Source organism: Leisingera sp. ANG1 (genome assembly GCF_000203975.2).
Taxonomy (GTDB): domain Bacteria; phylum Pseudomonadota; class Alphaproteobacteria; order Rhodobacterales; family Rhodobacteraceae; genus Leisingera.
On the sequence record NZ_AFCF02000003.1, the window covers coordinates 408,572 to 465,845 of the forward strand.

Annotated in this window: 52 protein-coding genes (2 of these 52 cut by a window edge); 36 read left to right on the forward strand and 16 right to left on the reverse strand. The window is 65.4% G+C overall.

Going from position 1 to position 57,274, the window contains the following annotated elements; all coding sequences use genetic code 11:
* From GC1_RS07985 to GC1_RS08005, 5 genes are all read right to left on the reverse strand, one after another.
* On the reverse strand, positions 1–100 hold the 5' portion of the coding sequence (locus GC1_RS07985; RefSeq protein ID WP_019296517.1) for a dynamin family protein. The gene continues 1,961 nt to the left of window position 1, outside the view; the window shows 100 of its 2,061 coding nt (coding positions 1–100); the start codon lies at positions 98–100; its stop codon lies off the left edge, out of view.
* A 77-nt stretch (positions 101–177) separates the two neighbouring features.
* Entirely contained in the window at positions 178–1,368 is a 1,191-nt protein-coding gene (locus tag GC1_RS07990; RefSeq protein ID WP_019296516.1) for a hypothetical protein, read from the reverse strand.
* Positions 1,365–2,336 (reverse strand): PP2C family protein-serine/threonine phosphatase, encoded by a 972-nt coding sequence (locus GC1_RS07995; protein ID WP_019296515.1) that lies wholly within the window; start codon positions 2,334–2,336, stop codon positions 1,365–1,367. Before GC1_RS07995 ends, GC1_RS07990 begins: the two co-directional genes overlap by 4 nt.
* On the reverse strand, positions 2,320–3,660 hold the full coding sequence (locus tag GC1_RS22830; protein ID WP_019296514.1) for an FHA domain-containing protein: 1,341 nt from the start codon (positions 3,658–3,660) through the stop codon (positions 2,320–2,322). Before GC1_RS22830 ends, GC1_RS07995 begins: the two co-directional genes overlap by 17 nt.
* 11 nt (positions 3,661–3,671) lie before the next feature.
* Complete coding sequence (locus tag GC1_RS08005; protein ID WP_019296513.1) at positions 3,672–4,991, reverse strand: serine/threonine protein kinase; 1,320 nt, start codon at positions 4,989–4,991, stop codon at positions 3,672–3,674.
* Between the two features lie 390 nt (positions 4,992–5,381).
* Here GC1_RS08005 and ehuR point away from each other — a divergent pair, with 390 nt between their 5' ends.
* From ehuR to GC1_RS08070, 13 genes are all read left to right on the forward strand, one after another.
* Positions 5,382–6,776 (forward strand): MocR-like ectoine utilization transcription factor EhuR, encoded by a 1,395-nt coding sequence (gene ehuR / locus GC1_RS08010; protein WP_029204841.1) that lies wholly within the window; start codon positions 5,382–5,384, stop codon positions 6,774–6,776.
* A 95-nt stretch (positions 6,777–6,871) separates the two neighbouring features.
* Positions 6,872–7,888 (forward strand): TRAP transporter substrate-binding protein, encoded by a 1,017-nt coding sequence (locus GC1_RS08015; protein ID WP_019296511.1) that lies wholly within the window; start codon positions 6,872–6,874, stop codon positions 7,886–7,888.
* Positions 7,889–7,958: 70 nt separating this feature from the next.
* Positions 7,959–8,525 carry a TRAP transporter small permease gene (locus GC1_RS08020; protein WP_019296510.1) on the forward strand — a complete coding sequence of 189 codons (567 nt, stop codon included), beginning with the start codon at positions 7,959–7,961 and terminating at the stop codon, positions 8,523–8,525.
* Positions 8,526–8,535: 10 nt separating this feature from the next.
* The gene (locus GC1_RS08025) at positions 8,536–9,822 is read left to right on the forward strand and encodes a TRAP transporter large permease (protein WP_019296509.1); all 1,287 of its coding nucleotides are present in this window, start codon (positions 8,536–8,538) and stop codon (positions 9,820–9,822) included.
* A gap of 12 nt (positions 9,823–9,834) precedes the next feature.
* Positions 9,835–10,272: a universal stress protein gene (locus GC1_RS08030; protein ID WP_019296508.1), complete on the forward strand. Its 438-nt coding sequence runs from the start codon at positions 9,835–9,837 to the stop codon at positions 10,270–10,272.
* Between the two features lie 10 nt (positions 10,273–10,282).
* The gene (gene eutA, locus GC1_RS08035; protein WP_019296507.1) at positions 10,283–11,047 is read left to right on the forward strand and encodes an ectoine utilization protein EutA; all 765 of its coding nucleotides are present in this window, start codon (positions 10,283–10,285) and stop codon (positions 11,045–11,047) included.
* Positions 11,048–11,065: 18 nt separating this feature from the next.
* Positions 11,066–12,073 (forward strand): hydroxyectoine utilization dehydratase EutB, encoded by a 1,008-nt coding sequence (eutB, locus tag GC1_RS08040; RefSeq protein WP_019296506.1) that lies wholly within the window; start codon positions 11,066–11,068, stop codon positions 12,071–12,073.
* Positions 12,066–13,058: an ectoine utilization protein EutC gene (gene eutC / locus GC1_RS08045; RefSeq protein ID WP_019296505.1), complete on the forward strand. Its 993-nt coding sequence runs from the start codon at positions 12,066–12,068 to the stop codon at positions 13,056–13,058. The genes eutB and eutC overlap by 8 nt, the downstream gene beginning before the upstream one ends.
* A gap of 19 nt (positions 13,059–13,077) precedes the next feature.
* A complete protein-coding gene (doeA, locus tag GC1_RS08050; protein ID WP_019296504.1) occupies positions 13,078–14,265 on the forward strand; it encodes an ectoine hydrolase DoeA in 1,188 nt (395 codons plus the stop codon).
* Between the two features lie 3 nt (positions 14,266–14,268).
* Positions 14,269–15,261 (forward strand): N(2)-acetyl-L-2,4-diaminobutanoate deacetylase DoeB, encoded by a 993-nt coding sequence (doeB, locus tag GC1_RS08055; protein WP_019296503.1) that lies wholly within the window; start codon positions 14,269–14,271, stop codon positions 15,259–15,261.
* A 12-nt stretch (positions 15,262–15,273) separates the two neighbouring features.
* On the forward strand, positions 15,274–15,753 hold the full coding sequence (locus GC1_RS08060) for an Lrp/AsnC family transcriptional regulator (RefSeq protein ID WP_019296502.1): 480 nt from the start codon (positions 15,274–15,276) through the stop codon (positions 15,751–15,753).
* 114 nt (positions 15,754–15,867) lie between these two features.
* Positions 15,868–17,343, forward strand: a complete 1,476-nt coding sequence (locus GC1_RS08065; RefSeq protein ID WP_019296501.1) for an NAD-dependent succinate-semialdehyde dehydrogenase — start codon at positions 15,868–15,870, stop codon at positions 17,341–17,343.
* A 153-nt stretch (positions 17,344–17,496) separates the two neighbouring features.
* On the forward strand, positions 17,497–18,870 hold the full coding sequence (locus tag GC1_RS08070; RefSeq protein WP_019296500.1) for an aspartate aminotransferase family protein: 1,374 nt from the start codon (positions 17,497–17,499) through the stop codon (positions 18,868–18,870).
* A 13-nt stretch (positions 18,871–18,883) separates the two neighbouring features.
* Here GC1_RS08070 and GC1_RS08075 read toward each other — a convergent pair whose 3' ends face one another.
* Positions 18,884–20,326, reverse strand: a complete 1,443-nt coding sequence (locus GC1_RS08075) for a sensor histidine kinase (protein ID WP_019296499.1) — start codon at positions 20,324–20,326, stop codon at positions 18,884–18,886.
* A gap of 5 nt (positions 20,327–20,331) precedes the next feature.
* On the reverse strand, positions 20,332–21,066 hold the full coding sequence (locus GC1_RS08080; RefSeq protein ID WP_019296498.1) for a response regulator transcription factor: 735 nt from the start codon (positions 21,064–21,066) through the stop codon (positions 20,332–20,334).
* A 229-nt stretch (positions 21,067–21,295) separates the two neighbouring features.
* On the opposite strand from GC1_RS08080, the gene GC1_RS08085 reads away from it, so the two are divergent.
* Genes GC1_RS08085 through GC1_RS08105 form a run of 5 tightly spaced genes read left to right on the forward strand, consistent with a single transcriptional unit; the run spans position 21,296 to position 26,349 of the window.
* Positions 21,296–22,540, forward strand: coding sequence for an ABC transporter substrate-binding protein (locus GC1_RS08085; protein ID WP_019296497.1), 1,245 nt, complete (start codon positions 21,296–21,298; stop codon positions 22,538–22,540).
* Between the two features lie 58 nt (positions 22,541–22,598).
* Positions 22,599–23,471 carry a carbohydrate ABC transporter permease gene (locus tag GC1_RS08090; RefSeq protein WP_019296496.1) on the forward strand — a complete coding sequence of 291 codons (873 nt, stop codon included), beginning with the start codon at positions 22,599–22,601 and terminating at the stop codon, positions 23,469–23,471.
* Complete coding sequence (locus GC1_RS08095; protein WP_019296495.1) at positions 23,464–24,363, forward strand: carbohydrate ABC transporter permease; 900 nt, start codon at positions 23,464–23,466, stop codon at positions 24,361–24,363. Before GC1_RS08090 ends, GC1_RS08095 begins: the two co-directional genes overlap by 8 nt.
* A gap of 4 nt (positions 24,364–24,367) precedes the next feature.
* Positions 24,368–25,465: an ABC transporter ATP-binding protein gene (locus GC1_RS08100; RefSeq protein WP_019296494.1), complete on the forward strand. Its 1,098-nt coding sequence runs from the start codon at positions 24,368–24,370 to the stop codon at positions 25,463–25,465.
* Entirely contained in the window at positions 25,462–26,349 is an 888-nt protein-coding gene (locus GC1_RS08105; protein ID WP_019296493.1) for a glucokinase, read from the forward strand. Before GC1_RS08100 ends, GC1_RS08105 begins: the two co-directional genes overlap by 4 nt.
* A 48-nt stretch (positions 26,350–26,397) precedes the next feature.
* On the opposite strand, the gene GC1_RS08110 is transcribed toward GC1_RS08105, so the two are convergent.
* From GC1_RS08110 to GC1_RS08125, 4 genes are read right to left on the reverse strand one after another with little or no spacing between them, the layout of a single operon-like run.
* Positions 26,398–27,156, reverse strand: a complete 759-nt coding sequence (locus GC1_RS08110) for an iron ABC transporter ATP-binding protein (protein ID WP_019296492.1) — start codon at positions 27,154–27,156, stop codon at positions 26,398–26,400.
* Positions 27,153–28,097, reverse strand: a complete 945-nt coding sequence (locus tag GC1_RS08115) for an iron chelate uptake ABC transporter family permease subunit (protein ID WP_019296491.1) — start codon at positions 28,095–28,097, stop codon at positions 27,153–27,155. Before GC1_RS08115 ends, GC1_RS08110 begins: the two co-directional genes overlap by 4 nt.
* A complete protein-coding gene (locus GC1_RS08120) occupies positions 28,090–29,076 on the reverse strand; it encodes an ABC transporter permease (protein ID WP_019296490.1) in 987 nt (328 codons plus the stop codon). Before GC1_RS08120 ends, GC1_RS08115 begins: the two co-directional genes overlap by 8 nt.
* On the reverse strand, positions 29,069–29,992 hold the full coding sequence (locus GC1_RS08125) for a siderophore ABC transporter substrate-binding protein (protein ID WP_019296489.1): 924 nt from the start codon (positions 29,990–29,992) through the stop codon (positions 29,069–29,071). The genes GC1_RS08120 and GC1_RS08125 overlap by 8 nt, the downstream gene beginning before the upstream one ends.
* A 367-nt stretch (positions 29,993–30,359) precedes the next feature.
* Here GC1_RS08125 and speA point away from each other — a divergent pair, with 367 nt between their 5' ends.
* From speA to GC1_RS08185, 12 genes are all read left to right on the forward strand, one after another.
* On the forward strand, positions 30,360–32,246 hold the full coding sequence (gene speA / locus GC1_RS08130) for a biosynthetic arginine decarboxylase (protein WP_019296487.1): 1,887 nt from the start codon (positions 30,360–30,362) through the stop codon (positions 32,244–32,246).
* A 76-nt stretch (positions 32,247–32,322) separates the two neighbouring features.
* Positions 32,323–33,534 carry a saccharopine dehydrogenase family protein gene (locus GC1_RS08135; RefSeq protein ID WP_019296486.1) on the forward strand — a complete coding sequence of 404 codons (1,212 nt, stop codon included), beginning with the start codon at positions 32,323–32,325 and terminating at the stop codon, positions 33,532–33,534.
* Positions 33,535–33,643: 109 nt separating this feature from the next.
* Positions 33,644–34,816, forward strand: coding sequence for a carboxynorspermidine decarboxylase (locus GC1_RS08140; RefSeq protein WP_029204839.1), 1,173 nt, complete (start codon positions 33,644–33,646; stop codon positions 34,814–34,816).
* A complete protein-coding gene (gene speB / locus GC1_RS08145) occupies positions 34,813–35,673 on the forward strand; it encodes an agmatinase (RefSeq protein WP_019296484.1) in 861 nt (286 codons plus the stop codon). Before GC1_RS08140 ends, speB begins: the two co-directional genes overlap by 4 nt.
* Positions 35,674–35,866: 193 nt before the next feature.
* Positions 35,867–37,852 carry a TonB-dependent receptor plug domain-containing protein gene (locus GC1_RS08150; RefSeq protein WP_019296483.1) on the forward strand — a complete coding sequence of 662 codons (1,986 nt, stop codon included), beginning with the start codon at positions 35,867–35,869 and terminating at the stop codon, positions 37,850–37,852.
* A gap of 296 nt (positions 37,853–38,148) precedes the next feature.
* Positions 38,149–39,915 (forward strand): IucA/IucC family protein, encoded by a 1,767-nt coding sequence (locus GC1_RS08155; protein WP_019296482.1) that lies wholly within the window; start codon positions 38,149–38,151, stop codon positions 39,913–39,915.
* On the forward strand, positions 39,902–41,614 hold the full coding sequence (locus tag GC1_RS08160) for an IucA/IucC family protein (protein ID WP_019296481.1): 1,713 nt from the start codon (positions 39,902–39,904) through the stop codon (positions 41,612–41,614). Before GC1_RS08155 ends, GC1_RS08160 begins: the two co-directional genes overlap by 14 nt.
* A gap of 5 nt (positions 41,615–41,619) precedes the next feature.
* Entirely contained in the window at positions 41,620–42,852 is a 1,233-nt protein-coding gene (locus GC1_RS08165; RefSeq protein ID WP_019296480.1) for an AMP-binding protein, read from the forward strand.
* The gene (locus tag GC1_RS08170) at positions 42,849–44,138 is read left to right on the forward strand and encodes a DUF6005 family protein (RefSeq protein ID WP_019296479.1); all 1,290 of its coding nucleotides are present in this window, start codon (positions 42,849–42,851) and stop codon (positions 44,136–44,138) included. The genes GC1_RS08165 and GC1_RS08170 overlap by 4 nt, the downstream gene beginning before the upstream one ends.
* Positions 44,135–44,974, forward strand: coding sequence for a sugar phosphate isomerase/epimerase family protein (locus GC1_RS08175; protein WP_019296478.1), 840 nt, complete (start codon positions 44,135–44,137; stop codon positions 44,972–44,974). Before GC1_RS08170 ends, GC1_RS08175 begins: the two co-directional genes overlap by 4 nt.
* Positions 44,975–45,085: 111 nt before the next feature.
* On the forward strand, positions 45,086–45,340 hold the full coding sequence (locus tag GC1_RS08180) for a type II toxin-antitoxin system CcdA family antitoxin (protein WP_019296477.1): 255 nt from the start codon (positions 45,086–45,088) through the stop codon (positions 45,338–45,340).
* Complete coding sequence (locus tag GC1_RS08185; protein WP_019296476.1) at positions 45,328–45,618, forward strand: CcdB family protein; 291 nt, start codon at positions 45,328–45,330, stop codon at positions 45,616–45,618. The genes GC1_RS08180 and GC1_RS08185 overlap by 13 nt, the downstream gene beginning before the upstream one ends.
* 16 nt (positions 45,619–45,634) lie before the next feature.
* On the opposite strand, the gene GC1_RS08190 is transcribed toward GC1_RS08185, so the two are convergent.
* A complete protein-coding gene (locus GC1_RS08190; RefSeq protein WP_019296475.1) occupies positions 45,635–47,473 on the reverse strand; it encodes an ABC transporter ATP-binding protein in 1,839 nt (612 codons plus the stop codon).
* 267 nt (positions 47,474–47,740) lie between these two features.
* Here GC1_RS08190 and GC1_RS08195 point away from each other — a divergent pair, with 267 nt between their 5' ends.
* The 5 genes from GC1_RS08195 (at position 47,741) to GC1_RS08215 (ending at position 50,711) form a co-directional block, all read left to right on the forward strand.
* A complete protein-coding gene (locus tag GC1_RS08195; protein ID WP_019296474.1) occupies positions 47,741–48,034 on the forward strand; it encodes a DUF2218 domain-containing protein in 294 nt (97 codons plus the stop codon).
* A 160-nt stretch (positions 48,035–48,194) separates the two neighbouring features.
* Positions 48,195–49,106: a MotA/TolQ/ExbB proton channel family protein gene (locus GC1_RS08200; protein WP_019296473.1), complete on the forward strand. Its 912-nt coding sequence runs from the start codon at positions 48,195–48,197 to the stop codon at positions 49,104–49,106.
* Between the two features lie 4 nt (positions 49,107–49,110).
* Entirely contained in the window at positions 49,111–49,488 is a 378-nt protein-coding gene (locus tag GC1_RS08205) for an ExbD/TolR family protein (RefSeq protein WP_019296472.1), read from the forward strand.
* Between the two features lie 9 nt (positions 49,489–49,497).
* Positions 49,498–49,881, forward strand: coding sequence for an ExbD/TolR family protein (locus GC1_RS08210; RefSeq protein ID WP_019296471.1), 384 nt, complete (start codon positions 49,498–49,500; stop codon positions 49,879–49,881).
* Positions 49,878–50,711: a TonB family protein gene (locus tag GC1_RS08215; RefSeq protein ID WP_019296470.1), complete on the forward strand. Its 834-nt coding sequence runs from the start codon at positions 49,878–49,880 to the stop codon at positions 50,709–50,711. Before GC1_RS08210 ends, GC1_RS08215 begins: the two co-directional genes overlap by 4 nt.
* A gap of 37 nt (positions 50,712–50,748) precedes the next feature.
* On the opposite strand, the gene GC1_RS08220 is transcribed toward GC1_RS08215, so the two are convergent.
* From GC1_RS08220 to GC1_RS08230, 3 genes are all read right to left on the reverse strand, one after another.
* A complete protein-coding gene (locus GC1_RS08220; RefSeq protein WP_019296469.1) occupies positions 50,749–51,816 on the reverse strand; it encodes a helix-turn-helix domain-containing protein in 1,068 nt (355 codons plus the stop codon).
* Positions 51,817–52,355: 539 nt separating this feature from the next.
* Positions 52,356–53,447 carry a ParB/RepB/Spo0J family partition protein gene (locus GC1_RS08225; protein ID WP_019296468.1) on the reverse strand — a complete coding sequence of 364 codons (1,092 nt, stop codon included), beginning with the start codon at positions 53,445–53,447 and terminating at the stop codon, positions 52,356–52,358.
* Positions 53,425–54,849, reverse strand: coding sequence for an AAA family ATPase (locus GC1_RS08230; RefSeq protein WP_039138054.1), 1,425 nt, complete (start codon positions 54,847–54,849; stop codon positions 53,425–53,427). The genes GC1_RS08225 and GC1_RS08230 overlap by 23 nt, the downstream gene beginning before the upstream one ends.
* Before the next feature lie 591 nt (positions 54,850–55,440).
* On the opposite strand from GC1_RS08230, the gene GC1_RS08235 reads away from it, so the two are divergent.
* Positions 55,441–56,739, forward strand: coding sequence for a replication initiation protein (locus tag GC1_RS08235; RefSeq protein WP_019296466.1), 1,299 nt, complete (start codon positions 55,441–55,443; stop codon positions 56,737–56,739).
* Positions 56,740–56,785: 46 nt separating this feature from the next.
* Here GC1_RS08235 and GC1_RS08240 read toward each other — a convergent pair whose 3' ends face one another.
* Positions 56,786–57,274, reverse strand: the 3' portion of a protein-coding gene (locus GC1_RS08240) for an ABC transporter six-transmembrane domain-containing protein (RefSeq protein WP_019296465.1). 375 nt of this gene lie beyond the right edge of the window; the window shows 489 of its 864 coding nt (coding positions 376–864); its start codon lies beyond the right edge, outside the window — the gene reads right to left on this strand; its stop codon occupies positions 56,786–56,788.

The window sequence follows — 57,274 nt, forward strand, 5'->3', positions numbered from 1 at the left end:
GGGCGAAATCCGCCAGCGGCTCCAGCCCGGCGCCGAGGTTGGTGGGGCGGGCGGAGGCGCGGATGTCGGTGGCGCTCTCGATCTGGTTTTCCATGTTCATGGCGGGGCCTGTATTTCGTGTCCTGCTTCGGAGTTTTGGTCTGCTGCCCGGCACGCGGGTCTCGGGGTTTTGCGCCCCTATCCGGGCGGCTCTACCATCAGTTCCTTCTTCAGCTGGATCAGCAGCGTCACCGCATCGACCGCCGCGTCCTCGTCCTGTTCCAGCTGGCACAGCATCAGCATTTCCTCGCCGTCCTGCGCGGCCTCGCGGGCAGCCTCCACCGCGGCGCTGGCGGGCATAGCGTCGAGCGATTGGGACAGGCTGCGGATCATCTCCATGCATTGCGCCAGGACCGGGGCGGCCTGCGGGCCGCCGGCGGCTTCGGCTTCGGCCAGCATCGCCTCGGCGCCGGTTTGCAGCTGATCCAGCGCAGCGGCCAGGCTGGCAGCCTGCGGTGCGGCGGCAGCCGCCGGCGCCGGAACAGCAGGCGCAGTCTCAGCTGGCAGGGTGCCGCCGAACTGGCGGATCAGCAGCTCTGCCTGATCAACGTCAGAGGCGCGGCCCTGGTCGACCTGGCGCTGGATATCCTCGCTCAGCTGCCTGCCTCCGCTGGAACGCCACAGCCCGTCCTGCGGGGCCCCGGCGGTGCGGGCGGTCAGCCCCTGGATCGCGGCAACCGGGTAGACGCCCAGAAACTCCTCTGCCGCCACCGGCTCCAGCGTTTCGATCAAGGCAGGCAGGGTGCCGCGCATCACCAGACGGTCGGCCATGGTGAGCACGAGGAAACTGTGATCCTTGGTGCTGTCCGGCACCGCGGCCCAGAGCGCCTGTTCACCTGCGGTGAATTCCTGGCTGCACCACAGGATGATGTCGGCGCTGGCGGCGGCCTGCTGCAGCATGTCTTGCCGCTCGGATTGCGGACCTGCCAGCGGCAGTTCGCGGTAGCTGTGCCAGCGCAGGCGCGGATCGGTCAGAGTTTGGCGCACCCGGCAGGCGTCCTGCGGCAGCTCCATCTGCGCCAGCAAGCCGGACATTTGCAGCCGCTTGCCCGCGGCAGTCTCAATTTCTGCCATTTCCTCGGTGCCATAACAGACATCAACCAGCAGGCCGCCGCCGTTGCGGCCGATCACAACCCGGCCAAGCAGCATGTCGATGAGGGCGGATTTACCGCTGCCGGCAGCCCCTGCAACCGCCACCCGCACCGGCTGGCGCAGGCGCTGCAACAGCTTGCTGCCCCAGCCGCTGACCTCCGTGGGCAGACGGCCCGCGCTGAGGGTCTGTTCCAGCTGGCCTGCCAGCGGGCTTATGTCTCTCTGGGGAAGGCTCACGCGGATGCATCCGTTTTGCTGCGGCCCGCCTCCGGCGCGTCGCGCCAGGAGGATGCGGCCATGAAGGTGACAACCCGTCGGCCTGCACGCTGGCGTGCGGCGGCGGGTTCGGGCGGCTGCTGTTCCGGCGCTGGCGCCGCAGGAGCGTCTGCAACGACAGGTCCAGGCGCCCGCGGGTCGAATGGTTTGATCACGCAAAAAGCCGCGTTGTCCTGCTCCGGCGCGTCCAGCGCCTCCAGCCGCCGCATCAGCGCCGCACCGATGCGGGCGCTTGGGCTGTGGCATTCGGCGGCCAGCACTTCGGCAATCTCCTCCTCTGCCAGGAACAAGAGCCCGTCGCTAGCGGCCAGCACGATGTCGCCGTGTTGCAGCCGCACCGGTGCGCTGCGGCAGTCGACCAGCGGTATATCGGCGCCGGTCAGCACCGAGGTGACGCAGTGGCGGTCCGGGTGGGCAGCGGCCTCAGCCGGATCCAGGCGGCCGCGGGCGACCAGCTTCTCCAGTTCCGCCGCCATCGAATGATCGGCATTGAGGCGGATCAGCGCACCGTCGCGGAACAGATACAGCGGCGAGTCGCCGACCGAAATCCAGTAGAGCCGGTCGCGGAACAGCACCGGCGCCAGCAGGGTGGCACCCATGCCCTGCGCCTGTACCTGCGGCTGGTGGCTGGCATATTCGCCCAGGCACGCGTTGGCGCCGTCGGCCGCGCTGTGCAGCACCGCGCCGATGGCGGGCTCCAGCTGTTCTGGCTCGCCCGTACGCAGCTTCAGCTCCGCAAACACCTCCGTCACTACGATCCTGGCGGCCACATCGCCGGCCGCGTGCCCGCCCATGCCGTCGGCCAGCACCGCAAAGCCGGTGCCGGCGCCAGCCAGGAAATCGGCGGCGACAGCATCTTCCTGACGCTCACGGCGGCCCTGGCTGATGGCCGTTGCAGCGTCGTACTCCAGGTCAGCGGAATGCAGCATTGGAACCTTCACCTTGCTGCGGCTGATCCCAGCCGAAAGAGGCACCGCACAGAGGCACGAACCGCAGGGTGGTTTCGCCGATGCGGATCTCGTCGCCGGCCGCCAGTTCTTCGGTGCTGAGCACCGGACGGCCGTTGCGGCGCACCAGGTTGGCCTTGCCGCCGTGGCCGATGTAAAACGCCTTCTGCTCCGGGTCATAGGCGATGGCGGCGTGGTTGTCGCGCGAGATGCTGTTGTCGCCGAAATCCAGCCGCACGGTCTGATCCTCGCCGCGGCCAATGACCGTCACACCGCTGAACAGAGTAAAGGCAGCACCGCGGCCCGGCCCCTGCACAACCGCCAGCCAGCCGACCGGGAATTGGGTGTAGCCGGGCGCAGCCTCCTCGGTGCTGCGCGCGAACGGGTCGCTGCCGGGCGCCTGGGCCGGGCTGAAACCAAGAAGTCGGGTTTTAACCCGGCCCGCGCGGCTGGCGCCGCGGCCCATCGAGGGCGCGGGCACGTCGATCGGTGCCGCGGCCGCATGCGGATCCTGCGGCTCAGCGGCCTGCGGAGCAGGCGCGGTTTTCTGCGGCGCCTCGGCTGCAGGCGGGGGGGCTGACTGCATCTGAGGTACAGGGGCTGGCTGTGCCTCTGCGGGGGCCGGCGCGGGTGCATCCATTCCGTATTGAGGTTGCGGGGCCGGTTCAGGTAGCAGTTCCGGTTCGGGCTGCACTTCCGGCTGAGGGGCAGATGCGGACTTGCGGTGGAAAACCCGGTAGCTTTCAGGTTGCTCCGCGGCGGGCTCCTGCTGCTGCAGGCGGCTGAAGTCCGGCTCCTCTGCAAAGGCGTCCGGTTCCTCGCCGTCTTCCGCCTCCGCATAAACATCTTCGTTTTCGTCTCCGCCTTCGGCGGCGAAGAGATCATCGGCCTCAGCATACTCCGGGGCGGGGGCAGCTGGGGCCGGGTCCGGGGCGGCATCCTGCGCCTGTTCACGGGCAAAGAAGGCGGCGATGGCGTCGTCCTCCGGCCCTGGCTCGCCCAGACTGTCCAGATACTCCTCCGCGCTGTCCTGCGGCCCGTCCTGACGGGCGCCTTCCGGGCTGTCTTCCTCCAGGAAATCCTCGGGCAGAACATAGTCCTCTCCCGCGGTCTCAGGCTCCGGGTCCAGCTGGAAACCGCGGTCCAGGCTGAAGGGCACGCTGGGCTGCTCCGCCTCAGGTGCGGCAGCGAGGCTGTCAAACGGGTCGCGCGCAGGCGGCTGCACCGGTTCGGCGGCGGGGTGGCCTACGGCTTCCGCCCGCACCCGTTCCCGCTTCTCACCGATGATATCCTTGATGAATTTCATTGCCGTTCCCTTCAGTTCTTAACGGTTGCCGGGGTGCCGTCCTGGAACCCGAAAATTCTGCGCAGGCGGCCTGCGAATGTGGGTTTGTCCGCTTCTGCGCCGCTGTCTGCTGCCGAAGCCGGCGGCTGTTCGGCGGCAGGCGCGTTGCGGCTGCGCCGCGTGCGGGCGTCTTCCTCCGCCAGCCAGGCTTCCAGATCGCTGACCGGCTCGCCAAACAGGTTGACCATCTGGCGGGGGGCTTCTGGCTCAGCGGCGGGCACCGGCTCCTTGCGCGCGGTGCGCGGCTGGCCGGGAGTCAGGCTGGAGTTGGTCGCGGCCACCAGGTCGGCGATGGTTGCGTCCAGAGCGCCATTATCGGCAGGGTCAGGATCTTCGCCCGGCATGCCCGCAGCCTCCGCCACCGGATCCCCGGCATCGCATTCCGCCAGCATCTCTGCCCAGGCGCGGGTGGACTGGAACCGTTCGGCGGGCGGCACCGACATCGCCTGGTCAACAGTGGCCAGCAATGCCGGATCCGCTGCCCAAGGCCCGCCCAGCAGCGGCGGGCAAGGGTCGGGGTTGCCCGCCATCACCGCATTCAGCCGCTGCTGGCTGCCCGCGGGCGGTTCCCCGGTGATCAGGTAATAGAAGGTGGCGCCGAGCGCATAGATATCGCAGGCCGGGCGCTGTGGCAGGTCGGGCTTGTACAGCTCATGCGCCGAATAGCCGTCCTTGACCGCCAGCAGCATCGGCAGTGCGGTATCGTCCTTGGGGGTGCTGCCCGCCGCGGCGCCGAAGTCGATCAGCGTCAGGGTGCCATCCTGGCCCAACAGCAGATTGTCGGGTGAGATGTCGCGGTGCAGAATGCCCAGCTTGTGCACGCAGCCTAGCGCCTCCAGCGCCTGGGTCAGGATCTGCCGCAGCACCGGCGCGGTCAGCCGGTCCGGCTGCTCCTCACGCACGGTCAGCAGGTCGAGCCCGTCGATGAACTCCATCGCGATATAGGCGGTCTGGTTTTCCTTGAAGACCTGATGCACGCCGACGATGCCGGGATGCTCGGCGCGGGCCAGCAGATGCGCCTCGCGCAGGAAGGCGCGCAGCACGTTGCGGCAGGACTTGGCGTGTTCCGGCGCCGACGGTTCCACCTCCGGCCCGTTACGGCGGCAAAGCCCCGCCGGAAAGCATTCCTTGATCACCACCCGCCGCTCCAGGCTGTCGCGCGCCAGATAGGTGATGCCGAAGCCGCCGCTGATCAGCGGGCGCTCAATCTGGTACTGGCCCTGAAGCAGCTTGAAGCCGCAGGGCAGTTCGCAGGTGTGCGCCGGATCGGCGGAAGATAGGTCGTGCGGCACGGCGTCATTTCCTCCTGGCAGCTCGGTCCCCGGCCAAAAGGGCGCGGGCGGACCTTAACGCTGCCGGCGGAATGGGGAATGTTCACGGCTCCATTCGGGCAATTGCGGCAGATCCGCCGTATTTTCGCCGCAATCCTCTCAAAAGGGCAGCAAACATTGGGTTAACAGCGCACCGGCTAGTTGCTTTGAAGTTAGTTAAACTGCAGGGCTATCTCCCCCGGCGGAGGCCCGCCGCACAGAACGGGCCGCTCTGGTATCGGCAACAGACCCTCAGGGCCGCGATACAGACCGGACCCCTGCAAACGCACTGGCTGCAGCTGATTCTCCGCAAAAACAACTTGGCAGGAAATTGTGATGGGCTTTGCAGCCAATCACCGGTACAATTGTCGCATGACAATATGGTACCCTGACCCCGCCAGCCTGACCCCGCCCCTTCACGCCAGCCTTACGCAAGCCATTGCCAGGGCCATATCGGACGGCAGGCTCCCCAAGGGCACGCAGCTGCCGACCCACCGCAAAATGGCTGAGGAACTAGGGCTTAGCGTGCACACCGTGAGCAAGGCATATGAGGGGCTGCGCAGGCAGCGCCTGATCGACGGCCAAGTCGGGCGTGGCAGCTATGTTCTGGACCCCGATACGAATAATGACCAGCCGTTTCAGCTGAGTTCGGAACAGGGCGGCGGCTTTGACCTGTCGATCTCGCGGCCACTGTTTTCGCAACAGCACGCGGAGCGGTTCCAGCAGGCCCTGGCGGAACTGCCGGAGGCGCTGGATCCGAGCTACTTCCTGTCGTGCCGTCCGAACGTGGGTCATGACTTGCACCGGGCTGCCGGGGCAGAGTGGCTGAGGATCTGCGGGCTGGAGGTGGCGGCAGAGCGGATCATAATGACCAACGGTGTGAGCCACGGCATGTCGGCGGCGCTGTCGGCGCTGACCCGGCCGGGCGACACGGTGGTGTCGGACAAGATCACCCATCACCTGTTGGTGTCGGGCTGTTCCTATCTGGGGCTGACCCTGGCCGGACTGGAGACGGACAGCGATGGCATTCTGCCGGACGCTCTGGAGCGTTACTGCCGGGAGCAATCGCCCAAAGTGCTGTTTTTGCTGCCGTCTCTGGCCAACTCTACTGCCGGGATGATGCCGGAAGAGCGTCGCAGGGTGCTGGTAGAGATTGCCCGCAAATATGATCTGCACATCATCGAAAACGATGCCTTCGGCCCGGTGGCGGAGGACCGCCCCGTGCCGGTTTCGGCGCTGGCGCCGGAGCGGTCGATTTACCTGACGACCTTCACCAAATGCACGGTGTCGGGGCTGCGCGCCGGTTACCTGGCGGCGCCGGAGCATCTTCTTCCTGCGCTGACCGGGCGGATTGTCGTGTTCGGCTGGATGGCGACACCCCTGATGTGCGAGCTGGCCACCCGCTGGGTGCAGGACGGCACCGCGCTGGAGCTGGCCCAGTGGCAGCGCCGGGCTCTGGCGGAGCGGTATGCCATTGCCGAAGAGGTGTTGCAGGGCTGGGATTGGCAGGGGCATCCGTCGGCGCTGCACCTGTGGCTGCCGCTGACCGCGGGCTGGACCACCGCCAGCTTTGTCTCTTACGCGCAGGAGCTGAAAGTGGCGGTCGCCCCGGATGCGCCGTTCCTGACGCCCAAAACCCCACCGCAGAACGCGGTGCGGGTGTCGCTGGGCAGCGTGCAGGATCAGGACCGCTTCCGCCAAGCGCTGGAGCTGATCGCCGGAATGCTGGGCCGCCCGCCGGAAGGGGTCGCGCCCTTCACATATTGATTGTCCTGCAACAATAAAAAAATTGACATGCAGTACAATTCCTCTCAAGTCTGTCGCAGCGGTGCTCAGGCACCGGTGAGACTTGGGAGGAAATCATGGCTCAGACAGTCACATTCAGCTTCGCCGCCCTGGCGGCGGCGGGCATTGCCCTGGCGGGCAGCGCGGCGCAGGCGGACACCTGGCGGTATGCCTTTGAGGAGGCGATGACCGATGTGCAGGGCGTCTATGCGCAGAAGTTCAAGGAAGAGATCGAGGCGCACTCGGATCACGAGATCCAGCTGTTCCCCTATGGCACCCTAGGCGAATCCGCCGACATCATGGAGCAGACCCAGGACGGCATCCTGCAGTTCGTCGACCAATCGCCGGGCTTTACCGGCTCCTTGATCCCTGAGGCACAGGTGTTCTTTGTGCCCTATCTGCTGCCGACCGATCAGGACCACCTGGCGCGCTTCTACAAGGAGAGCAAGGCGATCAACGGTATGTTCAAGCCGCTTTATGCCGATCAGGGGCTGGAGCTGTTGAACATGTTCCCCGAGGGCGAGGTGGCGATGACCACCAAGACGCCGGTGACCACCTGCACCGATCTGGACGAGGTGAAGTTCCGGGTGATGACCAACCCGCTGCTGGTCGAAAGCTACAAGGCCTTTGGCGCCACCCCGACGCCGCTGCCATGGGGCGAGGTGTACGGCGGTCTGCAGACCAATGTGATCCAGGGCCAGGAGAACCCGACGTTCTTCCTCTACTCGACCAAGATCTACGAGGTCACCGATTACATCACCTATGCCGGCCACAACAATTTCACCACCGCAGTGATGGCCAACAAGGACTTCTACGACGGCCTCTCCCCCGAGGATCAGCAGCTGGTGCAGGATGCGGCCACGGCAGCCTATGACCACACCGTGGTTTACCAGCAGCAGGCGGCAGAGACCGAGCTGGCGAAGATCATGGAGGCCAAGCCTGAGATGCAGGTGACGGTGCTGACCGATGAGCAGCGCAGCTGCTTCAAGGAGGCCGCGGCAGAGGTTGAAGCCAAGTTCATCGAGATGACCGGCGACAGCGGCGCTGCGATCCTGGAGCAGATGAAAGCGGATCTAGCGGCCACCGCCAACTGAGGCCTTCATTGCAATCGCTGCTGAGCAGGTATTGCCTGCTCAGCGGTGCGCAGACCTCGGGGAGGAAGGAATGCACCAGACACATGACTCCGCGCTGCCCGGTTTCCTGGGTGTGATCGACAGCGCCATCAGCCGCATCGAGTCGTTCCTGCTGGCCGCCGGCGTGCTGCTGATGGCGGCCAATACCGTGGCCAATGTGGTGGGACGCTTTGTGCTGGGAAACTCGATCTTCTTTTCCGAAGAGCTGAACCGGATCCTGATCATCCTGATCACCTTTGCCGGCATCAGCTATGCCGCCCGCAATGCCCGCCACATCCGGATGTCAGCGGTCTATGATCTGCTGCCGCCGCATCTGCGCAAGGTGATGGTGGTGGTGATTTCGCTGGTCACCGCGGGCTTCATGTTTCTGCTGTGCTTTTACGCGGTGAAATACATCGGCGCGCAGGCGTCGCGCGGGCGTGTTCTGCCCGCCCTGCAGATCCCGGTCTGGGTCATCCTGGTCTGGGTGCCTGCGGGCTTCTTCATGACCGGCGCCCAGTACCTGCTGACCGCTGTGCGCAATCTGACGTCCCCCGGCATCTATCTCTCGACCCACGTGCAGGAAGGGTACGAGGACGCAGAAGAAATCGAAATTTGAGGACGGACCCATGGCTGCAACCATTTTTCTGACCATGATTGTCCTGCTCCTGCTGGGCTTTCCGATGATGATCCCGCTGATTGCCGGCGCGTTCATCGGCTTTCTGATGCTGTTCGGCGATCTCGCCCGGACAGAGACCATGGTGCAGCAGATGCTGGCGGGAATCCGGCCTGCTTCGCTGATTGCGGTGCCGATGTTCATCTTTGCCGCCGACATCATGACCCGCGGCCAGTCGGCCGGGCGGCTGATCAATGTCGTGATGGCCTATGTGGGGCATATCCGCGGCGGGCTGGCGATTTCCACCGCCGCCGCCTGCACCATGTTCGGCGCGGTGTCGGGATCGACTCAAGCAACCGTCGTCGCCATCGGCTCGCCCCTGCGGCCGCGGATGCTGCAGGCGGGGTACAAGGACAGCTTTGTGCTGGCCCTGATCGTTAATGCCAGCGACATCGCCTTTCTGATCCCGCCGTCGATCGGCATGATCATCTACGGCGTGGTCTCCAGCACCTCGATTGCCGAGCTGTTCATTGCGGGCATCGGGCCGGGGCTGCTGATCCTGCTGCTGTTCTCCGTCTATGCCTACATCTATGCCGTGCGCAACAATGTACCGGCAGAGCCCAAGGCCAGTTGGAGCGAGCGGCTGAGGACTATGCGGCAGGCGCTGTGGCCGATGGGGTTCCCGGTGATCATCATCGGCGGCATCTACGGCGGCGTGTTCAGCCCGACCGAGGCGGCAGCGGCCTGTGTGCTTTATGCTCTGGTCCTGGAGGTGCTGGTGTTCCGCTCGATGACGCTGGTGGATGTCTATGACACCGCCAAATCCACCGGGCTGATCACTGCCATCGTGTTCATCCTGGTGGGGGCTGGAGCAGCGTTTTCCTGGGTGATTTCCTTCGCACAGGTGCCGCAGCAGATCCTGGGGGCCATCGGCATTGCTGAGATGGGCGCCATCGGGGTGCTGTTTGTGATCTCCATCGCGTTTTTCATCGGCTGCATGTTCGTCGACCCCATCGTGGTGATCCTGGTGCTGGTGCCGGTGTTTGCGCCGGTAGTGAAATCGGTTGGGCTGGACCCGGTGCTGGTCGGCACCATCATCACCCTGCAGGTTGCCATCGGATCGGCCACGCCACCGTTCGGCTGCGATATCTTCACCGCGATTGCCGTGTTCAAGCGCCCCTACGCAGAGGTGGTGCGCGGCACCCCGCCGTTCATTCTGATGCTTTTGGGGGTGTCGGTGGCGCTGATCTTCTTCCCGCAGATTGCGCTGTTCCTGCGCGACCTGGCCTTTGCCAAATAAGGAGGCACGGCGATGTTCACATCCATTCTGGTGCCCTTTGACGGCTCCCAAGGGGCGGAGGCCGCGCTCGCCAAGGCGGCAGAGCTGGCGCAGCTGTGCGGCGCCGCGCTGACCCTGCTGACGGTCTACCGCCACCACTCGCTGCTGGAGGCTTCGATGCATGTGGTGCGCCCGGATCAACCCGAAGATCTGGATGATGTCATGCGCAGCCACGCCCGAGAGGTGGCCGAACGCGGTAAGGCGCTGGCGGCGGAGGGCGGCGTTCAAAACCACCGCGCCTTTGTCAAAGGCGGCCCGGTGGCGCGCACCATCACCGGCTTCGCCGAAGAGCACGGGCATGACCTTATTGTGATCGGCAGCCGCGGGCTTGGCTCCTTGGAGGGCGTCCTGCTGGGCAGTGTCTCACACAAGGTGACGAGCCTGGCGGAAACCCCGGTTCTTATTGTTTAGGAAACAGAAAATGGCTCTTGATATCCATGCCACGCCCTCACGGGTTCCTGCCCGGCTGGACGACCGCCCGGTGCCCAAGCGGATCGCGCTGGTGGCATTGGCGACCGACCACACGTCAGAGCGCGACTTTGCCCGGCTCTGCGACCCGGACCGGGTGGGCGTCTATGTGAACCGCATCAAATTCGAGAACCCGACCACAAAGGAGACGCTGCTGCAGACCGGCCCGCGGCTGGCTGAGGCGGCGGCGCAGATCCTGCCGGGGGAAGAGGTGGATGTGGTGGCTTACGGCTGCACCGCGGCCTCCATCGTCTTGGGCAACGATGCAGTGACTCGGTATCTGAACGCGGCCAAGCCGGACACGCCTTGCGTCACCCCCAGCTCTGCCGCGTTTGATGCGTTTGCCGCGCTGGGGGCCAAGCGGGTGTCACTGCTGACCCCCTACAGCCCCGCGGTCACCGAAGAGATGGCACAGTATTTTTCGGCGCACGGGCCGGAGGTGGTGAATGCCGCCTGTTTCGGTCTGACCGACGACCGCCAGATGGCGCGGATCTCCGAGGACAGCATCATCGAGGCGGGGATTGCCGCCTGCGATGCAGGGGCTGATGCGCTGTTTTTGTCCTGCACCGCACTGCGCGCCGCTGCTTGCGTGCAGCGGATCGAGGACCAGCTGGGCAAGCCGGTGGTCAGCTCAAACCAGGCGATGGTCTGGCGCTGTCTGCGGCTGGCCGGGGTAACGGATAAGGTGCCGGGCTACGGCCGGCTGTTTGAACTCTAACAAGACAAGACAGGTTCAATGACTGAGAAAATCACCCTTCAGGACAGCTATCAGGCCCGGGCGCGGATCGCCGCGCGGGTCCGGCGGACGGCGATGGCGCCCTCACCCGTGCTGAGCGCACGGAGCGGCGGGCAGGTCTCGCTGAAGCTGGAAAGCAGCCAGATCACCGGCAGTTTCAAGCTGCGAGGAGCAACCAATGCGGTGCTGGCCCTGAGCGAAGAGCAGCGCGCGGCGGGAGTGGTTGGCGTCTCCACCGGCAACCACGGGCGCGGGCTGGCCTATGCGGCGGCGCAGGCCGGGGTGCGCTGCATTATCTGCATGTCGGAACTGGTGCCGCAGAACAAGGTCGAGGGCATCAAGTCCCACGGCGCCGAGGTTAGGATCATAGGCCGCTCGCAGGATGATGCGCAGGTCGAAGTCGACAAGCTGGTGGCCGGGGGCATGACCATGCTGCCGCCGTTCGACCACCGCGATATCATTGCCGGGCAAAGCACCGTGGCGCTGGAAATGCTGGAGCAGGCGCCGGATCTGGAGACGGTGCTGGTGCCCTTGTCGGGCGGCGGGCTGATTTCCGGCGTGGCGATGGTGATGAAGGCGGTGAACCCGGCGATCCGGGTGATCGGTGTCAGCATGGAGCGCGGCGCTGCGATGCACGCCAGCCTGCAGGCCGGCAGGCCGGTGCAGGTTGAGGAGCTGCCGACGCTGGCAGATTCGCTCGGTGGCGGGATCGGGCTGGAAAATGCCTATACCTTTGAAATGACAAAGGCATTCGTCGATGATGTGGTGCTGCTCTCCGAGACGGAAATCGCGGCCGCCATCCGCCATGCCTATTTCGAGGAGCGGCTGGTGATCGAGGGCTCCGGCAGTGTTGGTATTGCGGCGCTGCTGGCGGGCAAGATAGGCAATCCAGGGCGCTGTGCGGTGCTGGTGAGCGGCCAGAACATCGCCATGGACCTGCACAAGCGCATCATCGATGGTGAAGATGTGGATGTGGCGGCGGAGAGCAAGGGAGGCGCGGATGCCTGACATCAAGATCCTGACCGAAGCGGAGCTGCGCGATCTGGTGCCGCTGGACGCGGATGCGGTGGACTGTGTCGAGCAGGGCTTCACCACTCTTGCCGGCGGCAAGGTTGTGATGCCGCCGATCATGACGCTGCCGGTGCCCGATCACAAAGGCGAGGTCTGCGTGAAGACCGCCTATGTGCCGGGGATCGACAGCTTTGCGATGAAGATGAGCCCGGGGTTTTTCGACAACCCCAAGCTGGGCCTGCCCAGCACCACAGGGCTGATGGTGGTGTTCTCCAGCCGGACCGGCCTTTTAGAGGCGCTGCTTCTGGACAATGGCTATCTCACTGATGTGCGCACCGCTGCGGCGGGGGCGGTCGCAGCGCGCCACCTCGCGCGGGCGGATGCGTCCCGCGTCTGCATTATTGGCGCAGGTGTGCAAGCGCGGATGCAGCTGAAAGCGATGACCTTGGTGCGCGGCATTCAAAACGCCGTCATCTGGGCGCGGGAAAGCGCCAAGGCAGAGGCCGCGGCGGCCAGCCTGCGCAGCGAGCTGGGAATTGATGTCACCGCCGCTGCCGACATCGCGCAGGCGGTTGCCGGGGCGGATATTGTCGTCACCACAACCCCAGCAGCCGACCCTGTGGTCCAGGCGGAATGGCTGCGGCCCGGCCAGCTGGTGATCGCCATGGGCTCCGACCAGGAGCACAAATGCGAGCTGGAGCCTGCCTGTCTGACCAAGGCGGACCTCTATGTGCCCGACAGCCAGGCGCAATGCGCCGTCAAGGGCGAGCTGCGCAGCGCCATCGCCGCGGGGCTGATCGCCGGGCACCAGAGTTTTACGGAACTGGGAGCCATCACCTCAGGGCAGGCCCCCGGTCGCCAGTCGGACAACGAACTGATCATTGCCGACCTAACAGGAACCGGTGTGCAGGACACCGCCATCGCAACGCTTGCAGGCTCCCGCGCTGATGCGGCGGGGGCTGGCGCCACTTTCACCAGCTGATCAACCAGGAACCACGCATATGGCAGACCCCAAGCTGTATTTCTCCCGCGCAGAATATCAGGCGCGCCTCGACAAGACCCGGGCCGAAATGTCCCGCCGCGGGCTTGACCTTCTGATCGTCACCGATCCCTCAAACATGAACTGGCTGACCGGCTATGACGGCTGGTCCTTCTATGTGCATCAATGCGTTGTCGTCGGCTTGGACGGTGAGCCGGTCTGGTACGGGCGCGGCCAGGACGCCAATGGCGCCTTGCGCACATGCTGGATGGAGCCTGCAAACATCATCGGCTACCCGGATCACTACGTGCAGTCGACCGAGCGCCACCCGATGGATTACCTGTCGGCGCAACTGAAAGACCGCGGGCTGGACGGCGGCGCGGTCGGCGTTGAGATGGACAATTACTATTTCACCGCCGCGGCCTATGCATCCCTGCAAAAGCACCTGCCGAATGCGCGGTTCGGCGATGCAAACGCGCTGGTAAACTGGCAGCGGGCGGTGAAATCCGAGGCCGAGCTGACCTACATGCGGCAGGCGGGCAAGATTGTGGAGCGGATGCACCAGAGGATCTTTGAGCGTGTCGAACCGGGTATGCGCAAATGCGATCTGGTGGCCGATATCTATGACGCAGGCCTGCGCTATGACGCGGAGCTTGGCTTTGGCGGCGACTACCCGGCGATTGTGCCGCTGCTGCCCTCCGGCTCTGACGCGGCTGCGCCGCATCTGACCTGGGACGACCTGCCGATGAAATCCGGCGAGGGCACGTTTTTCGAGATCGCAGGCGTGGTGCACCGCTACCACTGCCCGCTGTCGCGCACCGTGTTCCTGGGCAAGCCGACGCAGACCTTTCTGGACGCCGAAAAGGCCGTGCTAGAGGGGATGGAGGCCGGGCTGGAAATGGCCAAGGCCGGCAACACCTGCGAGGATATCGCCAAGGCGTTTTTCAAGGTGCTGAAGACATACGGCATCGAAAAGGACAACCGCACCGGCTATCCGATCGGCGTTTCCTACCCGCCGGACTGGGGCGAGCGCACCATGTCGCTGCGCCCGGGTGACACCACGGTCCTAGAGGAGAACATGACCTTCCACTTCATGACCGGCCTCTGGATGGAGGATTGGGGATTTGAGATCACCGAAAGCATCCGCATCGGGGCGAACGGGCCGGAATGCCTGTCCGATGTGCCGCGCAAGATGTTCGTGAAGGACTGAGCCATGAAGCAAAATCCAATTTCCCCCACCATCCCGCTGGACCAGGACGGGGTGCACCACGGCTATCTGAAGCTGCCCTACAGCCGCGATGATTCTGCCTGGGGCTCGGTGATGATCCCTCTGACGGTGATCAAGAACGGCGAGGGGCCGACCGCACTTCTGACAGGTGCCAACCACGGCGACGAATACGAAGGCCCGATTGCGCTTCAGGAACTGGCGGCAACCACGCGGGCGGAGGACATCACCGGCCGGCTGATCATCGTACCGGCCTTTAACTACCCGGCCTTCCGGGCGGGGACCCGCACTTCGCCCATCGACAAGGGCAATATGAACCGGTCGTTCCCGGGCCGCCCGGACGGCACCGTGACAGAGAAGATCGCCGACTACTTCCAGCGCACACTCATGCCGATGGCAGACCTGGCGGTGGATTTCCACTCCGGCGGCAAAACGCTGGATTTCGTACCCTTCGCCGCCGCCCATATCCTTGATGACAAATCCACGCAGGAGGCGTGTTTTGCCGCAATGAAGGCCTTCAATGCGCCCTATTCGGTGGAGCTTTTGGAGATCGACAGCGCCGGCATGTATGACACTGCGGTCGAGGAAATGGGCAAGGTCCTGGTCACAACGGAACTTGGCGGCGGCGGGTCGTCATCTGCGCGTAGCAATGCCATCGCCAAGAAGGGGCTGCGCAATGTGCTGATCCATGCGGGTATTTTGCGTGGCGAAATGCAGCTGGACGAGACCGTGAATCTGACGATGCCGGATGATGACTGCTTCCTGTTCAGCGAAGGCGACGGACTGTTTGAGATCATGGCAGACCTCGGCGAAGCAGTTGCCAAGGGTGATCTCCTAGCCCGCGTCTGGCCTCTGGACCGCACCGGCCAGCCGCCGGTGGAATACCGCGCCCGCCGTGCCGGCCTCCTGATCAGCCGCCACTTCCCCGGGCTGATTAAATCCGGCGACTGCGTTGCGGTTGTCGGCGTCACCGCCGGCTGATAGGCGGAAGGCATGCAACTGGACCAGCGCGATCTCGACATTCTGCGCGTGCTCTCCACCGAGGGCCGCATCACCAAGGCCGCGCTGGCCGTGCGGATCGGCCTGTCGCCGACCCCCTGCTGGGACCGGCTGAAGAAACTGGAACAGGCCGGGCTGATCGAGGGCTACGGCGCCCGTATCAACCTGCGCAAACTGGCGCCGCATGTGACAGTCTTTGTCGCGGCTGAGATTGCCGACCACACCGCCGCCAGCTTCCGCGCGTTTGAGGCTGCGATGCAGCGCTATGAGGAGGTCACCGCCTGCTGGGCGCTGGGGGGCGGGTTCGACTACCTGCTGCAGATCGTCACCCGCGACATCGACGCCTATCAACGGCTGATCGATGAGATGCTGGACGCCCGCATCGGACTTTCCCGCTATTTCACCTATGTGGTGACCAAGCCGGTCAAGGGCACGGGCGCGCCGCCGCTGGACATTCTTCTGGAGCAGGGGTGATCCCGCGCAAATATCCCTGAGCGGCAGCTGTTTCTTCTGCACCGCCCCTGAACTTCAGTCACATCCTCTGCCCGCGTCAGGCACATTCCTCTGCAAGACATGAGGAGGACAGCCATGACAGAGACCGCGCTCTCAGCCCGGACCGGGATTGCCGACAAGGCCCTGGTGCGCTCTTTTTCCTACATAGGCGGCAAATGGCGCGCCGCCGCCAATGGCGAGACCTTCCCGGTTTGCGATCCGGCCGATGGCGCAGAGCTTGGCCATGTGGCCAGCCTTTCAGCAGAAGAATCCTCTGCCGCGGTGGATGCGGCGCAGGCGGCCTTTGCGGCTTGGGCCGGGATGCTGCCGCAACAGCGCGCCGCCATCCTGCGCCGCTGGTTTGAGCTGCAGCTAGAACACAAAGAAGACCTCGCCCGCATCATGGTGCTGGAACAGGGCAAGCCGCTATCCGAGGCGCGCGGCGAAATCGACTATGGCGCTGCCTTTGTGGAGTTCTACGCAGAAGAAGCCAAGCGCCCCAACATCGAAGGCGTGACCAGCCATTTGCCAGACGCAGAGGTGGAGCTGTGGCGCGAGCCGGTGGGGGTGGCGGCGCTGATCACGCCCTGGAACTTCCCCTCTGCCATGCTGACGCGCAAGGCAGCCGCTGCGCTGGCGGCGGGCTGCACCGTGGTGGCACATCCATCGGCTGAGACCCCCTTCAGCGCATTGGCGCTGGCGGAACTGGCAGAACGCGCAGGCTTCCCGCCCGGCGTGTTCAACGTGGTAACCGGCAACGCGCCCGCGATCGTTGCACCCTGGACCCGCGACACCCGCGTGCGGGCGCTCTCCTTCACCGGCTCTACTGAGGTGGGCAAGCTCCTTTACCGCCAGTCGGCGGACACGGTGAAGCATCTGGTGATGGAACTGGGCGGCCACGCGCCGGTGATCGTTTTCAAGGGCTGTGATCTGGACAAGGCCGTCAGCGAAACCATCAAGGCCAAATTCGCCACCTCCGGCCAGGATTGCCTCGGCGCCAACCGGATCTATGTGGAGCGCCCGATCTATGCAGAATTCTGCGCCCGCTTCACCGCAGCCGCCCAGGCGCTGACCATCGGCAAAGGCATGGAGGATTGCGACCTTGGCCCGCTGATGAATGAAAAGGCAGTTCAAAAGCAGGAAGAGCATGTGGCTGATGCGCTGGCAAAGGGCGCGACGCTGGCCTGCGGCGGCAAGCGGCACCCATTGGGTCCGCTGTTTTTTGAGCCTACCGTGTTGACCGATGTGCCCGCAGATGCGTGCATCATGTCGGAGGAGACCTTCGGCCCCGTCGCCCCCATCACCCCCTTCGACACCGAGGAGGAAGCGGTGGCGCGCGCCAATGACAGCGAATACGGGCTGGTCGCCTATGTCCACAGCCAGGACCCGCGCCGCATTTACCGTCTCAGCCGCGCGCTGCAATACGGTATGGTGGCGGTCAATCGCACCAAGGTGACCGGCGCGCCGATCCCCTTTGGCGGCACCAAGCAATCCGGCCTGGGCCGCGAAGGCGCGCGGCTGGGCATGGAGGAATTCACCGAGGTTAAATACGTCTGCCGCGACTGGGCGTGAGGATACCGGACTCCGGCGCGGAGTCCGGCCCGGATTTGCACGGCAAATCCGGGTGTCAGACACAGGCGGGACATCCCGGATTCCGCGCCGGAATCCGGGCCGGAATTCTCGCAGAATTCCGGTTTGCCGCAGAACTTGAGAAGGAAAACACCAATGCTGAAGAACGACCAGCTTGACCAGTGGGACCGCGAGAACTTTTTCCATCCCTCGACCCATCTGGCGCAGCACGCCCGCGGCGACAGCCCGAACCGGGTCATTAAAACTGCCTCGGGCGTGTTCATCGAAGACCGTGATGGCAACAAGCTGCTCGATGCCTTTGCGGGTCTTTACTGCGTAAACGTGGGCTATGGCCGCCAGGAGATCGCTGAAGCCATCGCTGATCAGGCGCGGGAGCTGGCCTATTACCACTCCTACGTGGGCCACGGCACCGAGGCCTCGATCACACTGGCCAAGATGATCCTGGACCGCGCGCCCGCGAACATGTCCAAGGTCTATTTCGGCCTTGGCGGCTCGGACGCCAATGAAACCAACGTCAAGCTGATCTGGTACTACAACAACATTCTGGGCCGCCCCGAGAAGAAGAAAATCATCTCCCGCTGGCGCGGCTATCACGGCTCTGGGCTGGTCACCGGCTCGCTGACAGGCCTCGAACTGTTCCACAAGAAGTTCGACCTGCCGGTGGAGCAGGTGATCCATACCGAGGCGCCGTACTATTACCGCCGCGACAACCTGGATCAGACCGAAGAGCAGTTCGTGGCCCATTGCGCGGCGGAACTGGAAGCGCTGATCGAGCGCGAGGGCGCAGACACCATCGCCGCTTTCATCGGCGAGCCGGTGCTGGGCACCGGCGGCATCGTGCCGCCGCCCGCGGGCTACTGGGAAGCCATTCAGGCGGTCTTGAAAAGACACGACATCCTGCTGGTTGCGGATGAGGTTGTCACCGGTTTCGGACGGCTCGGCTCCATGTTCGGCTCGGACCACTACGGGATAGAGGCCGACATCATCACCATCGCCAAGGGCCTCACCTCGGCCTATGCGCCGCTTTCGGGGTCCATCGTCTCCGACAAGATGTGGAAGGTGCTGGAGCAGGGCACCGATGAGAACGGCCCGATCGGCCACGGCTGGACCTACTCCGCGCACCCGATCGGGGCGGCGGCGGGAGTGGCGAACCTCAAGCTGATCGACGAGCTGAACCTTGTCACCAATGCCGGCGAAACCGGTGCCTATCTGAACGCCACCATGGCAGAGGCGCTCTCGGTTCACGCCAACGTGGGCGATGTTCGCGGCGAGGGAATGCTGTGTGCGGTGGAGTTCGTGAAGGACAAGGACAGCCGCACCTTCTTTGATGCCGCTGACAAGATCGGGCCGCAGATCTCTGCCAAGCTCCTGGAGCAGGACAAGGTGATTGCCCGCGCCATGCCGCAGGGTGACATCCTGGGCTTTGCACCGCCGTTCTGCCTGACCCGCGCCGAGGCCGATCAGGTGGTCGACGCCACCTTGCGCGCGGTCAAGGCAGTACTGGGGTAACGCCCGCCGCCGGTCAGTTGCGGCAAATCTCGAGGACGGCGCGCAGGCCCCGCCTGCCGTCCTCGAAAGTGAGCCGCCCGCCGTGCTGTTCCGCCACCGTGGCAACAATCGTCAGCCCCAGCCCGAAGCCGTCGATGGCCCGGGTGTTTTCGCCGCGCCGGAACGGGGCAATCACTTCGGTGATCTCCGCCGCCGTCATGCCGGAGCCTTCGTCCTCCACTGTGATGATCGCGTGATCGGCAGTGGAACTGAGGCTGATGGCGGCGCGGCGGCCATATTTCAGCGCATTGTCGATCAGGTTGGTGACCGCCCGCTGCAGCGACACCGGGCGCGCCACCACCAGCATTACCTGCCCCTGCGGCACCGCGCTCTGGCCGGGGGCAGAGGTAAAAACGGACCGCCCGCCCGCCGCCACCTGCGGCTCCGGCGGCAGCAGCTCCACCGGTTTGCCCATGTCCTGATAATCAGCCGCCAGCGCCTCCACCAAGGAGCTGAGCGACAGGCGGCGCGGGGTCTCGGCGCTCATCTCGGCGCGGGTGTAGGTCAGCACGCTTTCGATCATGCCGGTCATGGCGTCCAGATCCGCCTCGAACTTCTGGCGCAGCTCCACGTCCTGGATCAGCGCCGCACGCAGCCGCAGCCGGGTGGCGGGAGTGCCAAGGTCGTGACTGATCCCGGACAGCACCGCGGCGCGGCTGGCAAGCTGTTCGCGCTCTGTCTCCAGATAGCTGTTCACTGCTGAGACGATCTCCTGCAGCTCGCCGGGGCCTTGCATCGCATAGGCGTCCGGCCCGCCCAGCCGGCGGCGGTGGCGCAGGGCGCGGGCGAAGCGGTCGAAATGGGCCGAGGTGTCCATCACCAGCGTCGCCAGCACCGCCAGGGCCAGCAGCGACAAGAGAACCGCCGGCAGGCGCAGGTCGCGCGGCGCGGCAGAACAGCCCCAGACGGCAGTGCCGTCGACCCGCTGCCAGGGGCCATAGCCCGCGCGCGCAAAGATCACCGGCTCGCTGCAATAGGTAGCCAGCAGCCGGGTAACCGCCCCCAGTTTCTCTGCCGCGGTGGCTCCTCCTGCGGGCGGCAGTTCCGCCACCGGATACCGCAGGGCGGGGGAGGCGATAACCAGCGCCAGAACCTCCCCTGACAGGGGATCGGGGCCGCTGTCCAAGATCGAGACATTGGTGAACAGGGAAGGCTTCGCGATCCCCTGCAGCCGCAGATAATCGCCAGCGGCCAGGGACGCAGCCTGTTCCGGCGCCACGGACGTTACTGTCACCCCCGCAGGCGGCGGCGCGCCGCGGCGCAGGGTGGCGTCCAATGTAATGCCGGAAATGGCAGCGCGAGTCAGATGCGCCTGCCAGCTGGCGCCGGAGTGGAACCAGCCCCAGGCACCGCCCAGCCCGGCGGCAAAGGCCAGCGGCAGCAGGATCAGCCCCCGGATTCTGAGCCGCAGCGCCACGGGCCTCAGTCCCCGCCAGTCTCAACATCCACCGCCAGGACATAGCCGGTGCCGCGCTCGGTGCGCAGCAGCGTTGGCGCCTTGGGGGTGTCTTCGATTTTGGAGCGCAACCGGCCCACCAGCACGTCAATTGCGCGGCCCGAGCCCTCGTCATTGCCGCCGTCACCAGTCACATCCAGTGCCGCCGCAATCTCCTCACGCGTCAGCGGAATATGCGGGTTGGCCAGGAACACCTTGAGCAACCCGGTCTCGCGCCGCGACAGCGCCACCTGCACGCCGACGGGAGAGATCACCTCATCCCGCTTGGCGTCATAGGTCCAGCCGCCAAAGCGGAAGGTGGCCACGCTGCGCCGGTAGATCAGCGACGACGACCGCCGCGCCCGCTGCAGCACGGCGCGGACGCGCGCCAGCAGCAGATCGGGGTTGAACGGTTTGGCAATGTAATCATCCGCGCCGGATTCATACCCCGCCATCCGCTGGTGATCGGCGGACAGCGCCGACACCAGAATGATCGGCACATCCTGCTCACTGCGCAGCCGGGTGCAGATCTCCACCCCGTTTTCATCGCCCAGCATCACGTCGAGCAGGATCAGGTCGATCCGGCCCGCGCCGATCTGCTCGCGGATCTCCGCCTCGCTGCCGCAAGGCAGGGCGATAAAGCCGTTCTGACGCAGGTACTGAGTCAGCATCATGCGCGTCTCAACGTCGTCATCCACCACCAGAAGCCGCGGAATCGCCATCTGTTGCTCTCCTCCCTGAAAACCGCCCCGTGTGGCCGTCCCGGCTGTTTGTTTGTAACATCATGCAACAAAATCAATTGCTGCGTAACAACAGGTAACAGCTTGATGGAAAATCTGCTTTGGCCCGCACCCCAGCCCCCGCTGGGCAATTGAAATGCAGCATTGCCAGCGGGCAAGCTGGCTGGTGAAGGCTGCGGGGAGCAGCCGTCACATAAGGGAGGAATGAGCGATGAAATACACCGCTTTTGCGGCCGCATCGGCCGTGGCACTGGCCTGTGCGGCACCGGCTGTGGCCGGGCCGGAGGCCGAAGTTCTGCACTGGTGGACATCCGGCGGCGAGGCCAAGTCGGCCGCGGTCCTGCAACAGGAATTTGCCGACAACGGCGGCACCTGGACCGACATGCCGGTGGCCGGCGGCGGCGGTGATGCAGCAATGACCGCACTGCGCGCCCGGGTTCTCTCCGGCAACGCGCCCACTGCCGTTCAGCTGAAAGGCCCCGCCATCCAGGAATGGTATGAAGAAGGCGTGCTCGCCGATATCTCCTCCGTGGCCGAGGCCGAGGGCTGGGGGGACGTGCTGCCCGGCTCGATCGCCGAACACATGAAATGCGAGGGCAAATGGTGCGCAGCACCGGTGAACGTGCACCGCGTCGACTGGATCTGGGCCAATGCCGCGCTCTTGGAGGCCAACGGCATCGAAATGCCCCAGACATGGGAAGACTTCAACGCCGCCGCCGACAAGCTGATGGAAGCAGGCATCACCCCGCTGGCGCATGGCGGCCAGGCCTGGCAGGACGCAACCGTGTTCGAGGCCGTGGCGCTTGGAATCCTGGGTCCGGAGGACTTCCGCAAGGCCTTTGTCGAATTGGACATGGACACCCTGAAGTCCGGCAAGATGGCCGCGGTGTTTGACCAGATGCGCAAGATGCGCGGCTATGTGGACGCCAACTTCCCGGGCCGCGACTGGAACCTGGCCACCTCGATGGTGATGAACGGCGAGGCGGCGTTCCAGATCATGGGCGACTGGGCCAAGGGCGAGTTCCTGGCCGCGGGCAAGGAGCCGGGCAAGGATTTCCTCTGCGCCTCGGTGCCGGGCGACGGTTTCCTTTATAATGTCGACAGCTTTGCCATGTTCGAGGTCGACGGCGAGGACAAGCAGGCCGGGCAGGATCTTCTGGCCAAGCTGATCGTCGGGCCGAAGTTCCAGGAGGTGTTCAACCTCAACAAGGGCTCGATCCCGGCGCGGGTGGACGTGAAACTGGATGCCTTTGACACTTGCGCCCATCTGTCCTCCAAGGACATGGGCGACAGCGCGGACAATGGCTCGCTGCTGCCCAGTTATGCCCACGGCATGGCCCTGCGCGGCGCGCAGTCCGGCGCCATCACCGACGTGGTGACCGCGCATTTCAACTCGGACATGTCCTCGGCTGAGGCCGTGCAGATGCTGGCCGACGCAGTCGCCAACTCGCTCTGATCTCCCCCGGGCCTCGCGTCCTCCGGGATGCGGGGCCACCTATTCAAGGGCCGTTACCATGACTGAATGGCTTGAACGTCATATTCCGAAGATGGTGCTGGCACCGTCCTTCATTGCGGTACTGGTGTTTGTCTACGGCTTCATTGCCTGGACCGCCTGGGTATCGCTGACCCGCTCCCGCCTGCTGCCGAAATACGAGATCGACGGGCTGATCCAGTACGAGCGCCTGTTCAACGCGCCGCGCTGGGACACCGCGATGTCGAACCTGTTTGTGTTCGGCACCCTGTTCATCCTGATCTCGATGGTCCTGGGCCTGATGCTGGCCATCCTGCTGGACCAGAAGATCCGCACCGAGGGCGTCCTGCGCACCATCTACCTTTATCCGATGGCGCTGTCGCTGATCGTGACCGGCACCGCCTGGAAGTGGATCATGAACCCCGGCCTTGGGCTGGAGGCCATGGTCCGCGGCTGGGGGTTCGACAGCTTCACCTTCGACTGGGTGATCAACCCGGACAAGGCGATCTATGCGGTGGTCATCGCCGGTGTCTGGCAGGCGTCCGGCTTTGTGATGGCGCTGTTCCTGGCCGGATTGCGCGGGGTCGATGGCGAGATCATCAAGGCCGCACAGGTCGATGGCATCCCCACCTGGCGGATCTATACCGCGATCATCATCCCCTCGATGGCGCCGATCTTCCTGTCTGCCTTCATCGTGCTGGCGCATCTGGCGATCAAGAGCTTCGACCTGGTGATTGCCCTCACTGGCGGCGGCCCCGGCTATGCCACCGATCTGCCCGCCACCTATATGTATACGATGGCCTTTTCCCGCGGCGATATCGGCCAGGCGGCCAGCTCTGCCATGGTCATGATGGGCGTGGTGTTCGCGATCATCGTTCCGTATCTCTACTCTGAGCTGAGGGCCAAACATGACTGACGTGACGCTTGCCCCCGCCGCCGCAGCCAGCCGCCGCAACTGGAGCCACTTCGCCCTGCGCTGGACGCTGTTCACCCTCCTTGGCCTGTTTGCCCTGTTCTATCTGATGCCGCTCTTTGTGATGATCACCACCTCCTTGAAAAGCCTGGAGGAAATCCGCACCGGCAGCCTGATCGCCTTCCCGCGCGAGGTCACCTTCGACGCCTGGCGCACCGCCTGGTCGGAGGCCTGCACCGGCATTCAATGCGAGGGCCTGCGCCCGTTCTTCTGGAACTCCGTCGTGATCGCGGTGCCGGCGGTGGCGATCTCCACCATGCTGGGCGCGGCCAATGGCTATGTCATCGCGCAATGGCGGTTCCGCGGTGCCAACCTGATCTTCTCGCTGATGCTGTTCGGCTGCTTCATCCCGTTTCAGGTGGTGCTCTTGCCGATGGCGCGGATGCTGGGGCTGATGGGGCTGGCGGGCAGCATTCCGGGGCTGATCTTCGTGCATGTGATCTATGGCATCGGCTTTACCACGCTGTTCTTCCGCAACTTCTATGTCACCATCCCGCAGGACCTGGTGAAGGCGGCCAAGGTGGACGGCGCGGGGTTCTTCCGGATCTTCTGGTCGATCTTCCTGCCGCTCAGCCTGCCGATCATCGTGGTCACCGTGATCTGGCAGTTCACCCAGATCTGGAACGACTTCCTGTTCGGCGTCTCCTTCAGCCAGGCGGGCACCCAGCCGGTGACCGTGGCGCTGAACAACATCGTCAATTCGACCACCGGCGTGAAGGAATACAACGTCGACATGGCCGCCGCGATCATCGCCGCGCTGCCGACGCTGCTGGTCTATGCCGTTGCCGGCAAATACTTCATCCGCGGCCTGACCGCTGGCTCTGTGAAAGGGTAAATCCATGGCACCTATTCTGGACATCACCAACCTGCGCAAGAACTACGGCGCAACCGAGATCCTGAAAGACATCAACGTCAGTATTGAGCCGGGCGACTTCCTGGTGCTGGTCGGCCCTTCCGGCTGCGGCAAGTCCACGCTGCTCAATTGCATCGCCGGGCTGGAGCCGATTTCCGGCGGGCAGATCGAAATCGGCGGCCGTGATATGACCCACGTCAGCCCCAAGGACCGCGACATTGCTATGGTGTTCCAGTCCTACGCGCTCTACCCGACGATGACGGTTGCCAGGAACATCACCTTCGGCATGAAGGTGCGCGGCGCCGATGCCGCCACCCAGGAGCGCAAGCTGAAGGAGGTCGCGGCGCAGCTGCAGATCGAGGCGCTGCTGGACCGCCGCCCGGGCCAGCTGTCCGGCGGCCAGCGCCAGCGGGTGGCGATGGGCCGGGCGCTGGTGCGCGACCCCAAGCTGTTCCTGTTTGATGAGCCGCTGTCGAACCTCGACGCCAAGCTGCGGGTGGAGATGCGCACCGAGATCAAGAAACTGCACCACAACCTCGGCGCCACCATGGTCTATGTCACCCATGACCAGATCGAAGCGATGACGCTGGCGACCAAGATCGTGGTGATGAAGGGCGGCGTGGTGCAGCAGATCGGCACCCCCGCCGAGATCTACAACAAGCCTGCCAACCTGTTTGTGGCCGATTTCATGGGCAGCCCGGCAATGAACCTGATCCCCGCGCGTGCGCAGCCGAACGGGCAGGGCACACGGATCGAGATGGACTGCGGCGGCAGCGCCCCCATCGTCTTGAAGGACAGCCGCGCCACCGGCCTGCCGCAGGACGTGATCCTGGGCGTGCGCCCCGAGGACATCGCCGAGGCGGGCTTCCGTGCGGGCGAAGGCGTGCAGGAGGCCGCCTGCCTGATCGACATGGTGGAGCCTGCGGGTGCGGACACCTATGTGGTCTCCAGCCTCGGCGGCAAACAGGTGACCGCGCGGCTGCACGCCGAAACCAGTGCGCAACCGGGGCAGATGCTGGATCTGGCCTTTGATTTGTCCAAGGTCTCCTACTTCTCGCCCGCAACCGGCGAGCGGCTGAATTGACCGGGCTGCGGCTGGCCGCCGACGTGGGCGGCACCAACACCCGGCTGGGGCTGGCACGCGGCGGCGTGCTGCTGGCAGACACAGTGCAAAGCTTCCGCAACGACGCTTTTGGCAGTTTTGCGGACGTGATGGACCTATACCTTCAGGATGCCGCCCCCGGCGGCGTGGAGGAACTCGCCATTGCCATCGCCGGTCCGGTCACCGGCGCCACCGCGCGGCTGACCAACCGGGACTGGCACTTTGACGCCGCAGCGCTGTCGCGGCATCTGAACGGCGCGCAGGTGCATCTGCTCAATGACCTTGCCGCACTGGGGCAAGTCTGCCCGCATTTGCAGGCAGACTGCCTGGACACAGTGGTTGCCCCTGCAAGCGATGCGGGCGGAGACGGCCAGCGGCTGGTGGTGGGCATCGGCACCGGTTTCAACCTCTCACCGGTGCTAGACGCCGGCGGGCAGCTGCAATGCCTCAACGTGGAATACGGCCATGTCAGCCTGCCGCTGGACGTGGCAGAGCGTCTGCGCAGCCACGTGACGAAGTCCGGAACGTTCACCACTGTCGAGCATCTGTTCTCCGGCCGCGGCCATGCGGCGGTGCGCAGCCATTTCCCGGCAGATGATGCGGGCACGCAGGAGTTCCTGGGCTTCTATGCCCATCTGCTGGCGTTGCTGGCCCGCAACCTAATGTTGGCTTTCCTGCCCGCGCAGGGCATGTATTTCGCGGGTGCCGTGGCCCGCAGCATCCTCACATCCCCGGCGCGGGGGCTCTTTGCGGAGCACTTCCAGCAGCCCTTCGCACTCGACGCCCGCATCGCCGCCCCGGTGCATGTCATTCTGGATGACGCCGCCGCCCTGAAAGGCTGCGCAGCCCTGCGCCTGCCGGGCTGAGGGTTTGAAGCCACGAATTCAGCACCATCCTGATTACAACCTGCAGACTTAACGGTGGTACTGCGCAAACACCTGCCCCTCCAGCCGGGTGATTGCCACCGGCGTCTGATAGAGCGCGCTCAGGCGCTCCGCAGTCGCAGCCTCTGCCACCGGGCCCTGAAAGGCCACCTGCCCGTCCCGCAGCGCCACCACGTGATCGGACCAGCTGATCGCATAGTTCAGATCATGCACCACGATCACAATCCCCTTGCCCTGCGCCTCCGCCAGATGGCGCAGCTGCGCCATCAGGTTGCGGGCGTGATTGAGGTCCAAGTTGTTCAGCGGCTCATCCAGCAGCAGCCAATCCGTGTCCTGCGCATAGGCCATGGCGATGAAGGCCCGCTGCCGCTGCCCGCCCGACAGCTCATCCAGAAACCGCTCCTGCAGGCCGCCCAGATCAAACAGCTCCACCGCATTCGCAATGGCCGCATGATCGGCAGGCCCCAGCCGCCCCGCGCTGTGCGGCCAGCGGCCAAAGCCGACCAGGTCGCGCACCCGCACCCGGCTGGCGACGCTCAAATGCTGCGCCACCACCGCCATCTTGCGCGCCAGCACCGCTGGAACCGCCTGAACCAGGTCCAACCCGTCCATGCGGATGCTGCCGCCAGCGGGCGTCATCTGCCGGGCAATCAGCTTCAGCAGCGTCGATTTGCCCGCGCCATTGGGACCGATCAGCGCCGTCACCCGCCCCGCCGGGATTTCAGCACTTACGTTTTGCAGGATGGGGTTTGCTGCGGGGCCATAGCTCAGGCCTGAAATATCAATCACCGGATTTTTCCTCTCACCAGCAGGACCAGGAACAACAGACCGCCGCAAAACTCAATGACAACGGCCAGGGTGGATTGCAGATGCAGCAGCCGCTCGAACACCGTTTGCCCGGCCACAAGGATCAGCGCGCCGATCAGGGCGGCGGCGGGCAAAAGCAGCGCATGGCGGTGGCTTTGCATCAGGCTGTGGGCCAGGCTGGTGACCAGCAGGCCAAGGAAGGCCAGCGGCCCCACCAGCGCGGTCGCAACCGAAACCAGCGCCGCAATCAGGCACAGCACCCGCAGCTGCAACCCGTCATATGCCACGCCAAGGCTGCGTGCCGGAGTGCGGCCCAGAGCGGCCACGTCCAGCACGCGGTGATGACGCACCAGCCACAGGGCGGCCAGCGCCATCAGCCCCAACCCCGCCATCAGCGCCGAGCGGTCGATGCCGCTGAACTGGGCAAACATCCGCGCCTCGACCATGGTGAACTCCGAAGGCTCCATCAGCCGCTGCAAAAAGGCCGTCAGGGTGCGGAACATCACCCCCAGCACCACGCCCGCCAGCACCATCAGCTGGATATCGTGCCGGGTGCGGCTAAGGAGGCTGGTGAACAGCACCAGCGCCGCTCCCAGCATCACCGTGGTCTCCAGCGCAAAGCCCGGCAGGCCGCTGATCCGGCTGGCGCCCGCAGCCCCCAGCCCCGCTACCAGCCCGGTCTGCAGCAGCAGAAACAGCGCATCAAACCCCATGATCGAGGGCGTCAGGATGCGGTTCTGGCTGATGGTCTGAAACAGCACCGTCGCCACCCCTGCAGAAGCGCCGACCGCCAGCAAGGCCGCCAGCTTGACCAGCCGCAGCTCCAGGATATAGGCGGTCGGGCCGCGCAAGCCCCAGAACAGGAACAGCGCCGCCGCCGCCGCCAGCAGGCAGCCCAGAACAATCAGCCGCCGGTCAGCCACCCGCCCGCCGCCCCAGCAGAAGGTACAGGAACACAGCGGCCCCGAAGATGCCGAACACGGTGCCGGCCGGGATCTCATAGGGATACCGCAGCAGCCGTCCCAGGATATCGCAGACCAGCAGCAGCCCGGCCCCGGCGGCGGCCACAACGGGCAGGCTCTCGCGCAGGTTGTCGCCCATCAGCCGCGACACCAGATTGGGCACCACCAAGCCGATAAAGGGCAGCATCCCCACCGTCACGATCACCAGCGACGACACCAGCGACACGGTGATAATGCCAAACCCCAGCACCTGCCCGTAGCGCAGGCCCAGGTTCAGGCTGACATCGCGCCCCAGCCCCGCAATGGTGAACTGATCGGCGGCAAAATAAGCCAGCAGCGCCAGCCCGCCCGCCAGCCACAGCAGCTCATACCGGCCCGCAAGGATGCCGGAGAACTCGCCGCTCATCCAGACGCCAAGGTACTGCAGCAGCCCGCCCTCGATGGCGATGAAGGTGGCCACCGCCATCAGCAGCCCGCCATAGACCAGTCCTGACAGGGGGATCAGCAGCACCTGATGCGGCGGGATGCACCGCGCCAGCAGCATGAAAACACCAGTGCCTGCCAGCGCCGCCCCAGCGGCGGCCAGCATTTTGACCAAAATCGGTGCGCCCGGCGCCAGCAGCGTCACCGCCAGCAGGCCCAGCATCGCCGCCTCGCTGGTGCCGGTGGTGCCCGGCTCGACAAACCTGTTGCGTACCAGCAGTTGCATGATCACCCCTGCCACCGCCATCGCGGCACCGGTCAGCAGCACTGCGGCAGTGCGCGGGATGCGGCTGACCGCCAGCACCCGCAGCGCCTGCGGGTCGCTCAGCAGCGTGTCCAGCGGCAACGGCCCGGCCCCGACCAGCAGGCTGAACAGTGCCAGCGGCACCAGCAGCACCGCCGCCAGCAGCAGCCAGCGGCGCGGCGCAGCCGTATTGGGGGCGGCCAAATCAGCCACCCGCTTTGACGCCCTGCGAAAACCCGGCCTGGATTTCCTCCAGCGTGGCCGTCATCGACTGGATACCGCCGCCCGCCACATAGATATTGGCGGCGTTCAGATAGATCACCTGCCCCGCGGCCCAGGCCTTGGTGCCCGCCACCAGCGCGTTGTCCAGCGTCACCGCGGCGGCTTGATTGCCTTGCCCCAGCGCCACGGCCCGGTCCACCACGATCAGCCAGTCGGGATCTGCGGCGGCGATGAACTCGAACGACACCGCCTCGCCATGGGTCTGCGCATCCAGATCCGGCACCGCCTCCGGCAGGTCCAGCGCCTTATGCAGCCAGCCGAACCGTGACTGCGCCCCATAAGCCGAGACCCGCGGCCCGTTGGTCATCACGATCAGCGCATCGCCGCGCCCGGCCACTGCCGCCTTGGCCTCTGCCAGCTTGGCGTTGAACGCTGCTTCCAGCTCCGCCGCCCGGTCTTCGCGCCCGGTCAGCTGTCCATAGCTGCGCAGCCGCGCCAGCGCCTGCTCTGCCAGATCGGTGCCCCAGATCGTCATGTCGATGGCCGGCGCAATCTCCGCCAGCGGCTCCACTTGCGTGGAGGACCGCCCGCCCGCCACGATCAGGTCCGGCGCCAGCATGGCAATCGCCTCGAAATCCGGCTCAAACAGCGTGCCGGCAGAATCTGCGCCTTCCTTCAAATCGTCCAGATAGCTGACAAACATCTCGGCAGGTACGCCCACCGGCTGCACCCCAAGCGCGTCCAGCGTATCCGCCGCAGCCACGTCAAGAACCACGATTCTCTCTGGGATTTCAGGCAGCTCCACCCTGCCCCTTGCGGTCTCAACCGCAACCGCTTGCGCCGATGCCGCACCCGCCAGGGCGAAAAAAACCGGCGCCGCCAGTTGCAAAACCTTCCAATGTGCCATTTCCTGTCCTCGATTGAGATGGAATTCGGCTGGCTTGGAAGGCTTGCTGAAAATCAAGGGGGGCTTACCGGCACATGCGGCAAAAGTCCAGACGCGCCATTTCGCTGCCCCCGCGGCAGCCAGCGGATGCGCCCGCCCGGCGAAGGCGCGCAAATCACCGGCCTGCCTGCAGAAAACCTCTTGAAGCAGCGAAACACCGATTGTAAGGAGGCGGCCACCGCACGGTCCTGCACCTGATAAGGCTTCGACCCGAACCGTCAGCTTTGCACCTCCCAGCCCCCTCGAACTCTGGACAGAAAGGCCCCGCGATGCCGCACCGGCTCCCCCTCTCCGATTTCCCGAAACGCCCGGCACAGGCGCAAAGCCGATGAGCGGCGGCGAAACCTATGAGGGCCTCTATGGCCTGGACGCCTGGGGCAGCGGCATGCTGGAAGTGACCCCGGACGGCGCCGTCGCGCTGCGCCTGCCGCAGGCACCGGACGCCAAACCGACCCCGCTGCCGGAGGTAATCGCGGCGATCGAGGCGCGCGGCATCTCGGCGCCCGTGGTGCTGCGGGTGCATCAGTTCCTGGAACAGTCGCTGAACCAGCTGCATGACGCCTTCAACGGCGCGATTGAGGCTGCGGGCTACAAGGGCCAGTACCGCGGCGTGTTCCCGATCAAGGTGAACCAGCAGGCTGAGGTGATCGGCCACCTGATGGCCGCGGGCCAGAAATTCAACTACGGGCTGGAGGCAGGCTCCAAGCCGGAGCTGATGATTGCCCTGTCGCAGCCCCTGCCCGAGGATGCGCTGCTGATCTGCAACGGATCGAAGGATGAGGCGTTTATCCGGCTGGCAATCCTGTCGCGCAAGCTGGGCCACAACACCGTCATCGTCATTGAGACGCTGGACGAGTTCGACATCATCCGCCGGGTGGCAGAGGATCTGGACATCCGCCCGCTCTTGGGTGTGCGGGTCAAGCTGACCGAGCGCGTCACCGGCAAATGGCAGGCCAGCTCCGGCGACCGCTCCACCTTCGGCCTTGGAGCCCATGATCTGGTGACGCTGATGGACCGGCTGCGCGACAGCGGCTTCCTCGACTGCTTGGTGCTGCAGCACAGCCACCTGGGCAGCCAGGTGCCCAACATCTTCGACATCCGCCGCGCCGCGGATGAGGCCTGCCGCTTCTTTGTGGAACTGACCCGCATGGGCGCGCCGTTGACCCACATGGACCTCGGCGGCGGCCTGGGTGTCGACTACACCGGCGCCCGCCGCCCTGACGACAACTCGGTCAACTACACCGTCAACGAATACTGCACCAACATCGTTGAAACCATCCGCTACGCACTGGATGAGGCGGGCCTGCCCCACCCCACCATCGTCACCGAAAGCGGCCGCTTCGTGGTGGCGCATTCCTCGATCTTCATCTTCGAGGTGCTGGGCGCCACGCTGTACGATGCGCCGCAAAAGCCGCAGGTGCAGCCCGACGACCACCACCTGGTCTCCGACCTGATGGCGGTGGAGGCCTACATCGGCGCGCCGCGCTTCCAGGAGGCGCTGAACGACGCGATCTATTACCGCGATGAACTGCGGGCGCTGTTCCGCCGCGGCCAGATCGGGCTGGCGCAGCTCTCGCGCGCCGAGCAGGGCTTCCTGTATCTGGCCGGCCTGTTCAAATCCGCCGCCCGCGGCGACGACAGCCTGACAGAGGCCGCCAGCGCCCTTGGCGCCTTCACCGACCACTACCAGGGCAACTTCTCGCTGTTCCAGTCGCTGCCGGATGTCTGGGCGATCGACCAACTGCACCCGATGATGCCGCTGCAGCGCCTGAACGAGATGCCCGCCCGCAACGCGATGATCACCGACATCACCTGCGACAGCGACGGCAAGCTGGATCACTTCATCCTGGCCGACGGCACCTCCAACGCCCTGCCGGTCCACGACCTGCGCGAGGATGAGCATTACCTGATCGGCGTGTTCTTTGTCGGCGCCTATCAGGAAACGCTCGGCGACTTGCACAACCTGTTTGGCGATGCCAACGTGGTCACCATCTCTCTGGACGGCCAGGGCGGCTTTGATATCGAGCACGAGACCGAGGCCGATACCATCGCCGAGGTGCTGTCCTATGTCGAATACGACCCGCGCCAGTGCCTGGAAACCTTCCGCAAGCGGGTGGAACGCGCCGTGAAATCCGGCAAGGTCAACGCCGCGGAGCGCCGCCAGATGATTGCCGCCTACAAGGACAGCCTGGCCGGCAGCACCTATTTCGACTGAAGCCGCCCCCCGGCTGACCACCCAGGGGCACATCGGAACACCGGGGCCCCGGCCCCATCTGCAAAGGAAAAAACACATGGAAAAGGTTCTGGTTGTTGGCGCCGGCGGCGTCGGATCCGTATCGGTCACCAAGATGGCCATGCACCCGGAGATCTTTAAGGAGATCACCCTGGCCAGCCGCACGGTCTCCAAATGCGAAGAGATCGCCGCCAACGTCAAGAAACGCACCGGCGTCACCATCCGCACCGCGCAGCTGGACGCGATGAATGTCGCCGACACCGTGGCGCTGATCAAGGAAACCGGCGCCGAGTTGCTGGTGAACCTGGCCCTGCCCTATCAGGACCTGGTGCTGATGGACGCCTGCCTCGAGGCCGGCATCCACTACCTCGACACCGCCAACTATGAGCCCGAGGACGAGGCCAAGTTTGAATACAAATGGCAGTGGGCCTATCAGGAGCGTTTCAAGGAAGCAGGCCTGACCGCGATCCTGGGCGCCGGTTTCGATCCGGGCGTCACCTCGATCATGGCGACCTGGGTGCGCAAGCACAAGCTGGAGGGCATCCGCCTGATCGACGTGCTGGACTGCAACGGCGGCGACAACAGCAAGCCGTTTGCCACCAACTTCAACCCGGAAATCAACATCCGCGAAGTCACCGCCCCGGCGCGGCATTGGGAAAACGGCGCCTGGATCGAAAGCCCGGCGATGACCCATAAGTACGAGTTCGACTTCCCCGCCGTGGGCAAGAAGAACATGTACCTGATGTACCACGAGGAGCTGGAGTCGATGTCGACCCACTTCCCGGAGATCGAGCGCGCCCGCTTCTGGATGACCTTCGGCGATGCCTACATCAACCACGTCACCGTGCTGCAGAACATCGGCATGACCAGCATTGAGCCGGTGATCCACAACGGCCAGGAAATCATCCCGTTGCAGTTCCTGAAAACCGTGCTGCCGGATCCCTCCGAACTGGGTGAGCTGACCAAGGGCAAGACCTGCATCGGCGACATCATTACCGGCCCGGCCAAGGACGGCGGCGCAGAGAAGACTTATTACATCTACAACATCTGCGACCACGAGGAATGCTACGCCGAGGTCGGCAGCCAGGCAGTGGCCTATACCACCGGCGTGCCCGCGATGATCGGCGCCGCAATGGTGATGAACGGCACCTGGCGCGAGCCGGGCGTGTGGAACACCGAACAGCTGGACCCGGATGCCTTCATGGACATGCTGAACACCGATGGCCTGCCCTGGCAGGTGGTCGAACTGGACGGCCACCCGGAGTTCTAAGCGCTCCAAAACACCGGCCGCGGGCATCCACTGCCCGCGGCCAGACATGTCGGGCTGGTTTCTTCAGAAGCCGGCCCTTTCCGTTCCCGCCGCAACGAAAGACCCCGCCATGGACATCAAAGCGCTCTCCACCGACAGCTTTGCCCGCTTCGACCTGCACCGTGTGCCCTCCCCCTGTTTTGTGGTCGACGAGGTTGCGGTCGAACGCAACCTGACGATCCTAAAACAGGTCGCGGATGCCTCCGGCGCCAACGTCCTCTTGGCGCTCAAGGCGTTTTCGATGTTTGCCGTCGCCCCCTTGGTGCGGCGCTACCTGTCCGGCACCTGCGCCTCCGGCCTTTACGAGGCGCGGCTCGCGCGCGAGGAATTCGGCGGCGAGGTCACCACTTATTCCGCGGGCTTCAAGGCGGACGACCTGCCGGAAATCATCCGCCTGTCGGATCACCTGATCTTCAACTCCCCCGCCCAGCACCGCCGCTTTGCGCCGCTGATTGCAGAGGCCCGCGCGGGCGGCGAGACCATCTCCATCGGCCTGCGCGTCAACCCCGAGCATTCCGAGGGCTGGAACGAGAAATACGACCCCACCGCCCCCTGCTCACGCCTCGGCACGCCGGTATCGCAGCTGAGCGATCAGGACTGGGAGGGCGTCGAGGGCCTGCATATGCACACGCTCTGCGAACAGCTGTTCGAACCGCTGCAGCGCACCTTCGCCGCGCTGGAAGAGAAGATGGGCCACCGCCTGTCGAGCCTCAAATGGATCAACCTCGGCGGCGGCCACCACATCACCATGCCGGACTATGACCGCGACGGGCTGATCGCCCTGATCCGCCACATCCGCGAAACCTACGATGTTGAGGTCTTCATCGAGCCGGGCGAGGCGGTGGCGCTGCATTCCGGCATCCTGGTGGGGGAGATCCTGGATGTTGCCGAAAACGCCATGCCGCTGGCAATCACCGATATCTCCGCTACCTGCCACATGCCCGACGTGATCGAGGCGCCCTACCGCCCCGACCTATTGGGCGAAGTCTCAGACGTGCCGCCGCACCGCCTCGGCGGGCCGTCCTGCCTGGCGGGCGACGTGATCGGCGACTACGGCTTTGCCACCTCGCCCCAGCCCGGCGACCGCATCGCCTTCCTCGACCAGTCGCACTACTCGATGGTCAAGACCAACACCTTCAACGGCGTTCCCCTGCCCGCGATTGCACTGTGGAACTCCGATACCGACGCGCTGAAACTCCTGCGCACCCCCTCCTATGACGATTTCAAGGACCGCCTGTCATGACCTACTTCCTCGAAGGCGAACTGAGCGACGCCGAACGCGATCCCGCCACCGCCCGCTTCCGGGTGATCCCGGTGCCGCTGGAGCGCACCGTCTCCTACGGCGGCGGCACCGAGGGCGGCCCGGAGGCCATCCTTGAGGCCAGCGTCGAGCTGGAACGCCTCTACCGCGACGCAGAACCCTGCGCTGCGGGCATTGCCACCGAAGACGCCGTCGACTGCACCGGCCCCCTGCCCCAGGTGATGGAACGCATCGCTGCCCGCACCGAGGCCGCAGTGGCCGCAGGCGCGGTGCCGGTGACGCTGGGCGGCGAGCACGCGCTCAGCTACGGCGCGGTGCGCGGCGTTGCCCGCGCGCTGGGGCGCCCCGTGGGCATCGTCCAGATCGACGCCCACGCCGACCTGCGCAAGGCCTATCAGTGCGAACGCCACTCCCACGCCTCGGTGATGCAGCTGCTGGCAGAGGAAGACAGAATCCGCATCGCCCAGTACGGCGTCCGCGCCATGAGCCAGGAGGAAGTCGACCGCCGCGCCGCCTGCAACGTGATTTCCATCGACGCAGAGGAACTGGTCACCGGCAACATCCACTCCGTGACCCTGCCCGAGGATTTCCCGCAGGATGTCTATGTCAGCTTTGACGTCGACGGGCTGGACCCAGCGATCCTGCCCGCCACCGGCACGCCCGTCCCCGGCGGCCTCGGCTACTACCAGGCGCTCAACATCGTGCGCAGCGCCCTTGCGGGCCGCAATCTGGCAGGCTGCGACGTGGTGGAGCTGGCACCGACCGAGGACAGCCGGGTGTCGGAATTCACCACCGCCCAGATCACCTATGCGCTGATGTCCTTCGCAGCAGCCAAGTAACGCGCCCGCGGCCGGGGGCATCTGTTTCCGGCCGCATCGCTTGCGCGGCAAAACTGCAACAGTGCATAACAAACTAATTTACTCAACAATACCCCCTTGCGCCAGGCGCAGCACCTCCCTATCAGGCCCAAGCCTTTGAAAAGGCGAGCCAGGATTCAACCCAAGCTAACAGCTCCAAGAACACGGGTTAATCATGGCACGAACTTCCAGCATCCGCCTGTCCGGGCTGCTCTGCAGCACCGCGCTCACACTCATCACCGCCTCCGCCGCGCTGGCTGAAGACGACGAGGTCTTGTCGCTCGACCCGATCGTGGTCAAACAGCGCGACCCCATCGGCAACGCCGCCGACCGCGCAACCTCGATCTATGTGGCCGACGCCGAGATCGAACGCGCCGCAATGGGCGACCTCAAGGACCTGTTTGCAGGCATCGCCTCGGTTTCCGTCGGCGGCGGCATTCCGATCGCGCAGAAGATCTTCGTCAACGGCGTCGACATGCTGAACCTCGCGGTGCAGGTGGACGGCGTCAGCCAAAACAACCGCACCTTCCACCACGTCAGCGCCAACGCCTTTGACCCCGGCCTGATGAAGTCCGTGCGCGTCGACCCCGGCGTTGCCCCCGCCGATGCCGGCCCCCGCGCCTTGGCCGGCCGGGTGGTGATGGAAACCATCGACGCCGGGGACATCCTGGAAGACGGCGAAACCTTCGGCGGCCAGTCCCGCCTGTCCTATTCCAGCAACGGCAACACCGCCCAGGGCTCGCTGACGCTTGCGGGGCGCAGCGGCGGCTTTGAAATCCTCGGCTACGCCAAGCGCTCCACCGGCGACAATTTCGAGGACGGCGACGGCTTCGAGGTGACCGGCTCCGGCGCGAACCTGACCGCAGGCCTGTTGAAATTCGCTTATGAAGGCGATCAGGGCGACCGCATCGAACTGTCGCTGCAGGAAGTACAGGACAATGAAATCCGCAACTTCCAGCCCAACTTCGGCGCCAGCAGCCGCGGCTTTGCACCCTATTACACCAAGCGCCGCATCGCCTCGCTGCGCTATGAAAGCGGCAACGAGACCGGCCTGTGGGATCCGTCGGCAACCCTCGGCTTCTCGGAAATCAACGTCGACCGCCCCTCCGACCCGTTCGGCGATTCCACTGCGACCAGCTCCAACACCTATTCGCTGACGCTGCAGAACGACTTCCACCTGTCCGACAGCAACACCATCACCGCCGGGGTGGATTACCAGGAGCGCGAAAGCTCTGTGAACGCCACCTGGACCAACGGCAAAACCGGTGAAGAAAGCAAGAACATCGGCATCTTCGCCCAAGCCCGGCTGGAGCCCACCGACCGGCTCAGCGTCTCCGCAGGCCTGCGCTATGACTGGCAGGACTTCACCGGCCAGGATTTCGCCCAATCCGGCACCGCCTTCACCGGCTCAGCCTCCGGCGCAAGCGGCAACCTGTCGCTGGTCTATGATCTGACCGACTCCCTGTCGCTGCGGGCTGGTTATTCCAACGTCTTCGGCGGCTATGATCTGGAGGACAACTTCCTGTTCTACCAAGCGTGGGACTACTCGAATCTGCAATCCTCACGCGCCAGGAACATCGTCGTAGGTGCCGACTGGCAGCGCGGCAACTGGACCTTGGGCGGTGAGCTGTTCAAGACCAATATCGACAACGTCCGCGAAGTCTCCCGCGCCGGTGCCGTAGGTGGCAACGACTTCGAAAGCAAGGGCTTCAACATCGCCGCCACCTATGGCTGGGACAGCGGCTTCGCCCGCTTCACCATGAACAACAGCGATGTGTCCTTCAACGGCGGCCCGGCAGAAAGCTTCTACCTGGTCGACTCCGGCACCCCGATCGGCAAGGTGCTGGCGTTTGAGGTGCAGCAGGAAATCCCCACCATGAACCTGCTTGTCGGCGGCAGCGTCGAGGCGGCACTGTCCAACGACAACGGCGTCAGCGAGACCTACACCCAGAAACAACCGGGCTACGGGGTGCTGAACCTCTTTGCCGAATACAGCCCGCCGTCGCTGAACAATCTGACCATCCGCGCCGGGATCGACAACGTGTTCGACAAGACCTACGCCGACCGCGCCACCTATGGCACCGAATACACCTCCTCGACGATCACTGCGTTCAACGAACCGGGCCGCAACATCTCTGTTGTTGCCACGCTCAAGTTCTGAGGCAGCTTCGGACCTCGCGGCTTCCGGCGGTTCTCCGCCGGAAGCCGCAAACCTCACTAAAATACTCAGAAATCCCTTTCCCCGTCCCGCCGCACAGGCTAAGTACGGGGCGTGAAGGCACCTTCACAGCCGGCGGCCAGCCTTTTGCCCGCGCCGCTTCGCAGCCAGCTTCCCGCTAGTTCCTGTCAAAAACAGACCCGGCACGACGGCCCGGCACCGCCGGGGTCCGCCTGCGCCGCGGCACGGCTACGGGAAGACCCCATGCACCCTGCCCGCCCCCTGACGGGAGGCCAGTGATGAGCCTCCACCAAAGCATCCCTTGCGCCGCCACCGCCGCGCAGGCCGCCTCGCTTCAGGCGCTCCTCAACACCTATCTGCGCGAAATGACCCCCGGCAGCGCCGTGTTGGCCGATGACCGCAGCACGGTGGAGATCCCGCTCAGCCACATCCCCGCCCGGCTGCGGCTAAGGATCACCTATTTTTCCGACACTGGCCCGCACACCTTCGGCCCGGCGCAAATCCAGTTTGATACCTCCAGCACCTGGCAATCCGCCCCCGCGGTGCAGGTCCTGACCCTGATCACACAGGAGTGTTTTGCCCGGCTCAACAGCCGCGACGCAGGCCAGCTGCCGGAATTCCTGCGCGGCCTCTTCAACAGCAACGCCGGGATCGAGCAGAACCTGCGCCGTCACGCAGGAAAGCCGGACCCGGACGGCTTCCTCAGTGCAGAACAGGCGCTCACCTTCGGCCACTGGCTGCACCCCACCCCCAAAAGCCGCGACGGGCTGACAAATTGGCAGCAGACGGCTTATGCACCGGAATACGCGGGCGAATTCCGCCTCACCTTCTTTGCCGCGGACAAGACACTTGTCACAGAAGGCTCCGCCAATCTGCCCGCCGCAGACATGCTCCGCCAGATCCCCGGCCTCGACGGCGCCTTCCGGCTGCGCCCTGATGAGGTGCTGATCCCCGCCCACCCGCTGCAGGCGCAGATGCTGCGGCTGGATCCGGCGGTGCAGGCCCTGCTGGCAACAGGCCGCCTGCGCGATCTGGGCGAGGCCGGCAGCCCCTTCACCGCCACCTCCTCCCTGCGCACGCTCTACGCAGCAAACTGCCCTTGGATGCTGAAATTCTCGGTCCCCGTGCGGCTCACCAACTCCCTGCGCGTGACTAAGCACAATGAGCTGGAGACCGGCGTCTCAATGGCACGGCTGCTGAACCATCTGGACGCAGACAGCCTGCATCCGCGGTTTTGCATCCTCAACGACCCGGCCTATCTGACCCTCACCCTGCCGGGCCGCAGCGAAAGCGGCTTTGAGGTGATCTTCCGCGAAAACCCCTTCATGAGCACCGCGGGCCAGGGCATCTACAACCTCGCAGCCCTCACTGCCGACCCGCTACCGGGCCGGACGGCCCTCCTTACCAGCCTGATCCAGCGGCTGGCAGCAGACCACGGCGAGACACCGGCAGACACTTCCCGCCTGTGGTTCGAGGCTTATCTCACCTGCATGCTCGATCCGGTGCTGGACCTTTACGACCGCCACGGCATCGCGCTGGAAGCGCACCAGCAGAATAGCCTGCTGGACCTCAGCGCCGGCCTGCCGTCGCGCGGCTACTACCGCGACAACCAGGGCTATTTCATCGCCGAGGACGCCCTGCCCCGCCTCAGCGCGCTGGAACCGTCGCTGGCGGACCAGCCCGCCCTGGTCTACCCGCGTGCCCACATCAACGAAAGGATGGCCTACTACCTGGTGGTCAATCAGATCTTCGCCGTGATCCGCCGCCTGGGCTGCGACGGGCTGGTGCCGGAACCCGAACTGCTCTTGCAGTTGCGCCGCCGCCTGGCCTTGGCCGCCAGCCGTCTCAGCGGCGCCGGGGCAGATTTCGCCCGCTATCTGCTGACCGCCCCTGCGCTCAGCGCCAAGGCCAACCTGCTGACCCGCGCCCGCAACATGGATGAGCTGGAAACAGACGCGCAAGAAGGCCTGTTCCTGCAGATGCCGAACCCGATCGCCGCGACACAGGCTCACTCCCTGCAGGAGAGCGCCGATGTCCCTGCATGAGACCGTAAGCCGCGCAACCTCCGCCCCCCGCGTGCTGCGCCAGCTGTGCGAGGCGCTGCTCAGCGAGTGCTGGGCCGCATCGCTGCAACTGGACCGCAGCCAGACCATCCACTGGTCCCTGCGCCGGACCCAATTCCGCGCCCGCGGCCGCCGCGGCGCCTTTGGCCGCTACCGGCTGCAGGAGGGCAGCATCGAGATCCATGACAGCACCAAATGGCACCCAGCCGCCGCCGAAGACGTGCTTGCAGCGGTGGCGGACCCCTCCCCTGCGCTGGATATCCTGCGCGCCGACCTCCGCCATACCGAACACCTCAGCGATCTGACCGCGCTGCACATCCCCGCCGCAACCCGGCGGCACCGTTTGGGCATTTCCGCCCTTGAAACCGCCCTGCACGAGGGCCACCCCTATCACCCCTGCTACAAGGCCCGCAGCGGCTTTACAGACGCCGACCACCTCGCCTACGGGCCGGAGGGCGGCCAGACCTTCCGCCTGGCCGGCGTGCTGTTCGACCAGTCGCTGGTGCAGCAGGTGCTGCCTTCGCCGGATTTCTGGGAACAGGAGCTGGGCCGGAAAGAATGGCAGCGCATCACCGCGCTGGCAGAGCAGAACAGCGCGCCTCTGGATGGCTTCCGCCTGCTGCCCCTGCACCCCTGGCAGCACGCCAAACTGCAATCCGACCCGTTGTTCAACGAGTGGCGCAGCGCTGGACAGCTGGCAGAACTCGGCCCCATCGGCACCCCCTGCCGCGCCACCCAGTCGATCCGCACCCTGATAAGCGCCGCAGACCCTTCCCGCGCCCATGTGAAAACCGCGATGGCGATGCGCAACACCTCCTCGCTGCGCACCCTCGCGCCGGAATCAGTCGCCGTCGCCCCGGCAATCTCCAATTGGCTGGCGCAGGTGCTGGACAGCGACCCGCTGTTCACCAGCCGCTACCCGCTGACCATCCTGCCGGAATACGCCGCCATCACCGCCGGCCGCGGCACCGCGCTCGACGGGCATCTGGCCGCGATCTGGCGGCAAAGCCCCGAAGCGCTCGGCCTGCCCGCAGACCAGATGATGCCGTTCAATGCCCTTGCCCTGACCGAGCCCGACGGCACCCCCCTGATCGCCCCTTGGATAGAAACCCACGGCTTGGAAGCCTGGCTCGCCCGGCTGATCGAGGTTGCGGTGCTGCCCGTCTGGCACCTGATGGTCGCGCACGGCATCGGGCTGGAGGCGCATGGCCAGAACCTGATCCTGCACCACGAAAACGGCTGGCCCGCGGGCCTCATCGCCCGCGACTTCCACGAAAGCCTGGAATACGTGCCGGATCTGCTGTCGCATCCGGACCTATGCCCGGACCTCGCCCAAATCGACCCGGTCTATGCGGACGCACCGCCGGACAGATTCCACCGCATGTCCAGCGCCGAAGAACTGCGCTGGCTGGTGATGGACACGCTGTTTGTCTTCAACCTCGCCGACCTCTCCGACCTTCTGCAGCGCCACTACGGGCTGGCAGAGGCCACCTTCTGGCGCCGGATCCGCACCCGTCTGGACCGCTACGCGTCGGAACACGGCCTGCAGCAGCGCCAGGCCGCCTTCGCCCCCTTCACCCCCCAGATCCGCGCCGAAAGCCTGATTTCCCGCAAGTTAGAGCCTGAAAATCCGCAACACGGCCACCTGATCGCCAATGCCCTGGCCACCGGAAAAGGATAACCGCCATGTTTGTTCTGAACGACACAACCATCGACCCCTCGGACCTCGCCGCGCGGCTGGACCGCGTGCTGATGGATCCCGCCACGCACCGCTACGGCCTGCACATGCAGAACGCCGGCGCCGCGCTTTCGGCGCTTTTGTACCTGCGCGCGCAAGGCGCCGGCGTCTTCCCGATCCACGCGGGCATCCCGCCAGAAACCGCCCGCGAAATGGCCCAGGCCGCGGGCTGCGACGTGATGCTCAGCGACGGGCTGAAACAAACCGCCCTGCCGCAAGCCGGCACCGCCCCGCGCGGCGGCGTTCTGGTGCAGATGAGCTCCGGCACCACCGGTGCCGCCAAGGTGATCACCCGCAGCTGGGCGGAAATCGCGGCAGAGGTCGAAAGCTACGCCGCCTTCTTCACCGCCAGCGCCGCGATGACTCCGGTGATCGCCTGCCCCGTCACCCATTCCTACGGGCTGATTGCCGGCGTCTTCGTGGCGCTGCACCGCGGTCATGTGCCGGTGGTGCTCGACAGCCTGAACCCGAAATACATCCTGCGCCGCCTGCGCGAGACCGATCAGCCGCTGCTTTATACCTCGCCTGCGATGCTGCACACGCTGGCCCGCCTTCTGCCCGCGGACCAGAGGCTCTACGCCGCCAACACCTCCGGCACCGTGCTGCCAGAGGCCTGGTTCCAGTTGATCCGCGCCCGCACCACCTATCTGTTCCAGCAGTACGGCTGCTCCGAGGCCGGCTGTGTCGCCATCAACCCCGATCTGCAAAACCCCTATGACGTCGGCCAGCCGCTGCCGCATGTTGTTCTGACCGCGGGCCAAAACGGCACCCCGGGCGCAGTGGGCATCACCATCGCAGGGCAGACAATCGACACCGGCGACCTCGGCCACCTGAGTGATACCGGAATGCTGGTCTTCACCGCCCGCGCCGATGACATGATCAACGTCGCAGGCCTCAACGTCTATCCGCAGGACGTGGAAAAGGCGGTGATGGCCCTGCCCGGCGTCAGTGATGCCGTCGCCTTCCGCCTGCCCGACCCGCACTCCGGCGCCCGCGCGGGCCTCTTGTATGCCGGCACCGCATCAGAGGACGACATCCGCCAGGCCTGCCGCGCAGCGCTTGCGGACTACCAGCAGCCCGCCCTGATCCGGCATCTGCCTGCCCTGCCCCGCCATGCCAACGGCAAGATCAGCCGCCGCGAAGTCGCCGCGAAATTCACACCGGAGAGTGCAGACGCATGACCTACGACCATATCCTCGAGGCAATCCGCCAGACCCTCTCCGGCCCGCTCGCCAACCCGCATATGCAGAACTTCTCCGCCCAGTCGGTGCTGAACGACGACCTGCACATCGACTCGGTGATCCTGATCAACCTGATGCTGCATCTGGAGACCGACCACGGCATCGAGATGCCCGAGCGCGAGCTGTCCAAGGATGACTTCGCCACCGTCGACGGGCTGATCCGGATGCTGCTGGGCGAAGAGCCCGCGCCGCAGGCAGACACCGCCCCCGCCCCCAGCGAGATCACCGTGCATTGCTTCGTCAGCTGTCTCTGCGCCGCGATCCGGCGGCATGAGCACCTGAACTTCCGCCCCTTCTACTTCGGCACCTGGGACAGTAGCTTTGCGGTGACGCCCGCCATGCAGCTTGCCTACCACAGCGAGGAGATCACCCAGGACCTCTATGCCGATTGGGTCGAACGGCTCTACAACATCCCGGTGCGCGAATGGTACGACCACAGCCAGACCAAGGAGCAGAACCTGATCCGCTTCGAACAGCTGCTGTCAACCAAATCCGATGACGCGCAGCTGGTGGTCTTCCTAGATATGTTCCACCTGCCGGAGCGCGAGAACAAGTACAACCAGAACCCCTTTCCGCATTACGTCATCATCGAACTGACCGATGATCCGGACCTCTGGCACCTCTATGACCCGGACTACCGCTGGCGCGGCGACCTGCCGCGCGAAACCATCCTGAACGCAATGGCGCAGCCCACCGTCGCGGGGGGCTATATCCTGAACAGCGGCGATGCGCAGGCGCCGCAGGCACCGGATCTGGCCGCCTATTTCACTGAGACTTTCCGCAGTGAAGACAACCTGCTGACCTCCGCCCTGCGTCGGATCTTTGAATACCACTGCGACCCCGCCCGCCCGCTGGCACTGGCGGACCTGGGCCCCGCGGTGCGGGAAATGCCGGTGCTCTCCTTGCGCAAATACGCCTATGAGCACGCCTTTGCCTTCTTCTGGCAGGAGCTGGACACCGCGTTTGAACCCTTCGACGCCGAATGCGACCGGGTCGAGGCGCTCTGCGAGGGCTTCCGCAGCCTGCATTTCCTCGCCGCCCGCATCGCCCATACCGGCGACCGCGCCATGATCCCCGACCTGTTCGCGGCGCTGGATGCGCTGGACCAGCTCGAATTCACCATCAAATCGGCGCTGCACGCCCAGTTTGACACCTGGTGTGCCATCAACCTGCCAGCCCAGAATTGCCGCCCGGCCAGCCCCCAGCCGCAGGAGGTTCCGGCATGAAAATCTCGCTTTGCACCATTTCCTTCCGCCACCAGCTGATCGGGCTCAAGGACATCGCCTTCTGGGCCCGCGACAACGGCTTTCAGGGCATCGAGCTCTGGGGCGTGCACGCGCGCAACCAATCGCCGCTGGCCATTCACAACGCCCAATGGATGGCGGCGCAGGGCCTGTCGGTGCCGATGATCAGCGACTACCTGCCGCTGCATGACCCGGACCTGTTGCGCGACCGCACCCTGGCGCTCTGCGCCCAGGCCCGCACCTGGGGGGCTGGCAAAATGCGCACCTTTGCAGGCCAGCAGGCCAGCGCCGATGCCACCCCGGAAGAACGCCGCCAGACTATCCGCGCCCTGCGCGAGGCCTGCGTTATCGCCGCGGATCACGGGCTGCGCCTGCTGGTCGAGACCCACCCCGGCACCCTCGCCGACTCGCTAACGGCGACCTGCGGCCTGATCGACGCCACGGACCACGACGCGCTCGCCATCAACTTCGACGCGCTGCACGTCTGGGAAGGCGGCGACGACCCGGTGGAGGCCCGCCGAATCCTGTTGCCCCGCATCGCCCATTACCACCTGAAAAACGTCTCCGCCCGCAACCGGCTGGACGTCTTTGCCCCCGGCAACGTCTACAGCGCCGCAGGCAGCCGCGACGGCATGGTGCCGCTGTTCGAAGGCGCCTATGACTACAGCGCCCTGCTGGCCGAATTAGCCCAGGATCCCGCCTGCGAGGCCTCTCTGGAATGGTTCGGGGATGCGGTTTTCCAGACTCTAAAAAGCGATATCGCCCAGATTCGCACCCGAACCCAAAGCGACATGCCAGAAACTGCAGAGGCCGTCTGACTGTCGGCACCTTGCCAAATTGACACCTGGTGCGCCCCGCAAGGCGCACCGGAGTTTGCGATATATACTCGGACGGTATATGTTGGCGGTACAACACCGGAGCATATCCTCATGACCGCCAGCGCCAAACGCAAGACCTCCCTTACCCTGGATGCGCAGGCGCTGGACCGCGCCAAGGCTCTCGGCATCAACGTCTCCGCAGTGGCAGAGACCGCGCTGATGCAGGCCGTTGCCGAGGCACGGCGTAAGCAGTGGCTGAAGGAAAACGCCGATGCCTTTGCCGCGCAATCCGACTGGCACGAACAGCACGGACACCCGCTGGCAGACATCATGACTGCGCCAGGGGCAACCTCGTGGAAGGACTGACCCGCTTCGACGTCGCGGAATACAACGGTATCTCCATGGTCGTGATCGAAAGCGATCTGCTGCCGCCCGACCCGTCCGTCGTTGTCATCCCGTTGCTGCCAAACTACCCGGCCGTGACGCACCTGAACCCGGAAATCACGCACAACACCCAACGCCTGATCCTGGCAACCCGGCTGATCGCAGCGGTGCGCCGCGCCAGCCTGCGCCGCACCGGCTCTGTTGCGGATCAGGGCGACCTGATCACCCGTGCGGTGGATGTGCTGATGGCGGGCGTCTAGGCCTCCCGCCTCAGTATCACACCATCTCCGCCACCCGCTCCGCCGTGCCCGCCTGACGCTGCCACAGCCCGGCATAGACTCCCTGCCGCGCCAGCAGTTCGGTGTGGCTGCCGTCCTCGGCAATCTTCCCCTCCTGCAGCACCACGATCCGGTCCATCTGCGCAATCGTCGACAGCCGGTGGGCAATCGCAATCACCGTCTTGCCCTGCATCACATCCAGCAAAGTCTTCTGGATCGCTGCCTCCACCGCACTGTCGAGCGCCGAGGTCGCCTCATCCAGGATCAGGACCGGCGCGTTCTTCAGAACCACCCGCGCAATCGCGATCCGCTGCCGCTGGCCGCCCGACAGCGCCACGCCGCGTTCCCCCACATGGGCGTCATAGCCGGTCCGCCCCGCGTGGTCGCGCAGGCCCATGATGAACTCATGCGCCTCCGCCCGCTTGGCGGCAGCAATCATCTCTGCCTCCGTGGCACCAGGGTTGCCGTACATGATATTGGCCCGCACCGAGCGGTGGATCAGCGAAGTGTTCTGCGTCACCACCCCGATCCGGCTGCGCAGGCTCTCCTGCGTCACCCCGCGGATGTCCTGCCCGTCGATCAGAATGCGCCCGCCTTCCGGGTCGCGGAACCGCAGCAGCAGGTTGATCAGGGTCGATTTCCCCGCCCCCGACGGCCCGGCAATGCCCACCCGCTGACCCGCCGGGATGTGCAGGTCAATGCCGTTCACCCCGCCTGACGTGTTGCCGTAATGGTGCCGCAGCCCCTCGATCCGCACTTCGGCACGGGCCACCTCCAGCGGCTTGGCTCCGGGCGCGTCCGTCACCTCATGCACGGCTGACAAGGACCGCAGACCCTCGCGGATCACCCCCATGTTTTCAAACAACCGGATCGTCACCCACAGGATCCAGCCGCTCATCCCGTTCAGGCGGATCGTCAGGGCCGAGACCGCCGCCACCTCGCCAACGCTGACAGACCCGCGCATCCACAGCCAGATGGCAGGCGCCACCACGATCAGGATCAGCACGCCGTTGATGGCAATGCTGCCAAACGCCAGCCGCGTCATCATCCGCAGGAACCGCTGATAGCGCGTCCGCAGCCGCCGCAGCGCCGACAGCGCATAGGCCTGCTCCTGCCCGTCGCGGGCAAACAGCTTCACCGTCTCGATATTGCCATAGGCATCGACAATCCGCCCGGTCGCGGCAGAGCGCGCATCGGACCATTTCTCAGCCGTCGCCGCCACGTTCAGCGCGGTGTGCCGCACATACAGCCCATAAAGCCCGACCCAGGCCACCAGCGGCACCGCCAGCCGCCAGTCGATCTGCGACAGCACCACCACCGCGCCGATCATATAGGTGACGGCAAACAGCACCGCCTCGAACAGCATATGCACGCTGTCCTGCACCGCAGGCCCCATCTGCATCACCCGGTTGCTCAGCCGCCCGGCAAAATCGTTCTGAAAGAACCCCGCCGACTGCCCCAAGAGATGCCGGTGCGCCTGCCAGCGCACCTGTTCCTGCAGGTTCGATGACAGCGTCTGCTCCAGCAAGAGGTGATTGAGCCCCACCAGCGACGGCCGCACGACCAGCACACAGAACAGCGCCAGCAGCATCTCGGTGCCATGCGCGTCCCAGAACGCGCCCGCGCCGGTCTCCGCCATCAGATCGACCACCCGGCCGGAATAGAAGATCAGCCCGCTCTCCATCAGCGCGGTCAAAACGCCGGTGGCAAACATCAGCGGCAGCCATTTTCGGTAGGGCCCCAGCTGCTGCGCCAGATAGGCCCTTAAATTGGCCCGCGGCGGCGCCTGATGGGCCGGCGCAAAGGGATCGACAAGGTTTTCAAAAGCCCGGAACATTTTGGAGGCCTCTCAAGGATTTTCGTGGAACCGCTTGAGATGTGGGTCGCCGTATCCGCCCGCCCGAAGCCCTTAAAACATAGTCTAACAAGGGCAAGGGCGCGGATCCTGCCTGCACCGCAGCCTGGCCCTTCTACGCATCCAGGCCCCGCTTGTCAGCAGCGAAATTCACGCCCCGGCGGCAAAATGCGCGCCAGTTTTCCGCTTGCGGCAGGCTTGCGGCGCGCTATTGTGCCGCAATCTGAGTAAAACACTAAGGATTACAACATGCTCACCGATCAGGGCCATTTTGAGACCCCGAACGCCTCCAAATACCTGCAACAGCTGTGCAAACATTTTGCGCATAAGGTGCCCGTGGACCACGACGGCACCCGCGGCACCATCGCGCTGGGAATGGGCCCGGCCACCCTGCAGGCCACAGAAAACACCCTGACTGCCGAAGTCACTGCGCCGGATGTAGCTGACCTGGCCGAGGCGCGCGACATCATCGACCGCCACCTCGCCCGCTTCGCCTTCCGCGAGGAGTTTGAGGCCATGACCTGGCAGTCAGACGCCGCCTGATCCCATAATCTTGACAAAACGGGTTGGTTTTCCTACCCGTGACCCCGCGTTTCCCCCTGAGACGCTTGCAGCAAGGCATTCCCCGCTCCCTCAGGGGCCGCCCAGCCATCCCGACAATCTGACGCCGCACCCCGCGGCGCCTCTGGCTGGAGACCGGTCCATGACCCTTCGTTTGCCCGCAGCCGCGGCTGCCCTTCTGCTCATGGCCCCCTTTGCCACAGCGCAGGACACGCCTGCTGCGCCGGTGCCCGCAATCAGTGCCGACGCGCCCGCCACGGCAGAAACCGCGCCAGTGCTCCCGTCTCCTGTGCCCGCAGCCCCGGAGCTGCCGTCAGACACAGAGAACCCCGCAGCAGAGGCCTCCTCTGCCCCGCAGCCCGCGGCTGAATCGCCCGCCGCCCCGCCTGAGCTGGCGCAAATCGCAACTGACGCCTCTGCCAAAGCGCTGAACTTCCTGCGTGACGGCGGCCCCTCGATCTGGGCCATCGCTGCCCTGTCTGTCATCACCCTGGCGCTGATCCTGTGGAAGATCTGGCGGCTGGCCCTGATCGGCGCCTGGTCCCGCGGCAAGGCCGCCCGCGCTGTCACCGCTTTTGAGTTCGGCAACCGCGCCGAAGCGCTGGACATCACTGCAGGGCGGCGCGGCATCCGCTCCCGCGTGGTCGTCGCCGCGCTCACCGCCACCGCCAGCCTGCCAGAGGACCGCGCCCGCGAGGAAACCGCCCGCGTCGCCAAGCTGCATCTGGCCAGCGCCGCCACCGGCCTCGGCGCGCTCGAACTCATTGCCACCATCGCCCCCCTGCTGGGCCTCCTCGGCACTGTTCTGGGCATGATCGCCGCCTTCCAGGCGCTGCAGGCCGCAGGCTCCAAGGCCGACCCGGCCCTCCTCGCCGGCGGCATCTGGGAGGCGCTGCTGACCACCGCCGCCGGCATGGCTGTGGCGATCCCCGCCTCCGCCGCGCTCACTTGGTTTGAGGCCGTGATCTCCCGCATCCGCCGCGACATTGAGGACAACGCCACCCGCATCTTCGTCGCCGCCCCGCCCGATCCGCTGCCGCTGGCGGCTGAGTAGCCCCATGCAGCTCGCCCCCGCCCCGCGCCCCCGGCGCAAGCCCAGCCTCACGCCGATGATCGACGTGGTGTTCCTGCTCCTGGTGTTCTTCATGCTGGCCTCGCGCTTTGGCATGGACACGGTGCTGCAACTGCCGCTGGCGGGCCAGGGCGGCACCTACGACGGTCCGCCGCGCCTCATTGGCGTCGGACCCGGCAACCTGGATGTGAACGGTGTGCCAGTGGCGGACGCGAACCTCCCCCAGGCGCTGGCGCCGCTGATGAAGACACCCGCCGACATGCTGATTCTCAGGGGGCGCGACGGTGCCAGCCTGCAGCGCATCACTGACATCACCGCCCTGCTGCAGCACGCCGGTCTCAGCAACGTCGTGCTGGTGGAGTGAGGGAAAACCATGGACCTGAGCGATCCCCCTAAACGCCCCCGCGCCGAATCCATCGTGCCGATGATCAACGTGGTGTTCCTGCTCTTGATCTTCTTCCTGATGACCTCGCGCCTGGCGCAGCCTGACCCATTTGATGTTACCCCGCCCGAGGCCGCCTCCGAGACCGCGCCAGAGGCCCAGCCGGTGCTCTACATCGGTGCCGGCGGCCGGATGTATTTCGACGGGGCCGAGGGCGAGGCCGCTCTCACCCGCCTCGCCGCCGCCAGTGCAGGCCATCCCAACGTGCAACTGCGCGCCGACGCACGGCTGGAGGCCAAGACCCTCGCCCGCATCCTGCGCCAGCTGGCAGAGGGAGGTCTGTCCCGCGCCGAACTGGTGGTGCACCGCCGATGAAACGCGCCGCTGAATTCACTGTCTTTGCGGGCCTCGCGGGCCTCATCCACGTAGCACTCTTTGCCAGCGCGCCAGAGCAGGGCGCGCAATCCAGCGGTGCGGGCGGCGAGGCGCTGGTCTCGCTCCAGCCGGCCAGCGCCGAGGTCGCCCGCATGGCCGAGGCCTGGCAGAAGCCGCCTGAGGACCCGCAGATCGAAACCCAAAGCGCAGACCCGCTGCCCCGGGTCCAGGCCCCTGCCCTGCCGCAGTTTGATCTGGCCCAGGCGCCGCGTGCCGCGCTGCTGGCCCCGCTAACCCAGCCCGCTGCGGCCCAACCGGTACAGGCGGACACCACGCCACCGCCGCCGCCAAAGCCGCGCAAACCAGCGCCAAAGCCGGAGCCGCAGGCCAAGCTGGACCCTGAGCCGCAGCAGAAACCCGCCCCCAAGGCAAACTCCAACAGGAATTCTGCTGGCCAGCAGGCCCAGCGGGCGGCGGGATCTGGCGGCGGCGCCGAGGCGGGCCAATCCGGCGGTGCCCGGACCGCCACTGCCAACCCGGGCCGCGAAGCCAAGCTTCGCAACGTCTGGGGCAACAAGATCCGCGCCCGCATCGAACGGCGCAAACGCTACCCCTCCGGCGCCAAGGGCCAGGCCCAGGTGGTGCTGCGCCTGACAGTTGCCCGCGATGGCCGCCTGCTGGACCACCGCGTCGCCAGATCGTCAGGGATAGCCGCGTTTGATCAGGCAGCCCTGGCCGCCGTTGCCCGCGCCGGAAACTTCCCGCCCGCGCCGAAAAAACTGCAGGCCAGCCAGATCCGCCTCAGCCTGCCCATCAGTTTCACCAAATAGAACCGCTGCCTGAGCGCGCGCCCTGACGCAGGCCCGCTCAAGCCCCGGCGTTCAAGGCAGCCCGCCAGACACGGAACCGGCCCTGCCCCGTTACCTCCTGCACCAGGTTCTGCGCTTCGAACCAGGCAATGTTGCGCTGCACCGCCGCGCGGCTGACGCCGGTCAGCTCTTCGGCCAGCGGCGCCGTCACCATCGGCCAGCTGCGGAACACTTCAATCAGCCGCGGCGGGGTGCGGCCCGACAGCGGCTTGATGCAGCGGCGGGCATCGCTTTCCCACCGGTCGAGCTGATCCAGATGCCGCATCGCGCGGAGGATCCCCTGGTCCACCGCCTGCAGCCAGCGCTGCAGGCGCTCCTGCGGCGCCCCGCCGCCGCGCAGCCCCCCTGCCCCGCTCATCAGCAGCGGCGCAAACAGGGCGCCGTCCTGCCCCTCGCCCGCCGACATGCGCGCAGCGATCACCGCGCCCTCCAGAACATCGCCCTCAGGTCCGATCCCGGCCATCGGCCAGAGGTGAAAGGCAAAACACGAACGGACAATCGGATGCAGGGACGAGGCCGCTTTCATAATCGCATTCCAACCTGCGATCCTGCCGGTCAGGGGGTCGTCCCCGCGGGCCTCGTGACGGCCCAGGAACCCGGCAATATCCGCCCCTGGCCCAGGACCGCCCGACAGCCGCCGCAACGCCCAGGCGGTGTGCTGCAGCGCCGCGGTGTCCTCCCCGGCAGCGCTGATCCGCATCGCCTGCCACAGCCCCAGCCGGTCGGCAGAGATCCGGTCGCCGGACAGCCAGCTCAGCTCTGACGCTTCTGTCAGGGCCAGCCGGTGCCGCCATCCCTCCGGGCCGCGCCGCAGCCGCTCATCCAGCGCGCCGAACCGCACTGCCGCCTGCGCCAGATGCAGCGCCTCCGCAGCCTGCGCCTGTTCCCAGCCGGCAATCTGCGCCCGCTCATCCGGGTCGCTGCGCGGCAGCGGCGGCAGGAAATCCACCTCCTCCTCCGGCGGTCCGGGCAGGAACCACAGGTCCTCCTCCCCGGTTTCACCGTCGAATGGGCTGTCAGCGGCCGCCCCGGCAGCGCCTTTGGTTTCAGAAGGGTTCGGTTTCATAAATGCAAAATATGATGATTTTGCACATTACCCAAGGATTTTGTTTTTCCGTTGAAAACCACCCGATCCCCCTTGCCGCACCGAAGCGCACTGCGAAGCAAGAGACAGCCGCAAACGAGACCTCGAACAGGCAACGCCCGAAGGTCCATTTCATGGCAGCAGCGGTCCGGGTCATCCCATCTCCCCGGCAAGGCTCGCGCTTCAGTCCGGAGGTTTCGCAGCGAAACCTCTGCGCCGCCAAGGCTAAGGTTGAGGCTGCCCGGGAACCGCTGGCGGCCGGGCAAAATGAATCAGTAGCCTCTCCTGCCCCCGGAAGGTTTCGCTGCGAAACCTGCGCAAAAGCCGATCCAGCCGACGCGCCTGAAACCGGAAATGACCTGAACAACCGCCGAGTTTTCCCCCTGCCCTGCGCGCTCCTCCAGAAAGGGTTTCGCTGCGAAACCTCCGGGACAGGTGCCGGAATGACCGGGCCGGCAAAGAAAAACCCCGGCCCATCGGGCCGGGGTTTCGCTGCGAAACCTGTCTTGGGGGCCGGCTTGTCAGCCGTGTTCCAGCAGGTGCCGGACGTTGTCCATTACCGTGTCCACCAGCTCTTGCGTCACCTCGCTGCCGGAGAAGCGGATGGCATAACCCGCGGGGCCGTACTCACGTTCGATCGTGATGCCGCGGGCAACCTCTGTGCGGCGGGCCTTTTCGACCTTCTTTGCGGTCTTGGGACGGCCGCCGCGGCTGGGGTCCAGCGGCTCGCCTTCGGTGCTTTCGATGACCGGAACCATTGCCTCCCATTCCTCCGCTGCGGAGCGTCCGCCTGCCCGCTCCAGCGCCGCTCTCAGACGCTCTGCCGCACCCGTCCTCAAGGCGCCGGCCAGGCGCAGGCACTGGCGTTCATTCAGGCCGGTGCCGTGGCTGAGCATATCGCCGAGCTCCTCGTGGATCACCGCGAAGGAGCGGATCTTGGAGCGCTTGGCCTTGGAGGCGTGCTGGAACAGAACCGCCACCGCCTCGTCGACGCTGGCGAAGATACCGTCATGCACTGCCGACGCCGCCGCCCGGCCGCGCTCGTACTGGCTGAGACCGGAGCGGATCTCGTTCTCTTCGATCATCGAGACCAGCGCATTGGCAATGCTGCCGGGTTCGCGGATGAAGGCCGGGATGGTCTGGAACCGGTCGCCGCCGCTGACCGCGTTGAGACGGCGCAGCGCAGTCAGGCGGCGGTAGCCGGAAACCAGCGCGAATTTTCCCGCATCCTCTGGGTTCAGCGGTTCAAAGACTTCGATCGGCAGGCGCAAACCGTTGACCGAGATCGAGGTCATCAGTTCCTGCATCTCTTCCTCGTCCAGTTCGATCCGGTCCCGGTTCAGCGCATCCGCGGTGATGTCCTCCAGCGGCAGTTCCACCGCCACCAGGCCCTTGCCCTCGGCATCGCGCAGGCGTTCGGCATCGGCCTTGTCGCGGGCGATGGCCTCACGGTCGGCCTGGGGCAGCGGGTCGGCGTGGCGGGCGGCGTCGGCCACCACGTCGGCAATCGGCGGCCGCAGGCCGGGGCTGCGGGCCAGATCCCGGTCAATGCCGGCCTCAATTTCCTTCAGCGCCTCGGGCGAAGGGGTCTCAAGCTGTCTGCGGCGTGCCATCTGCTCTGTCCTCTTTCTGGGTCTGTTCTGCCTGCTCCATCTGCTGATCGCGCCACCAGCTGCCGATCAGTAGCTCCTTGAATTCCGCATAGGTGCGGTCGAACACTTCACGCCCGCGCACATAGGTCTCGCGGTTGAAGTTGCGGTAGTCGGCCTCGTAGATGCCGGACACGCTTTCGCCGGCCTGGCCGACCATGGCGGTGTAATCCTGCCGGTAGGCATTCATCATGTCGCCGAAATAAGCCTGGATCACATTGGCCAGATCGCTTTGCTGGCTGGCGTCAAAGCGGGTGATCAGGGCCCGGACCACGTCCCATTCGAACTTCATCTCGGGGAGCCCTGCGCGGCGGCGGCCGGCGTTTTCGCCGTCCTCGATAGAGGCGAAGGTGGAATAAAGCATGTCGAAGAAGCGGCCCGTCGAGTCGAACTCCAGGAACGACGCGCCAAGCGGCACCATCAGGATGTCGGCGGCGGCCAGTGCGTTGATCGTCAGGTATCCCAGGGCAGGGGGGGTATCCAGGAGCACGATGTCGTAGTCATCGAGCGCGCCGCCCTGGTCCAGCGCATTGGTCAGCGCGTCCCACAGCGCCCAGTTGCGCAAGCCCATCCGCCAGACCGGGATCTGGAACTCCGCCCAGTACAGGTTCAGCTGCGCGCCGATCAGGTCGATGTTGGGCCAGTGGGTTTTCTGGACCACGTTTCGCAGCGAAACCTCCCTGGCCTCGGTCAGAGTTTCATCGAGCGGAATGGCGTTGAGGCCGGAAGCGGCGCGGACCTTGTTTTCGGCCTCAACCGCATCCGCATAATCACGGGCGAGGAGGGGGAAGACGGTCTGCCATTCATCGGCCACCTGGCCGCCGAGGATCGAGGTCATCGAGCCCTGGGAGTCGAGATCGACCACCAGCACCTTGTAGCCGTCGAGCGCCGCCGACATCGCCAGATGCGCCGCGGTCGAGGTCTTGCCGACGCCGCCCTTGAAGTTGGCAACCGCGACCACCTTGGCGGGCAGGCCCTCGGGGCGGTAGGGGCGGTACTCCTTGGTGGAGATGCCTTCCTCCGCGAAATGGTCGCGCAGTTTCAGCACTTCCTCCAGGGTGAACCATTTGGAGCCGCTGGCGCCTTCGCCCTGGGGCAGGTCGGGGTTCTTGTTCAGCACCCGGCGCAGGTGGGCGGGGGCCACCGGGATCAGGTAGCGGGTGATCTCCCAGGTGGAGAACTTGCGCAGCCGCTTGCGCCCGTCGGGAGCGTAGCCGCGCTTGGCCAGATCATCGCGGCCGCGCCCTGCAAATGCGGCTGCCTTGGCGAATCTGGCGGTGTCGACCAGCTCACCGAGCTTGGCCGCTGCAGCCTCCGGATCCAGGTTGAAATAGGGGGGCAGGGGGGTATCAGGTTTCTTTGCCATGTGCCTTATGCCTCGGGTATATCGCCTGTTTGGCGTGTTATCCCGGTTTTTGTCGCACATCCTGGGCAGAGAGTGAATCATTATCTGACAGCGCATCTGTTTTCCGCTGCCGTCCGTATCCCGCGGATAATATGAGTCTTTTCCCCAAAAATTACTATGGCACAAACAGGTTGAAATGTTGTGAATCTTTGATTCAGTTTAGAGTCTTTAGGTCAGGTAATCCTTTATATTTCATACGGTTAAGAGTGTTTGGGCACCTGTCTCCGGTACCAAAGGAACCCATTTCCGGGATCATGGGTACCTGTCTGCGGGAAGAAGGGTTCCGATTCGCAGGAGGAGGGGCACCCGCGACTCAGAAGGCCGGTTTCGGGCGGTTTCCGGCCTCAGATTAGCCTGAAAAGCAGGTTTTCGGGGTCAGATTTCCGCAGAAATTCAGGGGCGGATGCCAAAGGTACCCGTTTGCGGGACGGGGCTCTCCCGTAAAAGGGTGCCCAAAGCAGGATTGAGAACGGGTGCCTTTTCCGTCATAGTAGCCCCGAGAGCAGATCCCGGAGAGTCGCAAAGGCCGAAGCGGGACGAAAGGGCAGGGCGATGGACGCTGATAACATCCCGCACAGCAAGCTGACAGGCCCCCTGCGCCGGGGGTCGGTAAAGAAGAACGTGGCGGCGATCCATGTCTCCGGCAAGCTGACGCTCTTGCAGCGGAAGCTGTCGAACGTGCTGCTGCTCAATGCCTATGACGCGCTGGTCACCAAGCCCAAGCACCAGATCGACGCGCAGACGCTGTGCCTGATGGTGGGCTACAATTCCAACGATATGGAGACGCTGAAGCAGTCGCTGCGCTCCTTGGCGGAGACGGTGGCGGAATGGGACATGCTGGATGAGCAGGGGCGGCAGGAGTGGGGCGTGAGTTCCCTGTTGTCCTACGCCAAGCTGTCGGGCGGGGTCTGCGAGTACGCCTATTCGCCCGCACTGGCGGAAAAGCTGCATGACCCCAAGGTCTTTGCCCTGATCAATCTGAACATTCAGCGGCGGTTCACCAGCGGCCATGCGCTGGCGCTTTATGAAAACTGCTACCGCTTTGTGCGGACGGGATCGACCGGCTGGTGGGACATTGCGCTGTTCCGCCGCCTGATGGGGGTGGATGGCAGCGCCTATTACGAGAGCTTCAAGCATCTGAATGCCAAGATCATCAAGCCGGCAGTGGCGGAGGTGAACAAGACCTCCAACATTCTGCTGACACCGGAGTTCAAGAAGATGGGCCGGCAGGTGGCGGAGGTGCGGTTCCTGATCAAGGAGAACCCGCAGCTGGCGATGCTGGATATCGACGACGGGGCAGGGGTGCGGCAGGGGGCTGTTTATACCCAGCTGATGGAGCTGGGGGTCAGCGACCGGCTGGCGCGGCAGTGGATTGCCGAGCATGGCGAGGACTATGTCGCCGAGAAGGTCGGCTATCTGAAGGGGCGCAAGGGCGTCGACAGCCCGGTGCGCTACCTGAGTGCGGCCTTGCGGGACGACTACAAGGATGCGCCGGCCGAAACGGCCAAGGCGGTTTCGCCGGAGGTGCTGGCCGCGGCAGAGGCGCGCAAGGCGGCAGAGGCCGAGGCGGCGCGGACAGCGGCGGCAGAGGATGCGGCCAAGGCGCGGGAACGGTCCCTGCGCGCGCAGAAGCTGGAGCGGATCCGGGAGCTGGCGGCGGGGCGCTCGCCCACCCAGCGGGATGCCGACAAGCGGCTGTTCCTGAGCCGCTTGGAGGATGAGATCGACCGCGAGGAATTCCGCAACCGCGGCTGGAGTGCGGCGCTGCTGGCGGGACCGATGGCGGAGTTCTGGGAAGAGCTGATCCCCGGTGCGCTGGAGGATCTGGCGGAGCTGGAAAGCGGGCAATAGCCGGCAGGGATGCCGCCCCCGGCTGCCCGGCAGCTGGAGCCGGATTTCAGGACGCGCGCCCGGGGGCCCGGTTCAGCCTCGCCGTGATTTCAGACAGGCGTGACCAGGTTTGCAGGGTGACCGGCAGGCTGAGCGAGGCCTCGGCAAAGTCCCAGGAATAGGCGACAATCGAGAACACTGCGCCGGCGGTGACTGTCATCATCGCGGCGGCGAACCAGAGATTGAACAGGATCAGCGCCAGCAGGAGGGCAAAGACCGCGCCGTAGAGGATGGCCTCGGCATCCGACAGCTGCACCTCAAAGCGGCGCAGGCGCCGCAGATGGGCCAGCGTTGACCCCTGTGCGCGTTTCTCCAGCACGCCGACCTGGCGCTCGGTCTGCTGGTTGAGCTGGCCGTTGAGGCGGAAGAAGCGGCGGTGGAACAGGGCATAGACGGCGGCCATGCCAAAGGCGGCAGCCAGGGCAGCGAGGGCCAGCTGCTGCGCAAAGGCAAACAGCACCGTGATGGAGACCGCGAATTGCACGCCTGCGGCCAT

Coding starts and splice junctions, on each gene's coding strand:
- GC1_RS07995 (WP_019296515.1), bottom strand. CDS start 2,336: ATGCTGCATTCCGCTGACCTGGAGTACGACGCTGCAACGGCCATCAGC.
- GC1_RS22830 (WP_019296514.1), bottom strand. CDS start 3,660: ATGAAATTCATCAAGGATATCATCGGTGAGAAGCGGGAACGGGTGCGG.
- ehuR (WP_029204841.1), top strand. CDS start 5,382: ATGACAATATGGTACCCTGACCCCGCCAGCCTGACCCCGCCCCTTCAC.
- GC1_RS08015 (WP_019296511.1), top strand. CDS start 6,872: ATGGCTCAGACAGTCACATTCAGCTTCGCCGCCCTGGCGGCGGCGGGC.
- GC1_RS08020 (WP_019296510.1), top strand. CDS start 7,959: ATGCACCAGACACATGACTCCGCGCTGCCCGGTTTCCTGGGTGTGATC.
- GC1_RS08025 (WP_019296509.1), top strand. CDS start 8,536: ATGGCTGCAACCATTTTTCTGACCATGATTGTCCTGCTCCTGCTGGGC.
- GC1_RS08030 (WP_019296508.1), top strand. CDS start 9,835: ATGTTCACATCCATTCTGGTGCCCTTTGACGGCTCCCAAGGGGCGGAG.
- eutA (WP_019296507.1), top strand. CDS start 10,283: ATGGCTCTTGATATCCATGCCACGCCCTCACGGGTTCCTGCCCGGCTG.
- eutB (WP_019296506.1), top strand. CDS start 11,066: ATGACTGAGAAAATCACCCTTCAGGACAGCTATCAGGCCCGGGCGCGG.
- eutC (WP_019296505.1), top strand. CDS start 12,066: ATGCCTGACATCAAGATCCTGACCGAAGCGGAGCTGCGCGATCTGGTG.
- doeA (WP_019296504.1), top strand. CDS start 13,078: ATGGCAGACCCCAAGCTGTATTTCTCCCGCGCAGAATATCAGGCGCGC.
- doeB (WP_019296503.1), top strand. CDS start 14,269: ATGAAGCAAAATCCAATTTCCCCCACCATCCCGCTGGACCAGGACGGG.
- GC1_RS08060 (WP_019296502.1), top strand. CDS start 15,274: ATGCAACTGGACCAGCGCGATCTCGACATTCTGCGCGTGCTCTCCACC.
- GC1_RS08065 (WP_019296501.1), top strand. CDS start 15,868: ATGACAGAGACCGCGCTCTCAGCCCGGACCGGGATTGCCGACAAGGCC.
- GC1_RS08070 (WP_019296500.1), top strand. CDS start 17,497: ATGCTGAAGAACGACCAGCTTGACCAGTGGGACCGCGAGAACTTTTTC.
- GC1_RS08080 (WP_019296498.1), bottom strand. CDS start 21,066: ATGGCGATTCCGCGGCTTCTGGTGGTGGATGACGACGTTGAGACGCGC.
- GC1_RS08085 (WP_019296497.1), top strand. CDS start 21,296: ATGAAATACACCGCTTTTGCGGCCGCATCGGCCGTGGCACTGGCCTGT.
- GC1_RS08090 (WP_019296496.1), top strand. CDS start 22,599: ATGACTGAATGGCTTGAACGTCATATTCCGAAGATGGTGCTGGCACCG.
- GC1_RS08095 (WP_019296495.1), top strand. CDS start 23,464: ATGACTGACGTGACGCTTGCCCCCGCCGCCGCAGCCAGCCGCCGCAAC.
- GC1_RS08100 (WP_019296494.1), top strand. CDS start 24,368: ATGGCACCTATTCTGGACATCACCAACCTGCGCAAGAACTACGGCGCA.
- GC1_RS08125 (WP_019296489.1), bottom strand. CDS start 29,992: ATGGCACATTGGAAGGTTTTGCAACTGGCGGCGCCGGTTTTTTTCGCC.
- speA (WP_019296487.1), top strand. CDS start 30,360: ATGAGCGGCGGCGAAACCTATGAGGGCCTCTATGGCCTGGACGCCTGG.
- GC1_RS08135 (WP_019296486.1), top strand. CDS start 32,323: ATGGAAAAGGTTCTGGTTGTTGGCGCCGGCGGCGTCGGATCCGTATCG.
- GC1_RS08140 (WP_029204839.1), top strand. CDS start 33,644: ATGGACATCAAAGCGCTCTCCACCGACAGCTTTGCCCGCTTCGACCTG.
- speB (WP_019296484.1), top strand. CDS start 34,813: ATGACCTACTTCCTCGAAGGCGAACTGAGCGACGCCGAACGCGATCCC.
- GC1_RS08150 (WP_019296483.1), top strand. CDS start 35,867: ATGGCACGAACTTCCAGCATCCGCCTGTCCGGGCTGCTCTGCAGCACC.
- GC1_RS08155 (WP_019296482.1), top strand. CDS start 38,149: ATGAGCCTCCACCAAAGCATCCCTTGCGCCGCCACCGCCGCGCAGGCC.
- GC1_RS08160 (WP_019296481.1), top strand. CDS start 39,902: ATGTCCCTGCATGAGACCGTAAGCCGCGCAACCTCCGCCCCCCGCGTG.
- GC1_RS08165 (WP_019296480.1), top strand. CDS start 41,620: ATGTTTGTTCTGAACGACACAACCATCGACCCCTCGGACCTCGCCGCG.
- GC1_RS08170 (WP_019296479.1), top strand. CDS start 42,849: ATGACCTACGACCATATCCTCGAGGCAATCCGCCAGACCCTCTCCGGC.
- GC1_RS08175 (WP_019296478.1), top strand. CDS start 44,135: ATGAAAATCTCGCTTTGCACCATTTCCTTCCGCCACCAGCTGATCGGG.
- GC1_RS08180 (WP_019296477.1), top strand. CDS start 45,086: ATGACCGCCAGCGCCAAACGCAAGACCTCCCTTACCCTGGATGCGCAG.
- GC1_RS08190 (WP_019296475.1), bottom strand. CDS start 47,473: ATGTTCCGGGCTTTTGAAAACCTTGTCGATCCCTTTGCGCCGGCCCAT.
- GC1_RS08195 (WP_019296474.1), top strand. CDS start 47,741: ATGCTCACCGATCAGGGCCATTTTGAGACCCCGAACGCCTCCAAATAC.
- GC1_RS08200 (WP_019296473.1), top strand. CDS start 48,195: ATGACCCTTCGTTTGCCCGCAGCCGCGGCTGCCCTTCTGCTCATGGCC.
- GC1_RS08205 (WP_019296472.1), top strand. CDS start 49,111: ATGCAGCTCGCCCCCGCCCCGCGCCCCCGGCGCAAGCCCAGCCTCACG.
- GC1_RS08210 (WP_019296471.1), top strand. CDS start 49,498: ATGGACCTGAGCGATCCCCCTAAACGCCCCCGCGCCGAATCCATCGTG.
- GC1_RS08215 (WP_019296470.1), top strand. CDS start 49,878: ATGAAACGCGCCGCTGAATTCACTGTCTTTGCGGGCCTCGCGGGCCTC.
- GC1_RS08220 (WP_019296469.1), bottom strand. CDS start 51,816: ATGAAACCGAACCCTTCTGAAACCAAAGGCGCTGCCGGGGCGGCCGCT.
- GC1_RS08225 (WP_019296468.1), bottom strand. CDS start 53,447: ATGGCACGCCGCAGACAGCTTGAGACCCCTTCGCCCGAGGCGCTGAAG.
- GC1_RS08230 (WP_039138054.1), bottom strand. CDS start 54,849: ATGGCAAAGAAACCTGATACCCCCCTGCCCCCCTATTTCAACCTGGAT.
- GC1_RS08235 (WP_019296466.1), top strand. CDS start 55,441: ATGGACGCTGATAACATCCCGCACAGCAAGCTGACAGGCCCCCTGCGC.